The following is a 55,929-nucleotide window of genomic DNA, read 5'->3' as shown; positions in this document are numbered from 1 at the left end:
TCCGGGCCAGGAAGCCGGGGCGCTGCCGGGGCGCACCGGGTGCCGTCACTGTCTCTCCTCGGGGCCGGGCGCGGTCTCGTGCTCGAGGGCCGCGCGTGCTGCATCCCACTCTACGACCCGGGTCGGCCGCCGGGAGCGGGGTCCCGGCGGGGGCGGGAGATCAGAGGTCGGCGAAGAACCGGACCGCGTCGAGGTTCGGCAGGTTGACCTGGGCGTCGGCGGCCGCGCGCAGGGCGGGCTTGGCGTTGTAGGCCACGCCGAGCCCGGCGGCCGTGAGCATGTCGAGGTCGTTGGCGCCGTCGCCCACGGCGATGACGTCCTCGGGGGCGACGTCGAGCTCCTCGGCCCAGGTCCGCAGGCACCGCTCCTTGACGGTGCGGTCCACGACCTCGCCGAGCACCCTGCCGGTGAGCGTGCCGTCGACGACCTCGAGGGTGTTGGCCGCGTGCCGGGTGAGCCGCAGCTGCTCGGCGAGCGGGGTGAGGACGCCCAGGAAGCCGCCGGAGACCGCCGCCACGGCGTGCCCCTCCCGCAGGAAGGCCTTGACGAGCACGTCCGCGCCGGGGGAGAGCCGGACCGCGGCCAGGACCTCGTCGAGCACGGACGCGGGCAGCCCGGCGAGGGTCTCGACGCGCGCGAGCAGGGACTCGGCGAAGTCCAGCTCCCCGAGCATGGCCGCCCGGGTCACAGCGGCGACCTCGGCCTCGCGCCCCGCGTGGGCGGCGAGCATGTCCACCACCTCCTGCTGGATGAGCGTGGAGTCGACGTCCATGATGAGCAGCTTCTTGCGCCCGGGGTCGAAGAGGGTGGTCGGCACCACGTTGACGTCCACGCCCGGCAGCATCTGGGTCAGCGGGTCGGGGCGCAGGGCGGCGAGCAGGGCGGTCGCGTCGGAGCCGTGCACGAGCGCCGTGAAGGCGTTGTAGCCGGGGACCTCCGAGTCCGGCCCGGCCGAACCGGGGCCGGTGACCCGCACCGTGGAGAAGCGCTCGACCTCGGCGCCGGCGTCCTGCACGAGGGTGAGGATGCGCTCACGGGCCTCCGGGTCCGGATTCTGGGCAAACGCGATGACGGCGAGGTCGGTGGTCATGTGCGCCAGCTTATCGGCAGGCGCGGGCAACGGCCGACCGGGGCCCTCACTCGGGGCGGAGCACCGCGACGTCGGAGACGAGTTCGATGTGCTCGGCCATCGCGCGGGCCGCCCGCTCGGGCTCCCGGTCGCGGATGGCGTCCACGATCGTCCGGTGGGACTCCAGGGACCGTTCGGGGCGGCCCTGCTGGCTCAGGGACTCGATGCGGGTCTCCCGCACGAGTCCGGAGATCTCGGTCATCATCCGCGCCAGGACCGAGGAGTGGGCGGCGGCGGTGACCGCGGCGTGGAACAGCTCGTCGCCCTCCAGCCCGCGGCCGCCCCCGGCGATGTCCTGCGCCATGAGCGCCAGGGCGTGCTCGATGGCGGACAGGTCCTCGGGGGTGCGCCGGGCCGCGGCCAGGGCGGCGATCTTGGTCTCCACGGCGCTGCGGGCGTCGACGATGTCCGGCAGCCGATCGGCGTGCTCGCGCAGTCCCCGCAGCACCACGGCGCTGGAGGGCCGGTAGCGCAGCACCGCCCCGCTGCCGTGCTGCACGTCGATCACCCCGAGCACCTCCAGCGCCACCAGGGCCTGGGCGACGGTGGCCCGGGAGACGCCCAGGCTGTCGGCGAGGTCCCGCTCCGGGGGGAGCCGGTCCCCGGTCTCGAGCCGGTCCTGGATGACGTGGTCCAGCAGCCGCTCCACCACCTGCTCGTAGAGCCGAGGGCGTTCCACCCGGTCGATCCTGTTGGGCCCTGCCATGTCCGTCCTCCCCGGTCGCACGCCGCCGGGGCGTCCCGGCGGCGCGGCACCACCCAGTGGCGTCTGGCCCCTATGCTAGCCCAACCATTGACAAGGACCCCTAGTGTCCTATTGGCTAGTCCAAAACTGGCGGTGTGATCCACACCACTGTTCCCGCAGGAGCTCCACCCTCACCGGCGGGACCGTCCTCGTCCGAAGGAAGACCCATGGGCCCAGAAGTGCTCTCCATCATCATCCTGGCCGCGATGTTCGTCGTGGCCACCGTCCTGCCCGTCAACATGGGGGCGCTGGCCTTCGTGGGCGCGTTCGTGCTGGGGGTGTTCGTCCTCGGGATGGACACCGACCAGATCCTCGAGGCGTTCCCCGGCGGGCTGTTCCTCACCATCGTGGGGGTGACCTATCTGTTCGCCATCGCCCAGAAGAACGGCACCGTGGACCTGCTCGTGCAGGCAGCGGTGAAACTGGTGGGCAGCCGGGTCGCGCTGATCCCGTGGATCATGTTCTTCATCACCGCCGTGATCACCGCCGTGGGCGCCCTGTCCCCGGCCGCCGTGGCGATCATCGCCCCGATCGCGCTGAGCTTCGCCGCCAAGTACAAGATCAATCCCCTGATGATGGGCATGATGGTCATCCACGGCGCCCAGGGCGGCGGCTTCTCGCCGATCTCCGTCTACGGAGTGACCGTCAACGGCATCGTCGCCGGGGCCGGCCTGGACGTCAGCCCCACCGCGGTGTTCCTCTCCAGCCTGGTCTTCAACCTGCTGATCGCCGTGGGCCTGTTCGTGACCCTCGGCGGGCGCGGCCTCGTCTCCGCCCGCGCCGAGGACTTCGTGGAGCGGGCCTCCGAGGCCCGCCTGTCCCGCAGCCGGGTCGCCGCCGGGCACGCCGGGGACCGGGACGTGGACTTCAAGGGCTTCGGCTCGGGCATGTACGGTCCCCGTGACCCGGCCGGATCCTCCGGGCCCCCGGTCCGGCGCGAGGGCAGGGACGGACTGCTCCCGCAGGCCGCCACCATCCTGGGCCTGGTCGTGCTGGCCGTCGTCGCCCTGGGCTTCGGCGTGGACGTGGGCTTCGTGGCCATCACCGTCGCCGTCGTCCTGGCCCTGGTCTCCCCGAAGGCGCAGAAGGGCGCGGTCAACAAGATCGACTGGTCCACCGTGCTCCTGCTCGGCGGCATGCTCACCTTCGTCGGCGTGCTGCAGGAGGCGGGCACCATCGAGTACGTCTCCAACGGCGTGGCCGGCCTGGGGATGCCGCTGCTGGCGGCGCTGCTGATCTGCTACATCGGCGCGGTCGTCTCCGCCTTCGCCTCCTCGACCGCCATCCTCGCGGCGCTCATCCCCCTGGCCGTGCCCTTCCTGCTCGCGGGCGAGGTCGGGGCCACCGGGCTGATCTGCGCCCTGGCCGTGGCCTCGACCATCGTCGACGTCTCCCCGTTCTCCACCAACGGGGCGCTCGTGCTGGCCAACGCCCCCGCCGACGTGGACCGCGACGTCTTCTACAAGAAGATCCTCGTCTACGCCACCGGCGTCGTCGTCATCGGCCCGCTGCTGGTCTGGGCCGTGATGGTCGCCCCCGGCTGGCTGTAGCCCGCCGCCCCGCCCCGCCGATGCCCACCGACCCGATCCCGGAGGAACCCGCCATGACCGACATCCAGCCCGCCACCGGCACCCCGCCCCGCACCGCCCCCCAGGAGCCCTCGCCGTCCGGCGGCCCCCTGGCCGGCACCCTCGTCGTGGACCTGTCCCGGGCCCTCGCCGGCCCGCACGCGGCCATGATGCTCGCCGACCTGGGCGCGCGGGTCGTCAAGATCGAGAGCCCCGGCACGGGCGACGACACCCGCGGGTGGGGCCCGCCCTTCGTGGGACCCGAGGACGACCCGCAGGCCACGTACTTCCTGTCCTGCAACCGCAACAAGGAGTCCGTGGCCCTGGACCTCAAGTCCGAGGACGGCGGGCAGGTGCTCCGGGCGCTCGTGGAGCGCGCCGATGTCCTGGTGGAGAACTTCCGGCCCGGGGTGCTGGACCGGCTCGGCTTCTCCGTCGAGGAGCTGCACCGTCTGAACCCCCGCCTGGTGGTGCTCTCCATCACCGGCTTCGGCCACGACGGTCCGGAGTCCCGGCGCTCCGGCTACGACCAGATCGTCCAGGGCGAGGCCGGCCTCATGTCGCTCACCGGTTCCGGCCCGGACGACCCCCAGCGGGTGGGCGTGCCCATCGCCGACCTGCTGGCCGGGATGAACGGCGCCTACGGCGTGCTGGCCGCCCTCTACGAGCGCGAGCGCACGGGGGCGGGGAAGGTCGTGCGCACCTCGCTGCTGTCCTCGGTGGTCGGGGTGCACGCCTTCCAGGGCACCCGCGCCACCGTGGCCCACGAGGTGCCGCGGGCCCAGGGCAACCACCACCCCTCCATCGCGCCCTACGGCCTGTTCGCCTGCCGCGGCGGGAAGGTGCAGATCAGCGTGGGCAGCGAGAAGCTGTGGCGCACCTTCGCCGGGGCCTTCGGGATCGACCCCGACCGGCCGGAGTTCGCGACCAACGCCGACCGCGTCCGCAACCGCCCGGCCGTGATCGCCGCCGTCGAGGAGGCCTTCGCCGCGCACGGTCCCGAGGAGCTGCTGGAGCTGCTGGCCGGGATCGGCATCCCGGCCGGGAAGGTCCGGACCCTGGACGAGGTCTACGCCTGGGAACAGGTGCGCTCGCAGGGGCTGGTCGTGGGCGTCGACCACGAGGTCCTCGGCCCCGTCGAGCTGCCCGGACCCGCGGTGCGGTTCTTCGCCCCCGGCGACACGGACGAGACGACACGGCGGGACCACGCCGCCCCGCCCGTGCTCGACCAGCACGGTGCCTCCGTCCGCGACTGGCTCGCGGGCACCGCGGCCGGGGCCGGCCCCACCGGGAACACCACCGACCCGAAGACGGAGGCCCTCCGATGACCGCTCAGCCCCTCCCCGAGATGTCCACCGGCGCCCTGGAGGTCCGGCGGGAAGGCCCCGTGGCCTGGGTGGTCCTCGACCGCCCCGACCGGCGCAACGCCCTGTCCCCGGCGATGTGGGCGGCCCTGCCGGGCGTGCTGGAGAAGCTGGACGCCGACCCCGGCGTGCGGGTGATCGGGGTGCGCGGGGCGGGCGGGGTGTTCTCCGCCGGGGCCGACATCGCCGAGGTGTTCGAGTGCCTGGGGGAGCCCGGCACCGGGCTGCCCCGCGGCGGGCTGCTCACCGAGGCCGAGGCGGCCCTGGCCGCGGTGCACAAGCCCACCGTGGCGGCCCTGGAGGGGTACTGCATGGGCGGGGCCTGGATGCTGGCCGGCGCCTGCGACCTGCGCATCGCCACGGCCTCCCTGCGCATCGGACTGACCCCGGCCCGCATCGGCATCGTGTTCCCGGCCTCCGGGATCCAGCGCCTGGTCCGCCTGGTGGGCCGCGGCACGGCCTCCTACCTGCTGCTCACCGGCGACACCGTCACCGCCGCCGACGCCGAGCGGTGGGGCATGCTCACCCGCGTGGTGGAGGACGCCGGCTTCGAGACGGCCCTGGAGCAGCTGGTCACGGATCTGGCGGGGCGGTCCCAGCTCTCCGTGCAGGCCCACAAGCACCTGATCGGGCTCCCCTCCACCTACGAGGGCGAGGCGGCCGGGCTCGGCGCCGACGAGATCTCCGAGGCCCTGTTCCGGGAGGTCCTCGACGGACCCGACGCCCGCATCGGGCAGCGGGCGTTCCTGGCCAAGGAGACGCCTCGCTTCCGCTGGGCCGGGGAGGACTTCTGGGCCGCCCGCTCCGGCGCCGCCGGGAAGGGCCGGGAGCACCGCGCGTCGATCATCCGTGGGCGGTGGCCGCGCCGCTCCGCCCGTCCCTGACGCGGTGCGCACCGCACCGGCACGCCGGTGCGGTGCTCCGCGTGTCCTAGAGTGGCGGGTATGAGTGCTGTGGTGGAGATGGTGGACGTCAGCGTGGTCCGCGGACAGAAGACCCTGCTGGATTCCGTGGACTGGGTCGTCAACGACGGCGAGCGCTGGGTCATCCTCGGCCCCAACGGCGCCGGCAAGACCACCCTGCTGTCCATCGCGGCCGCCCGCCTGCACCCCTCCCGGGGCATGGTCGACATCCTGGACGAGATCCTCGGCGCGGTGGACGTGTTCGAGCTGCGCCCCCGCATCGGGCTGACCTCCGCCGTGCTCGCCACCCAGATCCCCGACGCCGAGTCCGTGCGCAACTGCGTGGTCACCGCCGCGTACGGGGTGACGGGCCGGTGGATCGAGAGCTACGACGACGCCGACGAGGCCCAGGCGCAGGAGCTCATGGCCGCGTGGGGGATCGAGCACCTGGCGGAGCGCCGCTTCGGCTCGCTCTCGGAGGGGGAGCGCAAGCGCGTCCTGATCGCCCGCGCCCTGATGACCGACCCCGAGCTGCTGCTGCTCGACGAGCCCGCCGCCGGCCTGGACGTGGGCGGCCGGGAGGACCTGGTGGCCCGGCTGGACGAGCTGGCCCGCGACGGGGCGTCCCCGGCGATCGTCATGGTCACCCACCACCTCGAAGAGGTGCCCGACGCCTTCACCCACGCGCTGCTGCTGCGCGAGGGCCGTGTCGTGGCCGCGGGCCCCGTCCGCACGGTCATGACGCAGAAGAACCTCTCCGAGACCTTCGGCCTCCCGCTGAAGCTGGTGAAGGTCGGCAACCGCTTCGCCGCGTTCGGCCGGTCCTGACCCGACGTGGTGCCCGACACGCTCGCAGCCCTCGCCGCCGACTTCCCGTTCGAGTGGTGGCAGGCCGCCCTCATCCTGCTCGCCGGCGTCGCCGCCGGACTGATCAACACCATCGTCGGCTCGGGCACCCTCGTCACCTTCCCCGTGCTCGTGACCATGGGCGTCCCGCCCGTGACCGCGTCCATGTCCAACGCGATGGGCCTGATCGCCGGCAACCTCACCGGCGCCTGGAACTACCGCCACGAGCTCGCGGGCGTGGAACGGACCCTGCTCAAGCTCATCCCCTGCTCCGCGCTGGGCGGGGTGATCGGCGCGTGGCTGCTGCTGCACCTGCCCGAGGAGGTCTTCGGCTACGCCGCGCCGGGGCTGATCGTCGTCGCCCTCCTGTTCGTGGTCTTCCAGCCGCGGCTCCAGGCACTGGTGCGCCGGCGCAAGGACGAGCAGGCCGAGGCCGCCGCCGCGGCGGCCCGGGCCCGGGGGGAGGCCCCCCGCACCCTCGACCCGGACCGGGCCCCGCAGCCCGCGTCCCTGTACGTCCTGGTGTTCCTGGCCGGGATCTACGGCGGGTACTTCGTGGCCGCCCAGGGTGTGCTGCTGCTCGGCATCCTGGGCGTGTTCCTGCTCGCCTCGCTGCAGGCCGCCAACGCCGTCAAGGTGGTGCTGGTGGCGGCGGTGAACATCGTCGCCGCCGTGTCCTACATCCTCTTCGCGTTCGACCGGATCAACTGGTGGGTGGTGCTGCTCATCGCCCTCAGCTCCACGGTGGGCGCCTGGGCGGGGGCCAAGATCGGCCGCCGGCTCTCCCCGGTCCTGCTGCGCACCGTGATCGTGGTGCTCGGCGTCGTGGCCCTCGTGAGCCTCGTGTCCCAGCTGCTCTGAGACCGGCCGGGCGCCGGACGGGCTCCGGCTACCATTCGGGGCGGACCCTGTCCGCGGCCCCGACCCCGCCCGCCACGAACCCCGACCCCGAAGAGACCCCCGTGACCGACCTCTCCCAGATGATCCGCCTCGACAGCGCCGACGACCCCCGGGTGGCCGACTACGCCCGCCTGACCGACGTCAGGCTGCGGCGCAAGCTCGAGCCCGAGCGCGGCATGTACATCGCCGAGTCCTCCAAGGTGCTCCGCCGGGCGCTCGCGGCCGGGCACACCCCCCGGTCCTTCTTCATGGCGGAGAAGTGGCTGGAGGACCTCGCGGACGTCCTCGCCCAGCACCCGGACGTGCCCCTGTACGTCGGCCCGGACGAGGTGCTCGAGCAGATCACCGGCTTCCACCTGCACCGCGGCGCGATCGCGGCCATGCAGCGCCCGGAGCCGGTGGAGCTGGAGCGGCTCCTGGCGTCGTCGCACCGGGTGGCGGTCCTCGAGGACATCGTCGACCACACCAACGTGGGGGCGATCTTCCGCTCCGCCGCCGCGCTGGACGTCGACGCCGTGCTCGTCACCCCGCGCTGCGCCGACCCCCTGTACCGGCGCTCCATCCGGGTCTCCATGGGCACCGTGTTCCAGGTCCCGTGGACCCGGCTGCAGCACTGGACGGCCGACCTGCAGCGGATCAAGGACGCGGGCTTCACCACGGCGGCGCTCGCCCTGAGCGACGACTCGATCACCCTCCAGGAGCTGTCGGCGCGCCGCGACGAGCGGCTCGCCCTGGTCCTCGGCACCGAGGGGGACGGGCTGAGCGCCGCCACCGTCCACCACGCGGACCTCACCGTGCGGATCCCGATGTCCCACGGCGTGGACTCCCTCAACGTCGCCGCGGCCTCCGCCGTGGCCTTCTGGGAGACCCGGCCCGGCCGGTAGCCCTCCGGGCGCGCGGCCACGGGCCCGCCGCCCCCGGCCACAGGTCACGGTTCGGGCGTCGATCACGGTGCGACCAGTGCCGTTGGCAAGTGCGAAGACTATCCTGGAGGGGTCTGCGAGGCCCGGTCCTTCCAACCGCGGCACCAGCCGGCGGCCGGGCGCAGAGGAACGATCGGGTGTGTCATGAAGAAGGTGATCTCGTGGCTGGCGGCAGTGGTGCTGGCCATGGGGCTGGGGCTCATCGTCCCCGGCAGCGCGAACGCCGCGGCCCCGTACTGCGGCATCACGTGGGGATCGGGGGCCAAGGCCCGCAGCGGTGAGGCGACCACGCCCCGCTACCCCCACGTCACGGACGTCCGGGCGGGGCAGCACCCCTGCTTCGACCGGATGGTGATCGACCTCGACGGCAGGCTGCGGGGCTACGACGTGCGCTACGCCCGCTTCACGGGCATCGGCTCCGGCGACCCCATCCCCCTGCGGGGGACCGACCTGGTGATCACGGCCAACGCCCCCGCCTACGACGGCAGGGGCAGGCCCACCTACGAGTTCGACGACCGGCGGGAGCTCGTGGACGTCGCCGGCTACCGCACGTTCCGCCAGGTCGCGTGGGGCGGCAGCTACGAGGCCCGCACCTCGGTCGGACTCGGCGTGCGCGCCCGGCTGCCGTTCCGGGTGTTCGTCCTCGACGGGCCGGGCCGGGGGTCCCGGCTCGTCGTGGACGTCGCCCACCGGTGGTGAGGCGCCCGCGGCCCGGGGCAGCGGCGCGGGGGAACGACACGCACCGGGCCCCGCGCGCCGCGGGACGGCGGGTGAATTTCCACCGGCGATCCGGTACGCTGGACCGCTGGTGCCCGATGCCCCCGCCCTTCCCGGACCGCGCGGACGGACGACGACGGCGCACCGCCCACCGAGCGAAACCGTGGCTGGCAAAATCCAGGCACCGACGACAAAGGTTTGAACCCCATGAAGACTGACATCCACCCGGACTACCACCCGGTCCTCTTCCGCGACCTGGCCTCCGGCAAGACGATCCTGACCCGTTCCACCGCCACCTCGAAGAAGACCGAGACGTGGGAGGACGGCAACGAGTACCCGATCATCGAGGTCGAGATCTCCTCGGAGTCCCACCCGTTCTACACCGGCAAGCAGCGCATCATGGACTCCGCCGGCCGCGTGGAGCGCTTCAACGCCCGCTTCAAGAACTTCGGCAAGTCCAGCAGCTGATCTCCGTCCCGCTCGCGGGGCCCCGCACGATCGCCCGCAGGCCCGGACCGCACCGGTCCGGGCCTGCGCCGTGCCCGCGGTCCCCGGCGTAGGCTGACCCGGGACCACCGGCACGGACGAGGGAAGGACACGGATGGCGCAGGAGCGGCGGCACGGGGAGTACAAGGTGCTGGGCGGCAAGCTCGTGGTCGCGGACCTGGACGTGGTCGACGGGCGGCTGGCCGACGTCTCCGTGAACGGGGACTTCTTCCTCGAGCCCGACGAGGCCCTCGAGGACATCAACGCGGCGCTCACCGGGCTCAGCGAGCACGCCTCACCGCAGGAGATCGTCGCGGCGGTCGAGGCGGCCCTCGCGCCCGACGTCGTGCTGTTCGGCTTCTCCCCACAGGCGATCGCCACCGCGGTCCGCCGGGCCCTGGCCCACGCCACGACGTGGGACGACCACGCGTGGGAGGTCATCCCGCCCACCGTCCGCCCCACCCTGGAGAACCTGGCGCTCGACGAGGTCCTCGCCCGCGAGGTGGGCGCGGGCCGGCGCCCGCCCGCCCTGCGCCTGTGGGACTGGGAGGAGCCGTCCGTGGTGATCGGGTCCTTCCAGTCCCTGCGCAACGAGGTGGACGCCGAGGGCGCCCGGCGGCACGGCGTCTCCGTGGTGCGCCGCGTCTCCGGGGGCGGGGCCATGTTCATGGAGGCGGGCAACTGCATCACCTACTCGCTGTACCTGCCGCAGACGCTCGTGGACGGGCTCAGCTTCTCGGAGTCCTACCCGTTCCTCGACCAGTGGGTCATGCAGGCGTTCCAGGAGATGGGCCTGGAGGCGTTCTACGTCCCGCTCAACGACATCGCCACCGAGCACGGCAAGATCGGCGGAGCGGCGCAGAAGCGCTTCGCGGGCGGCGGGATGGTCCACCACGTGACCATGAGCTACGACATCGACGCGCAGAAGATGACCGAGGTCCTGCGGATCGGCAAGGAGAAGCTCTCCGACAAGGGGCACCGCTCGGCCAAGAAGCGCGTGGACCCGCTGCGCCGGCAGACCGGCATGGCCCGCGCCGACGTCGTGGGCAAGCTCGTAGAGGTCTTCGCGGGCCGCTACGGCGCCGCGGAGGGCGCCGTCCGGGACACCGAGATCGCCGCCGCCCGCGAGCTCGTGCGCAACAAGTTCGCCACGCCGGAGTGGATCGCCCGGGTGCCCTGATCCGCTCGTGGCCCTTCTCCGCCCCCGGCTCTCCCAGCGACCTCCGGGCGACCTCCGAGCAGCGGCGGCCTAGCATGGGCGCACCGGCCGGGACAGGTGCCGCGACCGGCGTCCGCCCGACCCACCGAACGGGGAGCCTCTGATGACCGTCCACGACCGCGAATCCGCCCGCGACGCCGACCGTGGTGCCGAGCGTGGTGCCGAGCGCGCGCCGGCCGCGCCGCGCCGCCGCCCGGTCCGTCGCGTGCTACTGGTGCTCCTGGGTCTCGTGCTGGTCCTCGCCCTGGTGGCCGCCGCGTTCGTCTGGAACCTGGGACGGACCTTCGACGCCCGCAAGCGGGTCGTGGACGACGCGTTCCCCGCCGAGAGCGGGCGCCCCGCGGCGGGCTCCGCCCAGGACCGGGGCACCACCGTGCTGCTGCTCGGCGCCGACAGCCAGCCCGGCGGGCGGGCGGACGTGGGCGTGGAGGGGGTGCGGGCGGACACCATCATGCTGGTGCACCTTCCCGAGGACGGCGGCGAGGCCTACGTCATCTCCGTGCTGCGGGACACGTGGGTGCCGATCCCCGGGGTGGGGGAGGCGAAGATCAACGCCGCCCTCGATCTCGGCGGCGTCCCGCTGATGGTCGGGACGGTCGAGGACCTCTTCGGCACCCGGGTCGACCAGGTCGCCGAGGTGGACTTCGCCGGCTTCCAGGCCCTCACCGACGCCCTCGGCGGCGTGACCGTCGACGTGCCCCAGGACTTCGTGTCCAACGAGGGCATGACCTTCGAGCAGGGCCCCGAGCACATGGACGGGAAACGGGCGCTCGAGTTCGTCCGGGAGCGCAAGGCCTTCGAGGACGGGGACTTCCAGCGGGTGGAGAACCAGCGCAACTACGTCCAGTCCGCTCTCGAGCGGCTGCTCGGCCCGCAGACGCTGCTCAACCCGGTCCGGCTGCACACCGTGGTCAGCGACTTCTCGCCCTACCTGACGGTGAGCGAGGGGCTCGACGCGGCGTGGATCGCCGGGCTCGCCCCCGACCTGGCCGGTCTCTCCGCCGGGGACCTGCGGATGACCACGGCCCCCGATCAGGGCCTCGGCGTGTCCCCGGACGGGCAGTCCGTGGTCCTGCCCGACCTCGAGGCGATGGCGGGCATCGGCACGGCCGTCGCGGCGGACGATCTGGGCCCATATCTTGCTACGCTGAACCCTGACGATCAGTAGTTCCCCACCGGCCCCCGACCCGGCGTGGAACGTCTTCCCCCGCCCGCAGCACGCCCCGTGATCGACCGGGACGGCCCCTCTTGACCCCCCCCCGCGAGAAGGCCATGCCGCACACTCCCCGCCCCTTCAGTCCGGACGATGAGCCCGAGGCCTTCTGGCTGCCCGCGGCCCGGGTCCTCCCCGCCGCCGCGGCGCGACCCGCCGCCCGCGCCCTGCTGCGCAGTCCCTGGCCCGAGGCCGGGGCCGCCGTGGCCCGCACCCTGGGCCCGGACCCGCGCGCGGAGCGGCAGCTCGAGCACCGGCTCGGCCGGGCCCGCCGCCGGCGTCCCGCGCCGGGCGCGGCCCGCCGCCTCGCCGAGGCCGCCCTGTCCGCGGGCCGCGTGGCCGAGGCGGACCGGTTCCTCGCGCTGGTGCCGCCCGGCACCAGCGACCTCGCCGGCACGCGGGCCCGCCGGCACCGCCACGTCGGCCGGATCTCGGAGGCCGTGGTCGAGCTCCGGCGCGCCGTGGCCGCCGGGCGAGCCACGCCGGGGGAGCGCCGCCGGCTGCTCCACTACGAGGACGACCTGCGGCTGCTCTCCGGCTGGCGTCCCGCGCTCACCCCGGTGGTCGGTTACCGGCCGGAGGCCGCCTCCGTGCTGCACGTGCTGGCCGAGGCCCCGCCGCGCGCCCGGGGCCGCCGCGCGCCGCGCCACCACTCCCTGCTGTCCGCGACCGTGGCCCAGGGCTGGACCGTGACCGCTGTGACCCGCCCCGGTCCCGTGCCCGCCGACGGCCGGTCGCACGGGCCGGCGCCCGAGGTGCTCGACGGCGTCTCCTACCACCGGATCCTGCCCGCCCGCCGCGCGCTGCTGCCCACGGCACGACTGCAGCAGGAGGCGCAGGCCCTGCTCGAACTGGCCCTGCGCGCCCGGCCCGCCGTGCTGCACACGACGAGCCGCCCCGGCAACGGCCTCGTGACCCGCGCGGTGGCCGAGGCCCTGGGCATCCCGTGGGTCTACGAGGTGCGCGAGCTGCCGGCCGACCGGTGGGCGGCCTCCCGTCCCGCCGAGGCCGCCACGAGCGAGCGCCACGGGCTCGACTGCGCCCGGGAGGCCGAGGTCCTGGCCGCCGCGGCCGACGTGGTGACCACGAGCCGTGCGATGGGCGAGCGGGTGCGGGCGCTGACGCGGGCCCTGCCGGCCGGCCCCGTCCCGGTCCGCGTGGCGCTCCCCGCCGTGGACGGCCCCTACCTGGCGGATCCCCGACCCCTGCGGGAGGCGCGCCGGGTCCTCGGGCTGCCGGAGACGGCCCGGGTGGTGGGCGCGGTCGCGGACCTGGTGGAGCACGAGGGCCTCGACGACCTCCTGCGCGCCGCGGCCCTCGTGCGCGCCGACGTGCCGGAGCTGCTCGTGGTGGTCGTGGGCGAGGGCCCGGCGCGGCGGGAGCTCGAGCGCCTGGCCGCGGAGCTCGGCCTGGGCGACCGGGTCCGCTTCACGGGGCGGGTCCCGGGCGAGCAGGTCGTGCAGTACCACCAGGCGTTCGACGTGTTCGTGGTCGCCCGCAAGGACCGCCCGGTCACCCGGGCCGCGGCCCCGACCGAGTCCGTCGAGGCCCTGGCCACCGGGACCCCCGTGGTCGCCTCACGGCTGCCGGTGCTTGCCGAGACCGTGGCCGACGGCATCACCGGGATGCTCACCCCGCCGGAGGAGCCCGAGACCCTCGCCACGGTCCTGCGGATGATGCTCGAGTGCCCCGCCGTGCGCCGCTGCCTCGGCGGCGAGGGCCGGCGCCGGGTCGTGCCGGGACGGACGTGGCACGGCGTGGCCGCGGCGGCCGCGGAGGCCTACGACCACGTCACCGGGCGCGCCGGGACCGAGGAGGCCTCGGCCTGAGCGCGGTGCGCTCTCAGAGCAGGCCGAGGCGAGCGAGGCGGCGGCGTGCGGCCGCCTCGCTCGGCCCCGTCTCCCCGAGGGCGCGGCCGACCACCGCCAGGGTGAGCCCGGCGGCGCCGCGCGTGGGCAGCGGAACGGGGCCCAGCCGCGGACGCTCGAGACCGAGCAGGTCCAGCCGGTCCCCGGGCAGCGAGTCCACGACGGCGGCGAACAGGGCCCGGTAGCCCGGCAGCAGCACGGGGTCCAGGGGCGGGCGGCGCAGGAACGCCACGACGTCGTCCACCCGCGGGCCTCCGGCGAGGCGGGGGCCGAAGGACCGGAGGCGCTCGTCCAGCTCGGCCTCGGAGCGCGGCGGCCGCTCCACGCCCATCAGCCGGCCCGCCACGGCCCACTCCCGCACGTAGGCGTCCGGCCCGCCCGGGATCGTCCCGCCCCACCGCTGGTGGGAGCGCAGGAACGCGTCCGTGAACGCCAGGTGGACCCACTCGGCGAGCTCGGGGTCGTTCGCGCAGTACGGGCGCCGCACGCCGTCGGCCCCGGTGTAGGTGCCGCGCACGCCGTCGTGGATCCGGCGGACGTGCGCCGAGGCCCGGTGCGCGGCGGTGGTGTCCCCGTAAGTGACGGTGAAGATCCACCGGATGGTCCCGGCGAGGCGCCCCAGGGGGTCGCTCCGGTAGTCCGAGTGCTCGACGACGCCGGCCAGCGCCCCCGGGTGCAGGGCCTGGGTGAGCAGGGCGCGAACGCCCGCGGGGATGGTCGCCATCGACCCGTGCACGGCCCACACCGCCGAACCGGGCCGGAAGTGCCCGGCGTCCTGGCCGTCGGCCAGCGCCAGCTCCCACTCCGGCACGCGGTCCGCCTGTCCGGCGAAGGTCGTGCGCAGCCTGTCCTGCAGCGGCGCCATCAGTCCCACGTCGAGCCCCTTCCGTCCCGGTGACCGGTCGGGCCCATCATGGCCGCCGCCTCCGACATCCGCGGCGGCGCGCCGCGCAGGACCGCGCCCGGATCCGCCACCGGGGCGGGGCCGCAACGGGCAGGGTCGGGAGCTCAGGGCCGTTCGGAGCCCCCGGGGACCAGTCCGGCCAGGGGCCCGCCCTGGAGGAAGCGCACGAGGGCGGGGGAGCGGGTGACCACCGTCTCCTGGTAGCGGCCCGGCAGCTCGGGGTCCTTGCCGATGACCAGCTGCTCGACGTCGTCGTCCAGGAACATCGCCATGGTGCCCCGCAGCAGCTCCAGCACCGCGTCGTCGCCGAGCAGGGCGCGCACGGCGCCGGGCAGCCGGACGGTGCGCGCACCGTCGAGGACCAGGTCTGCGAAGTTGGGCGTGTCGCCCTCGGACCACCGGGCCGTGGACGCGGCGGCGACCGCCCCGACGGCCTCGACCGCGAGGGTCACGACGATGGTCGCCTCCGTCAGCGCCGTCCGGACGTCCTCCGCGCGGCCCCGCTCGCGGTTCCGCCGCCAGCGGCTCGGACGGGTGCGGTCCACCACCAGGTACTCCAGCTGCAGCCGGCCCCGGCAGTCCTCCAGGAAGGAGACGGTGACGGTCTCGGCGGGGCAGTCCTCCCGGACGGCGGCGTAGGCCCGGCGCAGCAGGTCCTGCAGGTCGGTGGAGCCGCGTCCGAGCGTGCGCGCCGAGAGGCGCACGGGCCGGCCGTGCTCGTCGAGGCAGCGCACCGTGATCGGGACGCGTGCCACCGTGGTGTCGAGGGGGGAGTCCACGCTGACGTCAGGCCTTCCTGTGCGGTCGGGGAGAGGTCATCAGTCTAGATGCGCAGTCATGATCTGCCCGCGCCCGACCCGTCGCCCGTTGTGGGGACAACCGTGCTCTCACCAGCGGCGACGGCCGGGCCGGAGGCGTTTCCGCGGTCCGGTCCGGCCGTCCCTCCGTGCGCAGGGCCGATCAGGGCCAGGAGCCCTCCTCGGCGTGGGCGACGAACAGCTCGCGGATCTCGCACCCGCGGGGCTGGCCGAGGGCGAACAGGACGGCGTTTGCGACGTTCTCCGGATCGTTGAGCTGGGAGTCGTCCTGGGGCTTGTACTGCTCGTCCCGGTCGTCGAAGAAGCGCGTCTTCATGCCGCCGGGGATGAGCTGGGTGACGCCGACCTCGCCCTTGAGCTCCGCGGCGAGGGCCTGGGTGAAGCCCAGCACCCCGAACTTGGAGGCGCAGTACGCCGTCGCGTCCGAGACGCCCTTCAGCGCCAGGGTGGAGGCCACGGTGACGACCCGCCCCCGGGACTCCCGCAGGGCGGGCAGCGCCGCACGCACCGTGGACACGGTGCCGAACAGGTTGACCTGCACGACCTTCTCCCACTCGGTGCTCGCCACGTCCTCGAGCCGGCCGCAGCGGTCGATGCCGGCCGCGGTGACGACCGCGTCCAGGCCGCCGGCGTCCGTCACGGCCCGGCGCACCGTCTCGGTCACCGCGGCGGTGTCCGCCACGTCGACCTCGTAGGCGGTGACGCCGGTGAGCGTGCTGATGTCCCGGTCCAGGACGATGGGGGTGCCGCCGTTGTCGCGGACCGCCTCCGCCACGGCGGCGCCGAGCCCGGAGGCACCGCCGGTGATCAGCACCCGGCCGGGATTGGTGGGCTGGAGACTCATGCAACTTCCTCTCTGCTGGACACGGCCGCGCCCACGGCCGGTGCCGCGGGCGGGCGTGCTGCTCCTCGTCGGAACAGGGGGCAGGCGCCGCGGGTGCGGCGGCCTGGTCCCTGCTACCGTAGCCGCTCCCGAGCCGTTCATCAGTATGCTCATCAGGACGGCCCCCGGGGTGTCCGCACCCGCACGGCCGGAGGACGCCCGCCCGCACGGAGAAGGAGTTCCATGACCACCGCAGCACCCGCCACCGCCCCGACGACCGAGCTCACCGTGCAGGATCCGCGGGACGGGTCCACGGTCGGCACCCTGGCCGCCGCCACGGAGGAGGAGGTGCGGGCCGCGGTCGCTGCCGCCCGCGGCGCCGCCCGGGACTGGGCCCGGACCGCCCCCGAGGAGCGCGGGAAGGCCCTGCGCGCGGCCGCCGACCGCCTGGCCGCCCACGCCCAGGAGCTCGCCGAGCTCAACGCCCGCGAGACCGGCAAGCCCGTCGAGGAGTCCCTGGGCGGGGTGATGGCCGGGGTCGGCACACTCCACCAGTACGCCGAGCTCGGCCCGGTGCACCGGGGCCACAGCCTGCGCGGCAGCGTGCTCGCGGCCGACTACACGGTCGCGGAGCCGCGCGGCGTCGTCGTCGCCCTCACCCCCTGGAACGACCCCGTGGCCGTGGCCGCGGGCCTGCTGGGCGCGGCGATCGTCACCGGCAACACCGTGGTGCACAAGCCGAGCGAGCGCTGCCCCCACGTCGGGGCCCGCCTCGGGGAGATCCTCGCCGGGGCCCTGCCGGCCGGGGTGCTCGGCACCGTCACCGGCGGCGCCGCCGTGGGGGAGTTGCTCACGGCGCTGCCCGGCGTCGACGTCCTCGCCCACGTCGGCTCCACCGCCACGGGGGAGGCCATCGCCCGCGCGGCGCTCGGCACCGGCGCCCACGTGGTCCGGGAGAACGGCGGCAACGACGCCCTGGTGGTCGACGACGACGTCGACCCCGTCTGGGCCGCCGGGCAGGCCGCACTCGGCGCGTTCGCGAACTCGGGCCAGATCTGCGTGGCGGTCGAGCGGATCTACGTCCACCGCGGCGTCGCCGAGCCGTTCCTCGAGGCGCTCGCCGAGGAGGCGCGCCGGCGCAACACCGACGGCACGCTCGCGCCGCTGGTCGACGAGCGGCTGCGCGAGGAGGTCCACCGCCAGGTCGCCGAGAGCGTCGCCCAGGGGGCGGTCGTGCTCGAGGGCGCCCAGGTCCCGGAGGGCCCCGGCGCGTTCTACCCGGCCACCGTGCTGCGCGGGTGCACCCCCGCGATGACCGTGATGACCGAGGAGACGTTCGGGCCCGTGGCGCCGGTCCAGGTCGTCGACAGCTTCGACGAGGGGCTCCGGCTGGCCGCCGCCGACCGCTACGGGCTGGCCGCGACCGTGCTCACCGGGCGGATCGCCCACGCCCAGCGCGCCGTGGCCGAGCTGCCGGTGGGCACGCTCAAGGTCAACAACGTCTTCGGCGGCGCCCCGGGCGGTGCGGCGCAGCCACGGCGGGCGTCCGGCGCGGGCTTCGGCTACGGCCCCGAGCTCCTCGACGAGATGACCCAGGTGAAGGTCGTGCACTTGGAGATGCCGCCCGCGGCCAGCTGAGAACCACTGGCTCCTTTACCATCCGACCCGTGCATCGGGAGTCCTCGCACGGCGCTGTGGACGGCGCCCAGGATGAGTCTTGGATCTCCGCCCACGGTCGCGTGCGTGACCGGGCTCATTGCGCTCCTGACTCTCATCGCGGCCGGGGTGGGCAGCGTCCTGGGAGTATTACCGCCCTCTCCGCTGCCTCAGGACGCGCGTTGCTGCATCTCAGCGCCGCGCGGGCCCAGGTCAATCTTCAGTGAATCGCGGTGGCGCCCCGGCCCACCGGAAGTCCCACATCGGCGGAGTTCCGCAGCTATCTGGAATCGGTGCTGACGGGGCCCGGTCTGCGCCTGGAAACTCAGGTCGCCGTGGTATCCACCGGTGCTATCGTCAGCACTTCGCCGCTGCTCCGGTGCACAACGTGGTGGCGGTCCTGCCCGGCACCGATCCCACGGGATGCATTCTCCTGGTCGTCCACCACGGCAATCAGCCCTTGACACCGGGTGCGGGTGACAACGGAGCAGCCGCGGCCGCGCTGCTGGAGACGGCACGGGCGCTCGCCGAGGGCCCGCGCCCGCGCATTGATGTCGTGCTTGTCCTTAACGACGCCGAGGAGAACTTCCTGTTCGGCGCCGAGGCGTTCGTGAATGAGCACCCCTTGGCCGCAGACGGGGGCTGGTGCTCAACTTGGAGGCGCGAGGCTCCGCCGGCCGGAAGACCGCCCGGCGGGGGTCCACCCCGGGACCCTCCAGCACCAAGGCACGAACGCCCTGGCCATGACCCGCGCGCTGGGGGACATGGGCGTTCCCACCCTGATCGACCCCAGCGACACCGACATCACGCACTTCCGGGTCCTGAGGCTTCTAGTGCAGTATCCGGCGGGGTGGACGTGGCCCTTGGCTGCGCTGGCAACAGCGACCGTCGTGGGGGCGACTGCCGCGGCCCCTCGTCGTGGCACGGTGACGGGCGTCGGCGTGGTGACGGGTCTTGTGGCCGCCACGGTGCCACTGGCCGCAACTTCGTTGCTGACCCGGCCGTTGTGGTAGCTCGTCGTGGCCCTGCACTCGGGATACGCCCAGATGCTCGGCCCTTGGCGGCCGGGGTGGTGTCGGGCAGCGGTGCTCGCTTTGGTCCTGGCCGTGTTCCTGGCCTGGTACGCATTGGTGTGCCAGCGGATCGGAGCCGGCGGGCTCCTCGGCGTTCTCGGTGTCCTCGCCATCACGGGCATCGTGCTGCCCGCCGTCGTTCCCCGAGGAGCCAACCTGGCCGCCCTCGCCACCTGCGGAGCGGTCTTTGCTGCCACCTCGGCACGGAGATCCGCCCTCGCCGCCGTCCACGGGGCGGCGGTGGTCGTTCTGGTGCTCGAGCCCACCGTGGTCCTCGTCTTCCCTGCCTGCGGGCTCGACGGGGCGGAGCAGCACGCTCGTGGCGGCCCTCCTGGTCCTGGTCCTCGTGCCCGCGCTGGAGACAGTCTTCCCCGACCTCGTTTCCTCCGGCAGGGGGCCTGCCGGCGCTCGCGCTGACTGCCCTCGCTGCCTCGTGCTTTGTCGTCGGCCTGGTGATGGACCGCTTCGACGCCGCTCACCCGGGCCCGTCCCACCTCGCCTATGCGGTAGACGCAGACACCGGCGGGCCGTGTGGGCCGGCTTGGACGGCCGACCGGAAGACTGGGCGGTGTCCTACCTGACCGGCCGGGAGGATCTCTCGCGCAGCTTTCCGGTACTCGGTGGAGACCTGGCCACGGGTCCGGCGTGAGCGGCGGCGCTGCCGGCCTCGCGGGTGGGCATCGAGTCCGATCACGCATAAGGAGACGTGCGCACAGTTCTGCGCCGGATCAAGCCCCGGCGTGAGGTGGAATCCGTCCACGTCTCTGTTCCGGAAGGTGTGGTGCTGGAGGCGGCGTGGTGCTGGGGGTGGAACTGATGGGGCATGCGGCCGCGACCCGCGTTGAGCGCGGCCGGTTCGAAGGCTGGTTCCTCGCGTCCCCGCCCGAGAGCGCCACGCCGCGCCTGGTCCTCACCAGGAGCGGACCGGTCTCGATCCGCGTCCTTGACGTCAGCCACGGCCTGAAGGGGAGACTGAGCCGCACCTCTCGGCCGCCTGGAGTGGGCATCGGCGGGGACTGCATCGCAGACGCGTTGGTCGTCGGGCGGACGGAGCGCCTGGACTGAGCAAGCAGATCGCGCTCGTAGCCCGATGGTCCCAGGCCGTGGGCAGGTGCCGAGGTAGACGCCCCGTTCGTCAGGGTCGTTGCAACGCGGAGACCATGCCGGTGATCCGTGCCGAGGGCAGTGTCCCGAGTTCGTGGGCCAGCGTGGCCTGGAAACAGCGGAACGCATGCAGCGCCGCCGCCTCGTTGTCGATCGCCAGGTGCCCCTGGACAAGGATCCGAACGGCGCTCTCCCGAAGTGGGTCCAGGTCCTGGACCGTCTGGGCAAGGGTCAGCGCCCGGTAGACGTCACGCCGGTCCAGGGCGGCCTGCGCGAGCTGCTCCAGGGCGTTGGCGTACAGGCCGCGGAGGCGCTCCTGCTCGGCCAGGACCCAGTCGTCGTACCACCCGGGCAGCAACTCCACGCGGGATCGGTCCACACACCACCGGTCGTCCGGGATCGGGGAAGTCGTGGGGCGCGCCAGGAAGTTCAGCAGCCGGTGAAGATCCACGTCGACCGAGTCCTCCAGGAGCAGCTCGTGGCCTCGGGCAGCGATGACCCCCGGCAGCCGGCGGGTGATGGTGAAGACCGAGGCCCGCAGGCTGCCCATGGCGTGGGCCTCCGTGCAGTCGGGCCACAGCAGCCCGCCGAGAAAGTGCCGTGATCTCCTGCCGTGTACGGCGAGGGCGGCCAGCAGGCGTTGCTGTCGGTGCCCCACGAGCATGTTCACGCCGCCAACGGACAGTTCCCAGCCGCCCAGCAGGCAAAGGCGCGTGACGTGCTTCTCGTGGTGCATGGCCGGTCCCCCTGCTGAGTGGCTGCCCGCGGTGAAGAGGTCGATGACTGTCAGCTTCGGTGCCGGGGCATGCCATGTCAAAGAAATGACATGGATCTTTGGCGGAGGTCCCTACGGCAACGATTCCGTATCGCCCTCCTCGCCCGCCATATCGACACAATGCGGCGGCGTTGGCAGGAACCTGGTCCGGCCGGGGCTCAGAAGCGGCGGCGGACCCGGATGGTGTTGGCCAGGCGCCGGACCTTGGGCACGTTGGTGGACAGCACGAGGTAGCCGGTGAGCGTGCCCACGGTGGTCGCGCCGCCGGCGATCAGGGGGGTGTGGAACTTCCGCCACCGCTCCGGGTCGGACGCCAGGATGTGGGCCATGCCGTTGATGGACGCGGCGATCACCGCGCCGGCCACCACCTGGTGGCCGATCTTCTCGCCGCGCTTGAGCAGCGGCTCGAACTCGTCGGCGCGCAGGTGGACGTCGAAGCCGCCGCGCTCCAGCACCACGATGAGCCGCCGGAGGTACTCGGGGGCCTCGACGCCCATCTGCACCGCGTCCTGCAGGATCTCGCGCGCCCGCTTGGCCAGGATCTCGGGGGAGAGCCGGTGCAGCACGAACCGCTGGGCGTACGGGGCGAGGACCGAGACGAGGTCGAACTCCGGGTCCAGGCCGGTGCCCACGGACTCCGCCGTGACGAGCATCCGCAGGAACAAGGCGGACTCGCGCGGCAGGTGCATCCGGTAGCGGCGCAGCATCCCGATGAGGTCGCCCATCAGGTGGCCCACCCGCACCTCGTGCAGGGGCTTGTTCGCGTAGCGGCGCAGCAGGATCGCCACGTCCCGCTCGAGGTCCTTCTTGTTGACGTCCAGCTCCTGCGAGGTCAGCCCCAGCAGCCCCGCGGCGACCCGCCGCGGGTTCTCCTGCACCACGCCGAGCATCAGGGTCACCAGGTGGTCCCGGAACTCGTCGGTGAGGGTGCCCATCATCCCGAAGTCGATGATGCCGATCCGCCCGCCGGTCTCCACGAAGAGGTTCCCGGGGTGCGGGTCCGCGTGGAAGAAGCCGTGCTCGAAGATCATCCGGCAGATGGCCTCGGTCGAGTCCACGGCCAGCAGGTGCCGGTCGAGCCCGGCGGCCTCGAGGGCGGGGTAGTCGTTGATCTTGATCCCGCGGATCCGCTCCATCGTGAGGATCCGGGAGGTCGAGGCCTCCCAGAAGATCTCCGGGACGTGCACCCGGGGGTCGCCCCTGAAGTTCTCGGCCATCCGCTGGGCGTTGCGGGCCTCCGTGAGGTAGTCCAGCTCGTCCCGCAGGGACTGGGCGAACTCGTCCGCCAGACCCACGAGGTCGAAGTGCTGCACCGCCGGCCAGTAGGTGGACAGCAGCTTGGCCAGCTCCGCGAGGATCTCGAGGTCGCGGTTGACCTCCTCGACGACGCCGGGGCGGCGCACCTTCACGACGACGTCCACCCCCTTGTAGACGGCCGCGTGCGCCTGGCCGATCGAGCCCGTGGCGAGCGGCACGGGGTCGATCTCGGCGAGGATCTCCTCGGCGGCGGAGTCGGGCTCCGACTCGATCATCGCCCGGATCCGCTCCGGCGGCACCGGGGGCGTGCTGTCCTGCAGCCGGGTCAGCTCCTGCACGTATCGCGGGGGCAGCAGGTCCGGCCGGGTCGAGACCACCTGGCCGAGCTTCACGAACGTGGGGCCGAGCTCCTCGAGGGCCTGCCGCAGGTGGACCGGCTGGCTGTAGAGCTTGTCGGGGTCGATGAGCCGGACCCGGGCCAGCGGTGCGCGCCACTCCTCCTTGATCCCGCCAAGGGCGAAGCCGAAGCCGTGCTTCGAGAGGACCTCGAGGATCTGGAGGAAGCGTTCCCGGCGGCTGATCATCGGCGGGCCGCTCCGGTGCTCATCCGGGCGAGGTAGAAGGACATGAAGCCGGTCGCGACGGCCACGATGAAGCACAGCGCGCTCACCAGCGGCTCGATGCCGAGGAAGACCACGCCCACCCCGCCCAGCAGCACGGTCATGGCCAGCAGCGCCCACACGGCCGCGTGCACCCGGCCGAGCACGCCGGCCCCGGGGCCGGCGGAGGAGCGCTGGGCGGACACGTCGTCGTCGTGCCCGGGGCGCTCCGCGCCCCCGGACCCCGCCGCGGAGACGGCCAGGCCCTTGCGCCACTTCTTCGCGTTGCGCGAGCGGTCGGCCTCGGCCGCGACGTAGGCGTCCGGGACGGCGAAATTGCCGCCGGGCGGCAGGAGCTCGGGGACGTCGTTGGGCAGCTGCTCGAACCACTCCGCGGGAATGTCCTCCGGACGCGCGGCCTGGAGGGTCATCGAGACCTCGAAGGCCGAGCCGCGGATGGTGCCCCACACCGCGGTGAGCTTCTCCTGCTGGAAGGCGTGGTCGATGATCGGGATGAACTGCTGGGACATCTGCGTGGAGAGCCGGCCCACCTGCCGGCGCTCGTAGAGCACGTCGACGATGTCCAGGGTCTGCCCGTGGTGGTTGCGGACCTTGTTCGTCTCCAGGGTCAGCATCACGCGGCCCTCCCCGGACGGAGGGATGACGCTGTGCAGGTACTCGGCGAACTCCTGCTCGTCCAGGACCTTGATCGACGGGCCCTGCGGCAGCACCGCGGCCTGCGCCGGGGGCGTGTTGAGCGGGAACAGCAGGTCCGGGGCCGCGATCGACAGCCGCGCCGCGGCGTCGACCTCCGCCTGCCCGTCCTGGCGCAGGACCGTGGCCTCCAGCTTCAGCGGCGCCACCGGCGTGTAGCCGGACGCGATGACCCGCGCGAGGTAGGGCCAGTACCGCTGCGCGTCCTGCTGGGCGAGGTGGCCGATCTTGTTGGGCCCGATCCGCACCGAGACGGTGTGGGGGTCGAAGGGGTTGTCCGGCTCCGGGACCAGCGCCGCGTTGCCCGTCCAGGTGCGCAGCTTGCCGAAGGACAGACCGCCGAACACCCGCATGATCTCGGTGTCGTAGAAGTTCTCCGTGACGATCTCCAGAGAGCCGCGGTCGTTGAGCGCGTAGTCGGTCATGGTCTCCCTCGATGGAGCTGGGGCATCAAGTCGTCAATAGCTTCTCACGATTCCCGTGACGCCCGGTCCACCGCCGGGCCCGTACGGTGTCCGCGCTGACTGGTGCAATGATGACCGATCAGGACACCGGGCGTGCCCCGGTGACCGCCCGGGACGAGAGCCGGACCGGGACCCCGGAAGGAGGCGCGCGGATGCCCCAGGGCCAGGACCTCCCGCCCGAGCCGGACCGCCCGGCGGTGGACGTCGACGTGCTGCGCACGCTCTTCCTCAGCCCCGGCGACTGGATCCACCGGCGCGTGGAGTCCGTGCTGATGAGCCCCGACGGGGTCACCCGCCGGAAGGTCTCCCTCGACGTCGACCTCGCCGCGCGCGCCCCGTGGCCGGCCGACGCCGCCGGCCGGCTGCTGGTGCCCGTGACCATCCAGGCCAAGCAGCCCCTGCGCAACTTCGACGCCGTCTGCCAGGGCGACCCGGTCCCGGTCCTCAGCACGGAGGACAACGGCGCGCTCGCCGAGCTGCTGCTGCGCGGACTGATCCCGGAGCAGCTGCCGCTGGCCGAGGCGGCCGTCCTGGCGGACGACCACGTCCCCGCGATCGTGCACGCCCCCGAGCTGCTCGTGGAGGACGCCCTCGACGGGTTCTGGGCCTACTGCGAGCACCTGCGCGCCGTCGTCCAGGAGCTCGTCGACCGGGGGCGGCTGCCGGCGGAGGACGCCGAGCACTGGGAGGCCGACCTCGCCCTGTTCACCACCGTGGCCGACCAGCTGGCCCGCGGCTTCCTGTTGACCTTCGCGCTGCCCGCCGAGTTCGCGGGGCGCCGGCTCGTGCTCAAGTACTCGATGGACGAGCAGTACGCCGCCGGCCGGAGACCGCGCGTCCGGGACCGGCTGCGGCACTGCTGGATGCCCTGGGTGGGCCGGGTCGGCCTGCACGACCTCGCGTCCTGCCGCAGCTTCCACCTGGAGCTGACGGTGCCCCCGGAGGTCCGGCTGCACGAGTTCACGGTCCTCTCGCACGAGGGCGGGCGCCCCGGCGGGCCGGGCGGCTCGCACCGGGCGGTGGACCGGGTGCTCGCCGAGGACCGCGCCGTGCGGCGGTGGCCCGGGGCGGTGCGCGGCCACCTGGCGCTGCGGCCCACGTCCCGGTTCGACGACGCCTTCTGCGAGATGGTGATCCTGCCGGCCCGGCAGGGGATCACGGCATTCGCCTCCGTGGCGGTCAGCCTCATCACCGCGGTCCTGCTGCTCGTGGGGCTCGTCGCCACCGTGCGGGAGCACGTCCTGGGACCGGGCTGGCAGGTGCCCTCCGCGGCGGCCTCGATCGTCATGTCCGTGGTGGCGGTGCTGCTGTCCTGGATCAACCGGCAGCCCGAGCACGACATCTCCGTGCGCGTGATGCGCCCCCTGCGCTACGCGCTGAACCTGGAGGCCCTGGTCATGCTGATGCTCGCCGGCGCGGCCTCCGTCCCCTTCACCCCGGTGGCGGCCGCGGCGTACTGGTCGGTGCTCGTGCTGCTGCACGTGCTGTCCCTCGTGCTCGTGGCGCGCACCTGGTGGGTGCGGCGGTCCGTGGACCGGGGCTGGTTCACGTCCCGGGCGCGGCGGCACGGCCGATGACCGGCGGCGCTCTGTTCAGTGGGACGGCGGCCTCCTACACTGGAGGTGTCACGGAAAGGATCCACCATGGCCTATGACGCCCGGACCGGTCCGCAGGCGCCCCAGCCGCGCCGCGAGCACCGCAACGACTCCAAGGTGAACCTGCTGCAGCTGGGCAACTCGTCGATGTCGCTCGGCCAGAGCCTCGACCGGCGGGTCTTCAAGTCCAACGAGGACGCCCAGCGCGCCGTCGACCGCGTGCTGCGCCGCTCGGGGCGCCCCGCCACCTGAGCCCGCGCCGCCCGGAACCGCCGGGTCCCCCGGACCGTCGCAGTCCCCCCGGTGCGCACCGGGGGGACTGTTGCTGTCCGGAGGATCCGGGGCCGGCCCCGGCGTGCGGGGGTCAGGGGCGCGCCGCCGCCTGCGCCCGCAGCGCCCGCAGCAGGTGGTCCCGCTCCTCGACCAGGATCCGGCGCAGGGCGGCGGGCGCCCCGGCGTGGTTGCTCAGCCACAGCTCCGTGCGGGCGAGCACCGGGTGGTGCTCGGGGTCGTGCCCCGGCTCGAGATCGGCGCCGGCGGGGTAGAGCCCCTGCACGATGCGGGTGGCCATCCCGATGGACCGGCGCGCCCACACCTCCTCCAGCATGGCGAAGTACCGCTCCCGGTACGGCTCCACCAGCTCCGCCGGGCCCAGCTGGAAGCCGGCGACCGTGGCGCTCAGCAGGTCGTTGGACAGCTCGTCACCGGTGATCGCGTCCCACGCCTCGGCCTTCGCCCGGGGGAGCGGGCGGGCGGCGCGGGCCCGGGCCCAGCCCACCTGTCCGGTACGGGTCCGGTCTGCGGCGCGCTCCCGCTCCAGGGCGGCGTCCAGGACGGGGTCCTCGCCGTGGCCGGTGGCCGCGAGCGCCGTCCACAGCGCCCAGCGCAGGTCCGAGCCCAGCCGCAGCCCGGGCAGCGTATCCCGCCCGCCCAGGAGGTCGCGCAGCCAGCCGGCGTGGCTGCCGTCGCGCCGGGCCGTGCGGGCGGTGAGCCGGGCGAGGGCCAGCTGACGGTCGCTGCCCGGATCCGCCCGGCGCAGCTCCCGGACGGCGGCGTCGAGCAGCCGGCCCCGCAGCCGGGCCCGCCTGGCGGTCGGGGTGAAGCGCTCGACGGCCTCCACGGCGTGGTCCACGGCGGTGGAGAACATCCCGGTCTGCGGCTCGGCGAAGCCGTGGTCCAGGACGGCGCCCACCCAGTCCCCGGGGTCGAGCTCGGCGTCGCGGGTGGCGTTCCACAGCCCCGACCACAGCTGGGCGCGGGCCATGTCGTCCTCCACGGAGGACAGGGAGCTCAGGGCCGTGGTGAGCGAGAGCGGGTCCAGGCGGGTCTTGGCGTAGGTGAGGTCCTCGTCATTGACCACCAGCAGCGGCGCGGTCGAGCCCACGAGCTCCGGGACCTCCACGGAGGACTCGGCGGGCAGGTCCACGCTGACCGTGCCGGTGCGCACCAGGACGTCCCCGGGGCCGCGCTCGTAGCCGCCGAGCAGCAGCCGGTGCGGGCGCAGCACCCCGGCGCCGGGGTCCTGGAGCAGCGCCGCGAAGGTGACGGTGCCGTCGTCGTCCCGGGCGAGGTCCAGGGCCAGCGAGGTGACGCCGGAGGTGCCCAGCCAGGACTCCGCCCAGCCGCGCACGTCCCGCCCGGAGGCCTCCTCGAGCACGGCCAGGAAGTCCTCCAGGGTGGTGGACCCGTAGGCGTGGCGGCGGAAGTAGGCGCGGCACGCGTCGACGAACGCGCCGTAGCCCACGAACGCCACGAGCTGCTTGAGCACCGCGGCGCCCTTGGCGTAGGTGATGCCGTCGAAGTTCTGCCGGGCGGCCTCGAGGTCGTGGATGTCGGCGACCACCGGGTGCGTGGTGGGCAGCTGGTCCTGCCGGTAGGCCCAGGCCTTCCGGCGGTCCGCGAACGCGATCCACGCCTCCTCGAAATCCGTGGCCTGCACCGACGCGTGCGCCCCCATGAACTCGGCGAAGGACTCCTTGAGCCACAGGTCGTCCCACCACGTCATCGTGACGAGGTCCCCGAACCACATGTGGGACATCTCGTGCATGAGGGTGTTCGCCCGCCCCTGGTACTGGGCGCGGGTGGCCCCGTCCGGGAACAGGTACTCCTCGGTGAAGGTCACCAGCCCGGGGTTCTCCATGGCACCCAGGTTGTACTCGGGCACGAACGCCTGCTCGTACTTCCCGAACGGGTACGGGTAGCCGAACAGCTCGGTGAAGAACGTCAGTCCCTGCCGGGTGAGGTCGAACAGCTCGCGGGCGCCGGTGGCCGCGTCGAGGTGCTCGGCCAGCGAGGCGCGGCAGTACAGGGCCAGCGGCACGGACATGCGGCTGCCGTCCTCGAAGGAGTGCCGCCACTCGCCCGCCACCCGGTGGTACGGGCCCGCCAGCACCGTGGTGATGTACGTGGAGATCCGCTCCGTGGGGGCGAACTCGTGGCGCACCGCCCCGGGCCGCTCGGCCTCCGGGGCGGGGGACGCCGCCATGCGCACCCCATTGGAGGAGACCTGCCAGCCGTCCGGGGCCAGGACCGTGAACCGGAAGGACGCCTTGAGGTCCGGCTGCTCGAAGTTCGCGAAGACCCGGCGGGCGTCCGCCGGCTCGTACTGGGTGTACAGGTAGACCCGGCCGTCGGCCGGGTCCACGAACCGGTGCATCCCCTCCCCGGAGCGGGAGTACAGCCCCCGCCCGGCCACCGTGACCTCGTTGGCCGCCTCGAGGGACGGCAGCCGGATCCGGGCGCCCTCCACGACGTCGTCCGGGTCCAGCTCCCGGCCGTTGACCGTCACCGACTCCACGGAGCGGCCGATGAAGTCCAGGAACGTCTGGGCGCCCTCCTCCGCGGCGAAGCGCACCGTGGTCACGGACCGGAACGAGTCCGCCTCCGGGTCCGGCGCGGTGGACAGGTCCAGCAGGACGTCGTAGCTCTCCACGGCGACGAGCTCGGAACGGTCGGCGGTCTCGCGGCGGGTCAGGTTGTCGTTGCGCACCGTGCCATTGAACCACCCGGGCCGGTCCGCCCGCCGGGCCCTGCCGTGCCGGGCCGCGGACAACCCGGGTCTGGACGGCCGGGCCCCGGGCGGCCGTAGGCTGGGTCGCAACCCCGCCCGCCCGCACCAGGAGGACACCATGGCCGACCAGGACCGCCGGACGGTGATCGCCGGCGCGCTGCTGGGGGCGGGCATCGCCGCCTCCGTGGTGGACCTCGCCGTCTTCCACCTGCTCCTGCACTGGCACCACTTCTACGACCTCTCCACCACCGGTGTCGCCCTCGCCTCGGACGGGCTCTTCCACGCCTTCGGCTGGTTCGTCACCGTGGGCTCCCTCTTCCTGCTGGCCGACATCCGCCGCCGCGGCGCCATGTCCTGGGGCCGCTGGACCGGGGGGCTGCTCGCGGGCCTCGGCGCGTTCCAGCTCGTCGACGGCGTGGTCCTGCACAAGGTGCTCAGGATCCACCAGATCCGCTACGACGTGGACCTGCTGGTCTACGACGCCACCTGGATCGGCACGGCCGTGCTCGCGCTCGCCGCGGGACTCCTGCTCCTGCGCCGGACCCGCCCGCACCGGACCGCCCGCCCGCGCCGATGACGCACGACCACGGGACCACCGGCTGGGCGCTCTTCGACGCGACCGTGCTCGCCCTGCTCGTCCTGGCCGCCGCCGGCTGGGCCGCGGGGCTGTGGGCGGCACGGCACCGCGGCCCGTGGCCGGCGCACCGCACGGTGCTGTGGTTCGCAGGACTGCTGTGCGCCGGCACGGCGCTGGTCGGGCCCCTGGCCGGGGCCGCCCGCGCCGGCTTCACCGCCCACATGGCCGGACACCTGCTGCTCGGGATGGCCGCCCCGCTGCTGCTGGTGCTCGCCGCCCCCGTGACCCTGGCGCTGCGCGCGCTGCCCGTGGCCCAGGCCCGCACCCTGTCCCGTCTCCTGCGCACGCCTGCGGTCCGGGCGGTGACCCGTCCAGTGGTGGCCGGGACGCTCAACGCGGGCGGCCTGTGGGTGCTCTACACCACCGGGCTGTACGGCACGATGCACACCTCCGTGGCCGTGCACGCGGCGGTGCACCTCCACGTCCTCCTCGCGGGCTGCGTCTTCACCGCCGCCGTGGTCGGGGTGGACCCGGACCCGCACCGGGGCTCCTTCCGCGTGCGGGCGGCGGTGCTGGTCGGCTTCGTGGCGGTCCACTCGGCGCTCGCCAAGCACCTGTACGGGCACCCACCGGACGGGGTCGGGGCGTCGGACGCCCGCACGGGGGCGCAGCTCATGTACTACGGCGGGGACGTGGTGGACGTGGCCCTGATCGTCGTGCTCTTCGCCCGGTGGTACGCCGCCGGGCGGCCCCGCGTCCGGGCGGCCCGGTCCGTCGCCTGAGAACCGCTCACGCCCCGGGGGCCGCGTCCCGGCGGGCTTCGAGCTCCGCCACGAGCTCCTCGTGGCGGTCCTGGGTGACGGGGTGGGGGCCGTCGGTGTTGAGCAGGTACTCGTGCTCGAGCTGGCAGACCACCCGGCTGTGCAGGACCTGCAGCTCCACGAGGGGGAGCGCGGAGAGCTCCGCGGGGAAGTCGCAGTCCGGGCTCAGGCACGTGCCGCAGTCCCGGGTGCCCCCGGCGCCGGTGCCGGCCGGCGACGTGGCGACGTCGACGCCGCTCACGCCGCCACCCCGCCCGGCTCGGCGCCGTTCCAGCGCGCGGGTGCCGGCGCGGGCGCACCGGCCGTGGGGCGGGCCGCCTCGGCGAGGCCGAACGGCGCGGGCCGGGTGAGCACCCGGATGGCGCCACCGGACTCCGGGAGGGGGTCGTGGTCGAGGGACCACCGCAGCAGGTCCAGACCGCCCGGGTCCACGTGCTGGGCGCCCGTGAGGTCCACGACGACGGCCGCACCGGGCACCAGGGTGCGGGCGCGGGCCACGAGGGGGGTGAGGACGCGGTGGTTGCGCTCGGTGAGATCGCCGGTGACCACCAGGTGCACGCACCGGGTGTCCAGCTCGATCTGCACGACGACGGACAGGGAGTGGTCCATGGAGGGGTCCTTCCACGACAGGACGTCACGGCCGGCTGCTCGACCCGTGCCATCGAGCCTAGACGCCCGTGACGTGGGTCACCAGTTGCTGTGCCGACTCGTTACCGTAGGTGACAGTGCCCACAGTCCGCCCGCGGGGTGGCTCCCGGCCCGGATCCGGCCGGTAGCGTCGACGCCATGCGCACACTCGTGGTCGGTTGGTCCAGCGTCCTGCACGGCGAGGCGACGGCTGGTGACGTCCTCGCCATGGACGCCGTCGCCGACGCCCTCGGCACGGCGGGCGTCCCGCACGACGTCGCCTGGAGCGCGGTCATGTGCCCGCCCGGCGGGCTGCGGCTGGACGACGTCGAGCCCGTGCGCTACACCCACCTGCTGTTCGTGTGCGGGCCCGCGACGGGACGGTCGATCGCCGAGCTGCACGAGCAGTTCGCGCACTGCCGCCGGATCGCGGTCGGGGTCAGCGTGCTGGACCCCGAGGACCCGGTGACCGCCGGGTTCCACCGCGTGATCGCGCGCGACCGCCCCGGTGCCGGTGCCCGCCGGGACCTCGCCGCGCGGGCCGTGCCCCAGCTCGTGCCCGTCCTGGGCGTCTACCTCACCGGCGGGCAGCACGAGTACGGTCCCCGCCGCCGGCACGACGCCGTCCGGTCCGGGCTGGAGGAGTGGCTGGGCCGGCTCGACGCCGCCCGGCTGCCACTGGACACCCGCCTGGACCCGCGGGACTGGCGGCTGTCCGCCACCGCGGCCCAGACCGGGTCGGTCATCGCCCGCCTCGACACCGTGGTGAGCATGCGCATGCACGGCCTGGTCCTGGCGCTGCGGGCCGGGGTTCCCGTGCTCGCCGTCGACCCCGTCGCGGGCGGCGGGAAGGTCACGGCCCAGGCGCGGGCCTGGGACTGGCCGGCCGTGGTCGGAGCGGACGAGCTCGACCCCGGCCGGCTCGACGAGCAGCTGCGCTGGTGCCTGTCCCCGGCCGGGCGTGCGGCGGCCGAGGAGAGGGCGGCGATGGTCCCGAGCGGCTTCGAGCAGCTCGACGAGCTCGTCGGGGACCTCCTCGGGGACCTGTCCGGCGAGCCGGGCCGCGACGCCGACGGCGAGTTCGACCGGGAGTTCGGCCCGGAGCTGCTCGAGGCGGCGGAGACCCGGCCCCACCGGGGCTGACACGGCCCCTAGATCAGCCGCCTGATCATTCTGTGCCATACTCCGAACCATGAACTACCTGGGCATCAACGCGATTTTTCATGACCCCGCGGCGGCTCTCGTCGTGGACGGCAGAGTGGTGGCGGCGGCGGAGGAGGAGCGCTTCTCCCGCCGCAAGCACGGCAAGCGCCCCGTGCCGTTCTCGGCGTGGGAGCTGCCCGAGCAGGCGATGCGCTGGTGCCTCGCCGAGGCCGGGCTCACGCCCGCCGACCTGGACGCCGTCGGCTACTCCTTCGACCCCGCCATCGCCGCCGAGATGCCGGACGACCCGTACGACCCGGTGCGCGTGGACTACGCCCGGCGCGCCGCCGGGTTCCTCGCCGAGGCGCTGCCGGGCCTGGACCGCGACAAGGTCCGGTTCGTGGAGCACCACGTGGCCCACGCCGCCTCCGCCGGGCTCGCCGCCCCCACGCGCACGAGCAGCGTCCTGGTGGTCGACGGCCGCGGCGAGGCGCACTCGCACCTCGCCGGCCGCTACCGGGACGGGGAGCTGGAGATCCTGCACCGCCAGGCCCTGCCCGAGTCCCTCGGCCTGCTCTACGAGTCCCTCACCGACCACCTGGGCTTCCTGCGCTCGAGCGACGAGTTCAAGGTCATGGCGCTCGCCTCCTACGGAGAGCCCCGCTTCCTGCCCGAGCTGCGCGAGATCGTCCGTGCCACGGGCGACGGCGGCTTCCGTGCCCAGGCCCCCGACTGGACCCGCTTCGCGCCCCGCCGGATCGACGACGGCACCTGGGGCGGCGACCACGCCGACCTCGCCGCCTCGGTCCAGGCCGTGGTCGAGGAGGTCCTGGTGGACCTCGCCACCTGGCTGCACGGGCAGACCGGGGACACGGTGCTCACCATGGCCGGCGGCACGGCCTTGAACTGCGTGGCCAACTCCCGGATCTGGCGCGAGACGCCCTTCGAGGAGGTCTGGGTCCAGCCCGCCTCCGGGGACTCCGGGACCGCCCTCGGCGCCGCCCTGCACTTGGCCCAGGAGGCCGGGGACCTCGGCGCGCCCCAGCCCACCGCGGCCCTCGGGCGCAGCTGGTCCGGTGAGGAGCTCGCGCAGTGGCTGAGCACCGCCCAAGTGCCCTTCACCACCCCGGAGAACCTCGCCGGCGAGGTCGCCGACATCCTCGCCGGCAACGGCGTGATCGCCTGGTTCGAGGGCCGCAGCGAGTTCGGGCCCCGGGCGCTGGGCCGCCGGTCCCTCCTGGCGAACCCGATCCACCCCGACAACCTCGAACGGCTCAACGACGTCAAGGGCCGCGAGCAGTTCCGGCCGGTGGCGCCCATGGTCCTCGAGGAGCGCGCCGCGGAGATCTTCGGCGGCGGGCCGCTGCCCAGCCCCTTCATGCTCTTCGTGCACGACGTGGCCCCCGAGTGGCGCGAGCGGATCCCCACGGTCACCCACGTGGACGGCACCGCCCGGATCCAGACGGTCACCGACGAGGACAACGCCGGGATCGCCGCGCTGCTGCGGGCCTTCGACGAGCGCACGGGCGTGCCCGTCGTCGTCAACACCTCGCTCAACACCGCCGGCCGGCCCATGGTCGACGACCCGCGCGACGCCCTCGAGCTCTTCGGCTCCGCCCCGGTGGCCGCACTCGTGCTCGGTCCGCACCTGGTCCGCCGCGCCGCCTTCTTCGAGGGGGCCGAGTGACGGCCGCGCCCACGACCTACGCCGTGGTCGTCCCCTCGATGGGACGGCCGAGCCTGCAGTGGCTGCTGGACACCCTCGCCGCCCAGGACGTCGACGCGGACCACCCGGGACCGCTCGAGGTCGTGGTGGTGGACGACCGGCCCGGCGACGTGGAGCCGCTGCGGCCCCGCGTGCCCGGCACCGTGGCCTGGACCGTGCGCACCGTCCGCGGCTACGGACGGGGCCCGGCCGCCGCGCGCAACCGCGGCTGGCGGGTCGCCCGCCGCTCCGGGGCGCAGTGGGTCGCCTTCCTCGACGACGACGTGGAGCTGCCGGCCGGCTGGGCGCAGCGCCTGGCCGAGGACCTCGCCGCGTGCGGCCCGGAGGTCGGCGCGACCCAGGGCCGGATCGACGTCCCCCTCCCGGGCTCCCGCCGGCCCACCGACTGGGAGCGCAACACCGCGTCCCTGCAGGACGCCGACTGGGCGACCGCGGACATGTCCTACCGCACGGCCGCGCTCGAGGCCGTCTCCGGCTTCGACGAGCGCTTCCCCCGGGCCTACCGGGAGGACGCCGACCTCGCGCTGCGCGTGCGCCGGGCCGGGTGGCAGCTGGTGCGCGGGCAGCGCCGGATCACCCACCCCGTGCGTCCCGCCGACGACCTCGTGAGCCTGCGCGTGCAGGCCGGCAACGCCGACGACGCCCTGATGCGCCGCCTGCACGGACCCGACTGGCGCCGTGCGGCCGAGGCTCCCCCCGGGGGCTTCCGCTGGCACGCCGCGACGGTCGCCGCCCTGGGAGCCACGGGCGCGGGCGCCGGCGCGGCGCTCACCGCCACCGCCCTGGGCCACCGGCCCGCCCGGCGCTCCGCCCTGGCCGCGGCCGGCGCCGGCGCCGCGGCGTGGGGCTGGCTGACCGGCCGGTTCGTGCTGCTGCGCACGGTCCCGGGGCCACGCCCCGGCGACCCCGAGTTCCTGCCCGAGCTCAACCGCATGGTCCGCACCAGCGTCACGATCCCCGTGGCCGCCGTGCGGCACAAGGCGGGTGGCTGGTGGCGGCACCGGGGGACCGGGCCCTGGCCCGTCCCGGTGCGAGCCGTACTCTTCGACCGGGACGGCACCCTGGTCCACGACGTGCCCTACAACGGCGACCCGGACGCGGTCGAGCTGGTCCCCGGGGCCCGGGAGGCGGTCGACGCCGTGCGCGCGGCCGGGCTGCGGGTGGGCGTGGTGTCCAACCAGTCCGGCATCGGCCGCGGCCTGCTGACCCGCGAGCAGGTCGACGCCGTCAACGCCCGCGTGGCCGAGCTGCTCGGCCCCTTCGACACCTGGCAGCTGTGCCCGCACGCCCCCGAGCAGGACTGCGCGTGTCGCAAGCCCCGGCCCGGCATGGTGCTGGCCGCGGCCGCGGAGCTGGGCGTGGACCCCTCCGAGTGCGTGCTCGTCGGCGACATCGGCGCGGACGTCGAGGCCGCCCAGGCCGCCGGCGCGAGCAGCGTCCTGGTCCCCACGCCGGTGACGCGCGAGGAGGAGGTGGCGGCCGCCCCGGTGGTCGCCCGGACCCTGCGCGAGGCCGTCGCCGCCGTCCTGGCCCCCGCGGCGGACGGGGGGACGGCCGCCCGGCCCGACGCCCGCCCGGTCGCGGCCGGGGCCCGGGGCTGAGCGTGGGCCGCACCCTCGCCGTCCGCCTCGACTCGGACGGGGACGTCCTGCTGACCGGGCCCGCGGTGCGGGCCCTGGCCCGGCTGGGAAACCCGGTGGACCTGCTGGCCTCCCCGTCCGGTGCCGCGGCCGCCCGCCTGCTGCCGGACGTGGACGAGGTCCTCGAGTACTCGGCGCCGTGGTCGGGCTTCCGGCCCCCGCCCGTGGACCGGGCGACGACCGAGGACCTGGTGGACGCCCTCGCCGGCCGCGGCTACGACCTCGCCGTGGTGTTCACGTCCTTCCACCAGAGCCCCCTGCCCATGGCCCTGCTGGCCCGGCTCGCCGGGATCGACCGCGTGGTCGCCACGAGCGAGGACTACCCCGGGTCGCTGCTGGACGTCCGGCACCGCCGCGCGGACCCGCCCGGCGGGGGCCACGAGGTCGAGGCGGCGTGTGAGCTCGCCGTCGCGGCGGGCGCCCCCGAGCCCACCGCCGCCGACCTGCGCCTGGCCGTGCGCCGCCCGCTCCCGGAGCTCCCGGCCGAGGTGTCGGCGCTGCCGGACGGGTTCGTGGTGCTGCACCCCGGCGCCTCGGTCCCGTCCCGCGGGCTCACCGCCGAGCACGCCGGGGCCCTCGCGGCGGGACTCGCCGCGGCCGGGCGCCCGGTCGTCCTCACCGGCGGGCCGGGGGAGCGGGAGCTCACCGCGGCCGCCCGGGCCGCGGCCCGGGCGGCCGCCCCGGACGGCACGGTGCTGGACCTCGCCGGCCGGACCGACCTGCCCGGCCTGGCCGCCGTGCTGGACGCCGCCGCGTGCGTCGTCGTCGGCAACACCGGACCTGCGCACCTCGCCGCGGCCGTGGGCACCCCGGTGGTCTCCCTCTTCTCCCCGGTCGTGCCGCCCGAGCGCTGGACGCCCTGGGGCGTGCCCGTCGTGCTGCTCGGGGACCAGGGCGCCGACTGCCGCGGCTCCCGCGCCCGCGACTGCCCCGTGCCCGGCCACCCGTGCCTGTCCTCCGTGTCCCCGGCGGCCGTGCACGCGGCCGTCGAGGAGCTCGTGCACGGCGCGCCCGGGGCCCTCGCCACTGTTCCCGAACCGGAAGGAGGACGCGGGTGCGCATCCTGACCTGGCACGTCCACGGATCGTGGACGACATCGTTCGTGCACGGTCCCCACACCTACCTGCTGCCCGTCGTCGCCGACCGCGGCCCCGACGGCCGCGGCCGCGCCGAGACCTGGGACTGGCCGGCCGCCGCCGTCGAGTGCACGCCCGAGGAGCTGGCCGACACCGCGTTCGACGTCGTCCTGCTGCAGCGGCCCCACGAGCTGGAGCTGCTCGAGCGGTGGACCGGGCGCCGGGCGGGGACCGACGTCCCGGCGGTCTACGTGGAGCACGACACCCCGCGCGGGCCCGCCGTGGCCACCCGCCACCCCCTGGCCGGGCGCTCCGACATCCCCGTGGTCCACGTGACGCACTTCAACCGGATGATGTGGGACAACGGGGACGCGCCCACCGAGGTCGTGGAGCACGGCGTCCTGGACCCCGGACCGCTCTACACGGGACGCACGGCCAGCCTGGCCGCCGTGGTCAACGAGCCCGTCCGGCGCGGGCGGATCGCGGGCACCGACCTGCTGACCGCGCTGGCCCGCGACCTGCCGGTGGACGTGTACGGCATGGGGATGGACCAGCTCGCCGAGCACGCGCCCCACATGGCCGGGCGGTTGCACGAGAACTATCCTCAGGAGAAGCTGCACGCGGCGCTCGGCGAGCACCGGGCCTACTACCACCCCTACCGGTGGACGAGCCTGGGCCTGGCGCTGCTGGAGGCGATGACCATCGGGATGCCGGTGCTCGGGCTCTCGACCACCGAGGCGCCCCGGGCGGTCCCGCCCGGGGCGGGGCTGCTCTCCAACGACCCGGAGGCCCTCGCCGCCCGCGCCCGGCACTGGCTGGACGATCCCGGTGCGGCGGCCGCCGCGGGCGCCGCCGCCCGCGAGCACGCCCTGGAACACTACGGCGCGGACCGCTTCCTCGCGGAGTGGGACCGCATCCTGGAGAAGGTGACAGCATGAGAATCGCAATGGTCTCCGAGCACGCCAGCCCGCTGGCCGCGCTCGGCGGGGTCGACGCCGGGGGGCAGAACGTCTACGTGGCCGCCCTCGCGGCGGGTCTCGCCCGGCTGGGCCACGACGTCGTCGTGTACACCCGCCGCGACGACGCCCGGCTGCCCGACGTGGTCGAGCTCGCCCCCGGGGCGCACGTGGTCCACGTCCCGGCGGGGCCCCCCAGCCTCCTGCCCAAGGACGACCTCGCCCCGTACATGGACGAGTTCGGCCGCTGGCTCGCCCGCGACTGGGCCCACCGCGGGGTCCCCGACCTCGTGCACGCCCACTTCTGGATGTCCGGGATCGCGGCCCGCCGCGCCGCGGAGACGATGCAGATCCCGGTGGTGCAGACCTTCCACGCGCTCGGGGCCGTCAAGCGCCGCCACCAGGGGTCGGCCGACACCAGCCCCACCGGCCGGCTCGCGGCGGAGAACGAGCTCGTCGCCGCGGCGGACCTCGTCCTGGCCACCTGCCGGGACGAACGGGCCGAGCTCCTGGCCCTCGGCGGGGACCCCGCACGGATCGACGTGGTGCCGTGCGGCGTGGACCTCGACGCCTTCGTCCCCGCCCCGCCGCCCGCCGGCGACCGGCGGCCCCGGATCGTGGCGCTCGGCCGGCTCGTGGAGCGCAAGGGCGTGGACGTCGTCGTGCGAGCCCTCGCCGAGCTGCCGGACGCGGAGCTCGTCGTGGCCGGTGGCCCCGCCCGCGCCGAGCTGGACCGGGACCCCGAGGCCCTGCGGCTGCGGGCGCTGGCCCGGGAGCTCGGCGTGGCCGAGCGCGTGGAGCTGCTCGGCCGCGTGGACCACGACGACGCCGCCGCGCTGCTCGCCACCGCGGACGTCGTGGCCTGCACCCCCTGGTACGAGCCGTTCGGCATGGTCCCGCTCGAGGCGATGGCGTGCGCCCGCCCCGTGGTGGGCAGCGCCGTGGGCGGGCTGCTCGACAGCATCGAGGACGGCGTGACCGGCCTGCACGTGCCCCCGCGGGACGTCGCCGGGACCGCGGCCGCCCTGCGCACCCTGCTGGCGGACCCCGAGCTGGCGGCCCGCATGGGCCGCGCCGGGCGGGAGCGCGTGGAGCGGCTCTTCGGCTGGCGGCACGTGGCCCAGGAGACCGAGCGGTCCTACGCCCGCGTCGTCGCCCGGCACCGGCGGGAGCACCCGCCGCTGCTCCGGCAGACCGAGAACTGGCTCGGCGCCCACCTGGACGAGCTGTCGGTCGCCGCGGGCGAGGCCGCCCAGCACGCCGGCGTGGTGGACCGGTGGGGCGCCCGCCTGGCCGGGATGCTCACGCACGGCGGACGCGTGCTCGCCGTGGGCAACGGCGGCAGCGCCGCGGAGGCCCAGCACTTCACCGCCGAGCTCGTCGGCCGCTTCGTCGACGACCGGCGGCCGCTGTCCGCCGTGTGCCTGTCCGCGGAGACCTCGAGCCTGACCGCCATCGTCAACGACTACGGCGCGGAGGAGGTGTTCGCCCGCCAGGTCCAGGCGCATGGGCGGGCGGGCGACGTGCTCGTGGTGCTGTCCACCAGCGGCCGCAGCCCCAACGTCCTGGCGGCGGCCGACCGGGCGCGGGAGCACGGCCTGCACGTCTGGGCGCTCACCGGCCCCGGCCCCAATCCGCTGACCGAGCGGGCGGACGAGTTCCTGACCGTCGACGCGTCCAGCACCTCGGTGATCCAGGAGGTCCACCTCATGCTGCTCCACGCCGTGTGCGCCGCGGTCGACGCGCGCCTCGTCCCGCCTCCTGACGCCGGCCCGGCCGTGCGCGGGGCCTCCGGCGCCCGGGCCGACGGGGCGGCCGTCCGGGCGGGGGTCGCATGAGCCCCGTCCGCATCGTCGTGGTCGGCGACGCCCTCCTGGACCGGGACGTCGACGGCACGTCCACGCGCCTGAGCCCGGACGCCCCGGTGCCCGTGGTCGACGTCGGTGACGTCTTCGCGAGCCCCGGCGGCGCCGGCCTGGCGGCGCTGCTGTGCGCCCTGCCGCCCGCTGTGGGCCCCGTCCCGGTGGAGGTCACGGTGACCCTGCTGGCACCCGTGGCCGCCGACGCCGCCGGCCACGAGCTCGCCGCCGCCCTCGGGGAGGTGGCCCTCGAGCGCCTCGGCCACGAGGGCGGGACCCGCACCAAGACCCGCATCCGCAGCGCCGGCCAGACGCTGGTGCGCGTGGACGAGGGCGGGCCCGGCACCCCGGTGGGCGTCTCGGCATCGCACGTCTCCGCGGTCCTCGCGGGCGCGGACGCCGTCCTCGTGTCCGACTACGGGGGAGGCGTCACCTGCGACCCCGCCGTGCGCGCCGCCCTCGCGGAGCACGCCCGGACGGGCACGGTCGTCTGGGACCCCCACCCGCGCGGCGGGGAGCCGGTCCCCGGCTGCGCCCTGGTCACCCCCAACGCGGCCGAGGCCGCCGCCGCCCTGGGCGCCCCCGCGTCGACCGGCGCCCGCCAGCTCGCGGGCACCCTGCGCGAGCGGTGGTCGGCCCGTGCCGTGGCGGTGACGGCCGGGGCCGAGGGCGCCCACCTCGCGACCGCCACGGGCACGGAGCTCGTACCGGCCGCTCCCGTGCGCAACACCGATCCGTGCGGGGCGGGGGACCGCTTCGCCTCGACCGCGGCCCTGGCCCTCGGCGCGGGCACGGACGTGACCACGGCCGTGGAGTCCGCCGTCGAGGCGGCCGGGCAGTGGGTCGCCGCCGGCGGCGCCGCCACCTTCCGCACCCGCCGCGCCCAGGGCGCCCAGGGCCGCGCGCGCCTGCACCCCGGTGCCGAGCGGCTGCCCCGGGAGGTCCAGGACCTGCTGGTGGACGTGCGCGCCGCGGGCGGCACGGTCGTGGCCACGGGCGGCTGCTTCGACGTCCTGCACGCCGGACACATCGCCTCCCTCGACGCCGCGCGCCGGCTCGGCGACGCGCTGGTGGTGCTGCTGAACTCCGACGACTCCGTGCGCCGGCTCAAGGGCCCGGGCCGGCCGGTGGTCGGCCAGGAGGACCGCGCCCGCGTGCTGGCCGCCCTGCGCAGCGTCGACGCGGTCGTCGTCTTCGACGAGGACGACCCCCGCGCGGCCCTGTCCGTCCTGCGCCCCGACGTGTGGGTGAAGGGCGGCGACTACACCCCCGAGCAGCTTCCCGAGGCCGTGGACGTGCGCGGCTGGGGCGGGGAGGTCACCGTCCTGCCCTACCTCTCCGGGCGCTCCACGACGGCGATCCTCCAGCGGGCCGGCCGTGAGCGCTGAGCCCCGCGGCCCCCGCACCGTGGACCCGGGCGAGGTCGGGCCGGGCGACGTGCTGGTGCTGCGCGCCCTCGGCCTGGGCGACGGCCTGACCGGCGTGGCGCCCCTGCGCGGGGTCCGGCGCATGCTTCCCCGGCACCGGCTGGTGCTGGCCGCGCCCGAGGGCATCGGCACCTGGCTGGCCGAGCTGGGCGTGGTGGACGCGGTCCTGCCCACGTCCGGGCTCGACCCGCTCCCGCCGCTGTCCGGCGGGCACGTGGCGGTCAACCTGCACGGGCGCGGTCCGCGCAGCCACGAGCTGCTGCTCGCCACCGGCCCGGAGCGGCTCGTCGCCTTCGCCGCCGCCGGGCACGCCGGCCCCGCGTGGCGGGCCGACGAGCACGAGGTGCACCGGTGGTGCCGGCTGGTGCGCACGGCGGGGGGACCCTGCGGCCCCGAGGACCTGCTGCTGCGCGAGCACGCTCCGGCGCCCGACGGTGCCCCCGTGGTGATCCACCCGGGGGCCGCCTCCGGCGCCCGCCGCTGGCCCGCGGCCCGCTGGCGGACCGTGGCGGAGGCCCTGGCCGCGGACGGCCACCGGATCGTGGTCACCGGCTCCGCCGCCGAGGCGGAGCTGGCCGCGACCGTCACCGGCGGGCTGTCCGCGGCGGAGAACCGGTGCGGCCGGCTCTCCCTGCCGGAGCTGGCCGCCACGGTGGGGGGCGCCGCCGCGGTGCTCAGCGGCGACACGGGCGTCGCCCACGTGGCCACCGCCCTGGCCGTGCGCTCCGTGGTCCTCTTCGGCCCGACGCCGCCGGCCCGGTGGGGCCCCGCGGTGGACCCCGGGCTGCACACCGTGCTGTGGCACGGTGACCCGGCGGCCGCGACGTGGGGCGATCCGCACGCGGACGCCCTGGACGACCGCCTAGCCGCCGTGACGGCCGACGAGGTCCTCGCCGCCGCCCGCGCCCAGCTCGCCCAGGGCGCCGGGGTCCCGGCCCGGCCCTGAGGCCCGCCGCCCACCACCCGGCCCGTTCGCCGAGCCGTTCCCATCCGTCCCGATCCGTCAGGAGCACCGTGAATCCCACAACGAACGCGACCACCGCCACGAGCGCGACCCGTCCGATCCGCCGGGCCGTGGTGACCGGGGGGACCGGCTTCCTGGGCAGCCACCTGTGCACCGAGCTGCGCCGCCGGGAGGTCGAGGTGGTGTGCCTCGACAACTTCCTCACCGGCTCCGCGGCCAACATCGGCCACCTCGTGGGCGACCCCGGCTTCCGGCTCGTCCAGTGCGACGTCACCGACTACGTGCACGTGCCCGGGGACGTGGACCTCGTCCTGCACTTCGCGTCCCCGGCGTCCCCCATCGACTACCTGAAGCTGCCCATCCACACGCTCAAGGTCGGCTCGATCGGCACCCACCACGCCCTGGGCCTGGCCAAGGACAAGGGCGCCCGGTTCGTGCTGGCCTCCACCTCCGAGGTGTACGGCGATCCGCAGGTGCACCCGCAGGCCGAGAGCTACTGGGGCCACGTCAACCCGGTGGGCCCGCGGGGGGTCTACGACGAGGCCAAGCGCTTCGCCGAGGCCCTGACGGTCGCCTATCGCGCCGAGCACGGGGTGGACACGGCGATCGTGCGGATCTTCAACACCTTCGGGCCCCGGATGCGGCCCTTCGACGGCCGGGCAATCCCCACGTTCATCCGCCAGGCCCTGGCCGGTGAGCCCCTCACCGTGGCCGGGGACGGCACCCAGACGCGCTCCGTCTGCTACGTCTCCGACCTCGTCCGCGGCATCCTCGCCCTGGCCGACAGCGGGCACAGCGGGCCCATGAACATCGGCAACCCGCACGAGCTGTCCGTGCTGCAGATCGCCCACGACGTCATCGCCGCGACCGGCACGTCCTCGGGGGTCGAGTTCGTCGAGCGTCCCGTCGACGACCCCATGGTGCGCCGCCCCGACACCACGCTCGCGACCGAGGTCCTCGGCTGGTCCCCGGAGGTCCCGTGGGCGGTGGGGCTGGAGCGCACCGTCGAGTGGTTCCGGGAGGGCGCCGGCCTCCCGGAGACCGCCGTGCGGGCGCGCTGAGCGCGCGGGCCCGGCCGCGCCGGCCCGGCGGGGCGCTCCACCGGCCGCTGCGCCGTCCGGTCCGCCGGGCGCTCAGCTGACGTAGCGGCGCGCGGCGCTGGCGCGCTGCGACTCCTCCAGCGCCCGGAACCGCCGCTCGACGCGCTCGGGCAGGGGCCGCCGCTCGCGCAGCACCCACGGCGCACCGCGCAGGGCGTCGAGCAGGGCCAGCGCCGTGACCCGGTCCCGCGGGGCGGCGCCGACCACGTCCCGGGTCCGGCGCAGGGCCGCGCGCAGCGGGCGGCGCAGCCAGATGAACCACAGGGTGTTGCGCAGTCCGTGCCGGCGCCGCAGGTGCGGGTCCCGGACCGTGGAGGCCTGGTGGTGGACCACCACGTCGGGCAGGTGCACGAGCTCCCATCCCGCGGTCGCGAGGTCCGCCGCCAGCAGCTCCTCCTCGCCGCCGAGCCACAGCCGCTCGCTGAACCCGCCCACCTCGCGGAACGCGGTCCGGCGGACCACGGAGGCCCCCGCCAGGAAGCTGCCGAGGGCGGGGCCGGGCATCCACGCGGGACCCTCGACGGGCGAGTGCAGCAGCTCCGCGTTGATCGCGTCCTCCCGGGACCCGGGCTCCACGAGGATCCTGCCCGTGACCACGCCCAGCCGCGGGTGCGCCTCCAGCGCGTCGGCCGCCCGGCGCAGGGACCCGGGCTCCCACCAGGTGTCGTCGTCGCAGAAGGCCACGAACGGTGCGTCCACGCGCTCCAGCGCGACGTTGCGGCCCACGGCCCCGAGGTTGACGGGGCTCGCGACGAGCTCCGCCCAGGGGTGCCGCTCGCGGATCGCGTCCGCGGTGCCGTCCCCCGAGCCGTTGTCGACGACCACCACGTGCGGCCGTTCCGGGAGCTCCCGCAGCCGGGCCAGGGCCAGCAGGGCCTCCTCCCGGCGGTTGTGGGTGATCATCACGACCGCCACGCGCGCGTCGGGGGCGGTCGCGGGCGGGGGTGCGGGGGTGGTCTCGGTCACGGGCTCTCCTCCGGTGCGGCGGGATCGGCGGGGGCGGGGCCGTGCAGCAGCGCGAGCGCGGCCTCCGTGGTCGGGGACACCCGGTGCCGGGCGCGCAGCGCGGCCGGGGTGCGGGGGAGGGCGCGGAGCAGACCGCGGCGCCCCGCGCGGCCGCCGCGCAGCGCCCTCCGCAGCTCGTGCGCCACGACCCGCCAGGGCCGGCGCAGGAGCACGGTGAGCAGGTGGCTGCGGACGAGCGCGACCTGCCGCCGCTCGTCCGAGCCCCGGTGCGGCGAGGGGTGGTGGTGGGCGCGGATCTCCGGCACGTAGGACAGCCGCCAGCCGGCGTCGAACAGGTCGAGGGCGAGGCGCTCCTCCTCGCCGGGGAAGCGCACGACGTCGTCGAAGCCGCCGGCCGCGAGGAACGCCGAGCGGCGCACGATCGCCCCGCACGCGACGAAGCCGAGCAGCGCCGGGCCGGGGGCCCCGGTGGGGATGCCCAGCGGGGACGCGGCGAGCACGGCGTTGAGCGGGTCCGGGCGCTCCTCGGGGCCCACGGCGATGGACCCGGCGATCAGGCCGAGCCGGGGGTGGGCGTCGAAGACGGCCGCGGCGCGGGCGAGCGCCCCGGGGGCCCACCACGAGTCGTCGTCGGCGAAGGCCACGTAGGGGGTGCGGGCGAGCCGGACGCCGACGGTCCGGGCCACGGCCCCGACGTTGCGGGGCAGCTCCAGCACCTGCACGTGGGGGTGGGCGGCGCGCACCGCCTCGGCGGAGCCGTCCGTGGAGGCGTTGTCCACGACGACGACGGGACCCTCGTGCCGGCCCAGGTGCGCCACGAGCTCCTCCCGGCGGTTGCGGGTGGCCACGACCACCGTGACGCGGCGCTGGGGGTCCGGGGCGTCCATCGTGTCCTTCCGTCGGGTCCGCCGGGGCGGCGGACGCGGTTGCGGTCGCGGGCCCGCCTCCGGGCGGACACGCCCTCCCATCGTAGGGGCAGGTCCTCCCGCCCTCCGGTGCACGGCGCGTGACACAATCGGGAGGAGCCTCGGCCACCGGGTTACCGCGGCGAAATACGGCCCGTCCATACTGCACGTACTGCCCGCCCCGACCCCGAAAGGCCTGTGATCGCCCGACATGTCCGACCTGTTCGAGAACTACGCCGCCGACATGGCCGTGGCCGCGGCCTACGACGAGATGTACACGCCGGACCGGCAGGTCCGCCCCGGCTACGACCGCATCGGCGGTGTCCTCGACGACCTCTCGCTCAGCGACGTCAACACCCGGGCCGACTCCATGGCCCGCTCCTTCCTCGACCGGGGCGTGACCTTCGACTTCGCGGGGGAGGAGCGGCCCTTCCCGCTCGACATCGTGCCCCGGGTGATCACCGCCGAGGAGTGGGACGTCATCGAGCGCGGCGTGAAGCAGCGGGTCCGGGCCCTGGAGTGCTTCCTCGACGACGTCTACGGGGAGCAGCGGGTCGTGGCCGACGGGATCGTGCCGAAGGCGCTGATCACCTCCTCCGCCCACTTCCACCGGAGCGTGTGGGGCTTCCGGCCCGCGGGCGGCGTCCGGATCCACGTGGCGGGCATCGACGTGGTCCGGGACCAGCAGGGCGTGTTCCGGGTCCTGGAGGACAACGTGCGCGTGCCCTCCGGGGTCTCCTACGTCATCGAGAACCGGCGGGCCATGACCAAGGGTCTCCCGGAGGCCTTCATGTCGCAGCCGATCCGCGCCGTGGAGGCCTATCCCCGGCACCTCTACAAGGCGCTGCGCGCCACGGCCCCGGAGGCCGCCGAGGACCCCGTGGTGGTGGTCCTCACCCCGGGCGTGTTCAACTCCGCCTACTTCGAGCACACCCTGCTCGCCGGGCTCATGGGGGTGGAGCTCGTGGAGGGCCGCGACCTCGTGGTCCGCGGCGACAAGGTCTACATGCGGACCACCGACGGCGAGCAGCGCGTGGACGTGATCTACAAGCGGATCGACGACGAGTTCGTCGACCCCCTGCACTTCCGCTCCGACTCCGCGCTCGGCTGCTCCGGGCTCGTCAACGCGGCCCGCGCCGGGAACGTGACCATCGCCAACGCGATCGGCAACGGCGTGGCCGACGACAAGCTCACCTACTCCTACGTCCCCGACCTCATCCGGTACTACCTCGACGAGGAGCCGGTGCTGCCCAACGTGGACACCTACCGGCTGGAGGAGGACGAGGCCCGCGCCTGGGTGCTCGAGCACCTGGACGAGCTGGTCGTCAAGCCCGTGGACGGGTCCGGCGGCAAGGGCCTGGTCATCGGCCCCCATGCCACCGCGGCGGAGCTCGAGGAGCTGCGGGCGAAGGTGCTGGCGGACCCGCGCGGGTGGATCGCCCAGCCGGTGCTGCAGCTGTCCACCGTGCCGACGTTCGCGGACGGGGAGTTCAGTCCCCGGCACGTGGACCTGCGGCCCTTCGCGGTCAACAGCGGCGACGAGGTCTACGTGCTGCCCGGCGGGCTGACCCGGGTGGCCATGCAGAAGGGCTCGCTGATCGTCAACTCCTCGCAGGGCGGCGGCTCGAAGGACACCTGGGTGCTCGGCCAGCCGCAGACCCAGGACCTCGACCCCGGCCAGGCCCCGCCCCCGGACGTCGACTCCTCGGTGCACACGTGGCCGGTCTCCGCGTCCTGGCAGGACGAGGGCGACAACGGCCAGCAGCAGCAGCAGCAACAGGCCGTGACCACCACCGCGACGACCCGCACCGGAGAGGGGCCCACATGCTGAGCCGCATTGCCGAGTCCCTGTTCTGGATCGGCCGCTACGTCGAGCGGGCCGACGGGGTGGCCCGGATCCTCGACGTCCACCTGGAGCGGATCACCCAGCTGCCCGTGGGCGAGCAGGAGGCCGAGGTGCGCCGGATCATGGCCGTGATGGGCGTGGAGCCCGGGGACGGGGACTACAGCGTCCGGTCGATGATCCACGAGCTCGCGTGGAACAAGGACTGCCTGACCTCCATCTCCGGCTCCCTGCACGCCGCCCGCGAGAACGCCCGCCGCGCCCGGGAGACCGTGTCCTCGGCCATGTGGGAGTCGCTCAACTCCACGTACTACGGCCTGGGCCAGCACCGCCGCGACGTCGTCGGCACCTTCCGCGTCTGCCACTGGACCATCGAGCGGATGGCCACCGTGCGCGGACAGACCCAGATGACCATGTCCCACGACGAGTCCTGGATGTTCCTGTCCCTGGGCGCGGCGATCGAGCGGGCGGACATGACGTCCCGGCTGCTGTGGACCCGGTCCACGTCCACCTCCGGCATGTCGTGGGTGTCGATCCTGCACTGCGCCGGCGGGTACGAGGCCTTCCTGCGCACCCGCTACGGCACGTTCAGCGACGAGTCCGCGACCGAGTTCCTGCTCCTGGACCGGCTCTTCCCCCGCTCGATCCTGCACGCGCTCACCACGGCGGAGGAGATCCTCGTGGGCCTGGAGCCCGGTCTGCAGCGGGTCGGGTTCAAGGACGACGCCCGCCGGATCATCGGCGAGGCGCGCACGGCGCTCGAGTTCCACCACGCGGAGGACCTCATCGCGGTCCTGCCCGAGCACCTGAACAACGTCCAGGCCGCGTGCGCGAGGGCGTCGGAGGCCGTGAGCACCAAGTACTTCTCGCACGCCGTCGAGGCGTCCTGGTTCGGAGGCATGCTGTGACCCGGCTCAAGATCGACCACGTCACCCGCTACGACTACAACGACAACGTCTCGAAGTCCTACAACGAGGCCCGGATGACCCCCCTCTCGGACGACGAGCAGATCGTGCTCGAGGCGGAGCTGACGCTGAGCCCGGGGACCGCCACGGTCAGCAACTACCGGGACTACTGGGGCACCCGGGTCGCGGCCTTCGACATCCAGGGCCGGCACCGGCACCTGGAGGTCCGCTCCTCGGCCACGGTGGAGGTGCACCGGCGGCCCGGCGACGAGGTCGCCGACGGGCTGAGCTGGGAGGAGCTGGCGACCCCCGAGGTCCTCGACGCGGTCTCCGACTTCCTGCCCCAGACCCCGCTCACCCGGCTCGGGCCCGAGCTGGAGAAGGTCGCCGAGGAGATCCGCAAGGAGGCGGCCGACCCGGCCGCGGCGGCCGCGGCGATCTTCCGGGGCATCGCCTCGCACATGCAGTACGTGCCGGGGGTCACCGGGGTCCACACGGACGCCGAGGCCGCCTGGCGGGAGGCCAAGGGCGTGTGCCAGGACCTCGCGCACGTGGCCATCGGCATGATGCGGCACATCGGGATCCCCGCCCGCTACGTCTCCGGGTACCTGCACCCCGACTACGAGGCGGGCATCGGCGCGACCGTGCCGGGGGAGTCCCACGCGTGGGTAGAGTGGTGGAACGACCGCTGGTACGCCTACGACCCCACCAACCACACGCGGCTCACCGACTTCCACGTCACCGTGGCCCGCGGCCGCGACTACACCGACGTCACCCCGCTCAAGGGCATGGTCACCGGCGGCGGCGGCACCTCGGGGCTGCAGGTCCAGGTCGAGGTCACCCAGACCGCGTGACGACGGCGGGGCCGCCCACCTCCCCGAGGTGGACGGCCCCGCCGTGACGGGTGGGATCCCTAGCTCTCGAAGCGGAAGTTCTTCGGGGCGACCGTCAGCCCGGAGGGCGTCACGGTCAGGCCTCGGGCCCGGTCCTGCTCCGCGTCCACGCCGACCTTCACGCCCGGGGGCACGACCACGTTCTTGTCGAGGATGCACCGCTCCACCACGGCCCCCTCGCCGATCCGGACGTTGGGCAGCAGGACCGACTGGTTGACGGTGGCGTCGTTGTTGACCAGCACCTTCGGGGAGAGCACCGACTCGGTCACGCGCCCGCCGGTGACCAGGACCCCGCGGGAGAGGATCGAGTCGGTGGCGATGCCGCCCTCGCCCCGCGGGCCGCGCACGAGCTTCGCCGGCGGGGCCTGCATCTCGTTGGTGTAGAGCGGCCAGTCGTAGTTGTACAGGTTGAACACCGGCAGCGGGCGGATCAGGTCCATGTGGGAGTCGTAGTACGAGTCCAGGGTGCCGACGTCGCGCCAGTACTGCCGGTCACGGTCCGTGGAGCCCGGGACGTCGTTGTTCGTGAAGTCGTAGACGGCGGCCTCGCCACGGTCCGCGAACCACGGCATGATGTCCCCGCCCATGTCGTGGCTCGTGTCCTCCTTCGCCTCGTCGGCCCGCAGCGCCTCGACGAGCGCGTCGGTGTCGAAGACGTAGTTGCCCATCGAGGCGAAGAAGGCGTCGGGGTCGTCCGGCAGGGGAGCCGTGCTCTCGGGCTTCTCCACGAAGCGGGTGATCTTCGTGACGTCCTGCGGGTCCGTCTCGATCACGCCGAAGGACGTCACCATCTCCATCGGCTGGCGCACGCCCGCCACGGTGGCGCGGGCCCCGGACCGCACGTGGAAGTCCACCATGTCGGAGAAGTCCATCCGGTACACGTGGTCCGCGCCGACCACCACCACGATGTCCGGCTTCTCGTCCTCGATGAGGTTCATCGACTGGAAGATGGCGTTGGCGGAGCCCAGGAACCACTCCTTGCCCCGCCGCTGCTGGGCCGGCACGGTGACCACGTAGTTGCCCAGCTGGGCGGAGAGGCGCCAGGTCTGGGTGACGTGCTGGTCCAGGGAGTGCGACTTGTACTGCGTGAGCACCACGACCTGGAGGTAGCCGGAGTTCACGATGTTGGACAGCGCGAAGTCGATCAGCCGGTAGCCGCCCGCGAAGGGCACCGCGGGCTTGGCGCGGTCCACGGTGAGCGGCATCAGGCGCTTGCCCTCGCCTCCGGCCAGGACGATCGCGAGAACCTTCTTACGGTGGGGCATGGGAACCTCTCTGACTTCTTCGGCAATCGGGCGCAACATCTCCGCCTCGCGGTGCGGAACCACTCGACAGGCGCCTTCATTGTGTCTTAACAGCCGCGAAGGGGGGTGACCGCTCGCACAGGAGTCCTGATGTGTCTGCCGGAACGGCGCGCACGGATCCCGGCGCGCGATTCCCCGTGGCACCGTGCCGATCCTGCAGTACGCTCGGAACCGTGCGAGTAGATATCTTGTCCAAGGAGTTCCCGCCCGAGATCTACGGCGGCGCCGGAGTCCACGTGTCCGAGCTCTCGCGGGTGCTGGCCCCGCTCGTCGACCTGAGGGTGCGGTGCTTCGGTGCTCCGCGCGAGCCCCGGGTCAACGGCGTCGAGGTCCAGGCCTACCCCGTGCCCGCGGACCTGGCCGGCGCCAACGCCGCGATCCAGACGCTGGGGGTGGACCTCGCGATGATCGGCGACATCGCCGGCGCGGACCTGGTGCACTCCCACACCTGGTACGCCAACATGGGCGGGCACCTCGCGTCGCTGATGTACGGCATCCCCCACGTCCTCTCCGCGCACTCCCTCGAGCCCCTGCGCCCGTGGAAGGCCGAGCAGCTCGGCGGCGGGTACGCGGTCTCCTCGTTCGTGGAGAAGACCGCCTACGAGGCGGCCGCGGCGATCATCGCCGTCTCCGACGGGATGCGCCAGGACATCCTCCGGTCCTATCCGGACGTCGACCCCGACCGGGTCCGGACGGTGCACAACGGCATCGACGTGAGCCAGTGGGTGCGCGACGAGGGCACCGACGTGCTGGAGTCCTACGGCATCGACCCGGCCAAGCCCTCGGTGGCGTTCGTGGGCCGTGTCACCCGGCAGAAGGGCGTGCCGTTCCTGCTGCGCGCCGCGGCCCTGCTGCCCGAGGACGTGCAGCTCGTGCTGTGCGCCGGCGCCGCCGACACCCCGGAGCTCGGGGCCGAGGTCAATGCGCTCATCGACGAGCTGAGGGCCACCCGGTCCGGGGTGGTGCTCATCGAGAAGATGCTGCCGCGCCGCGAGATCGTCCAGATCCTCTCCGGTGCCACGGCCTTCGCCTGCCCGTCCGTGTACGAGCCGCTCGGGATCGTCAACCTCGAGGCCATGGCCTGCGGCACTGCCGTGGTCGCCTCTGCCACGGGCGGCATTCCCGAGGTCGTCGTCGACGGGGAGACGGGCCGGCTGGTCGCCATCGAGCAGGCCCAGGACGGCACCGGCACGCCGGTCGATCCCGAGAAGTTCGTGGCCGACTTCGCCGCCGCGCTGACCGAGGTGGTCTCCGACCCGGTGCGCGCCCGGGAGATGGGCGCCGCCGGCCGGCGCCGGGCCGAGGAGCACTTCGCGTGGGAGTCCATCGCCGAGCGGACCCTGGAGGTCTACCGCTCCGTCCTCTGAGTCGCCGCGGCACCGCATGCCCTCGGCGGGCGGTGCCGGCGCCGGGCGGTGAGAGGCGGCGGCCACCGTGGTCCCGTGGGAGAACGGGGCGGCGGCGGCCGCCGCCGGCACAGGTGAGGGGGGTCCCCGGCCGTGTCGAGGGTCCCTGGCGCCGGCGGGGACGGGGGGCTCCCCGGTGGCGCGAATGCAACCCTCGAACGAGCATCGTCCCAGGTCAGCTGGGTAATCCTGGAGATGCTCAGCCACCATTCAACCGCATGGCGGGGCACGGTGGAAGCCGGAAGTGCGCTTACTCAGGGGTTTTCAGCAAAATTTTCGGCGCGGTCCCGCCGCTCCTCCGGGCAGCGGCGTCGATGTGAACGGCGGCCGCGCATGTGGTACCTTATTTTCTGTTGCGTTCAGGAGGAACGGCCGGAAACGGCACCACGTTCGCCCTGGATCCACTCGCGCGGGTGGCGGAATAGGCAGACGCGCTAGCTTGAGGTGCTAGTCCTCGTATTAGAGGGTGGGGGTTCAAGTCCCCCCTCGCGCACAGGAAGCGGCCTGGTGAGGCCGAAGACGGTGGCCCCGTCGTTGACAGGAGTAAAAATCTTGTTGACGGCGGGGCTATTGTCATCGCCATGGCAAGCATCAGGCAACGCGCGCACAAGGACGGGTCTCTGACGTGGGCAGTACTTTGGCGCGATCAGGACACCGGCAAGCAAACCTCTCGCACCTTCGACGATCAACGCGAAGCAACGATGCTCAAGGACTTCCTCGACGCTAACGGCAATTCTTTCCGTCTGGCAGCTCGGTCCGCCGCTGAGTTCCGGTCCCAGGCCCCTAAGCTCGCCGATGTTGTCACGGGACACATCGAGGCGTTGACGGGCGTGGAATCCGGAACACGGGCCAGGTACGAGCGTATGGCTGCCAAACACATCCTTCCCAGCCTGGGTGCCCGACCGGTGGACAAAATCACGCGCGCCGACCTCGCCCTGTGGTTCAACAACTTGGAAGTCGCACCGAAGACGCGGAAGAACATCCACGCCATCCTTTCGGCCGCCCTGGCGACAGCTGTGGACGAGAAGCACATCGACACCAATCCGGCTAAGGGCATCCGCGGCCCCAAGTCCAGCCGTCAGCGAGACGCCGTCTTCCTCACCCCGGAGGAGGTGGACATCATTGCGGAGACAATCGATCCGCGCTGGAAAGGATTGATCTATCTGCTGGCACACTCGGGCTTGCGCTACGCCGAAGCCACGGCCCTGCGCCCAGTCGATGTCACAACCGCAGGAGATCATTCAACTCTCCGTATCAGCCGTGCATGGAAACGAACGGCCAACGGCGAGCAGATCGGCACGCCGAAGTCCCCGAGTTCCCGCCGTCATGTCATGCTCTCGGTGAGGGCTTCGGCGCGCTTACAAGAAGATGTGGCAGGTCGCGGGCTTAAGGACCTCATCTACGCCCGGCCTGGAGGTGGACACCTCCGCAACGGTTGGTTCCATGACCACGTCTGGGGTCCGGCCATGGCAGAGCTGGCGGGCCAGGGGCTGCTATCTGATCGACCAGTACCGCACGATCTGCGCCACACCCATGCCTCATGGTTGCTCGCCGCCCGTGTGCCTATCCATTCGGTGTCGGCCCGCCTCGGGCATGAGTCCATCACCACCACGGTCAACACCTATGGCCATCTCGTTAACGATGCTGACCGTCTTGCCGCGGACGCCCTCGACTAGGCCTTTCTCCAAGTGGGTCACGCGTGGGGAGCCTTAGCACTTGCCGCAGCATCCGTGAGGGCCGTGCCGGCGGCTTCAGAAATCCGGCTGGCGCTTATGTCCGTCTCTGCACCACACCCTGTCGCCCGTCTCAAGGACAGTGTGCAGCGCAGGGGAGGCGCCGGTCGGCGTCATCGACGCGATCGACTTCGGCATGCCGGTCCGGCGAAAACGAGCCTTCTTGGTGGCAAACCGATACGGGACAGCGTCGCTGCCGATCGGCCTCGACGGGCCCGCCCGCACCATGGCGTCCGCCCTGGGTTGGGGCCCTGGCGAGCGCGTGAACACTCGTGGCGCCGGAGCCTCGGGTGGCAACGAGTTCTCCGCCGACCAGGCGGCCTGGTGCCTGACCGGCTCCGCGAGGTCCCGGACCCGGGTCTCCGACGGCCGGCAGCTCACCATCGAGGAGGCTTCGGTCTTGCAGGGTTTCCGCCCCGAATACCCGTTCACCGGGTCGCGGACCGCGGCGTTCAAGCAGGTCGCCGACGTCGTGCTGCCGCCGGTCGCGGCCGCGGTACTCGCCGGCGCCCAGGGGCTGGACTGGCAGGAGCAGGTGCGTTCCTACTTGGCTGAGCTGTACAACCGTCCGCTGGTCGCGGCCGCCTGAAGAACCCGCGGCCTCGAACAGTTCTGACGGTAGAATGGAACGTCACAGATGTCGGCGCGAGGAGGGGTCATGGCGACCACCAGGAAGAAGCTGCTGCAGGCCAAGCGCGCCAAGCGGGTGATGTTCCAGGAACAGGCCGCCGGCCGGTATCTGACTAGCGGCACGGTGCGCCTCTCCAGTCCCGTCAAAGGGCAGGGCGTGGTCGCCCCGGAGGTGCTCCAGCGCGCTGTCACCGAGCAGCGCAGCATCGACGTGCTGCGCGCTGCGATGGCCGCCAGCGAGACCCCGCTCTCCCCGGCCACGGCCCACTCGGTGGCCGCCCAGGAGAACTGGTGGCGCAAGATCGAGGCCGAGCACGGGTGGCTGAACAGCGCGGACACCGCGGTGCTGCTCGGGCGCAGCGCCAACCGCTCCTTCGCCTCGGCCCAGCGGTCGGCCGGGAAGCTCCTGGCTTACCAGCGCGGCAAGACCCATCGCTACCCCAAGTTCCAGTTCGATCTGGCCAAGGGGCAGGTCCGCCCGGTGATCCCTGAGCTGCTGGCGGTCGCCCGCGGCTACGGTGTGCCCGACGAGGACCTGGTGCTGTGGCTGTGCGCCCCGACCTCTGCGTTCGCCGAGCAGGACCGTCCTGTGGACCACCTCGAAGACCGGGAGAGGCTCCTGGCCGCAGCCCACGACGAGTTCGGCGCCCAGTGGTGAGCCCCTGGCCGGCCACCCCTGCCCCTCCCGATCCCTTCGAGCCGCGCATCGCGACGATCCCGGCCGACACCACGCTGCACCGGGTGCACAGCAACACCCGCACGACGGTGGAGTTCAATTCCGGCTTCGGCCCCGGCGGCAGGTTCCACTTCTTCGGGGACCCGTCGGTGCCGGTGCTCTACGCGGCTGCCACCCGTGAGGCGGCGCTGGCGGAGACTCTGTTGCGCGACCGGGTCGTCGGCGACCGGCGTCCGCTGCTACGCAGCACCTACGCCAACGCCGTGCTCGCTGGCGTCTCCCCGGTCCGGGATCTGCAGGTGGCCCAGCTCTACGGCCTGGGGCTGACCCAGCTCGGAGTGCAGGCCACGGAGCTGACCGACACCCCGATCGACAACTACCCGCGAACCCGCCTCTGGGCCGAAGCCGCCCACCGGCTCGGGCTGGACGGCATCGCCTGGATGTCCAAGCGCGACAACAGCACCCAGTCGTACATGCTCTTCGGCGACCGTGTCGCAGGGACGGATCTGGAGGTCGTGTTGGGAAGCGGACTGCTCTTCGCCACCGGGCCCGGATACGACTGGCTGGTGGACGTGTGCCGACCCTTGGGCGTGGACGTCATGGCCCGGTGATCTCCCAGGCGCACCAACCCACGGTGGTGCCGCACACATTGGGGACATGAGCATCCACGCACTCCTCGAGCAGTCCCGCCGCAACCTCGCCTGGCGAACCTGCCCCACCACGACCATCACCATGACCCCCGCGGCGCCCGCTGCTGTGTCGGATCCTGCCGAACAGCTCTTCCGGACCGCCTGAACCCTGACCGCTACCCGGTCACCGGACTGGTCCACGCCCCTGCTGCACTCCAGAGCCATGGGCCTGATCCGTTTCCTGGGCTGACCGACCACCTTCGAGGCCCCGCACCGTCTCCCGTGCGGGGTCTTCGTTCTGCTCAGATCACGAACGGTGTCAGCCGGGCGGCGTCGCCCGGCCCGACGCCGGGGTCTCTACGATGCCCCTAGGACGGTGAGGTACAGCAGCTGCAGCGTGACCGCGCAGACGACCACACCCAGCACCGCTGCCACGGCGATCAGTCGCCACCTGCGCAGCACCAAGTAGGACGTCACGGCCGGAGCGACGACGCCAGCGAGCATCCCGACGACCGTCACCGAGATCCAGACCGGGTCCACCGGGGCGCCCCGAGCCCCGAACATCCCCACGTACTCCAGCTGGAACAGGAAGTAGCAGATCAGCGCGCCGTACAGGCACCCCACCCACAGGACCGCCATCGCGGCGACCGCCAGCACCGGGGTCTCCGGTCTGGGCGGCAGGCCCTCTGCAGGGCTCATCGTTCAGCGCACTCGGTCAGCGCGTCGATCTCCATGGCGAAGGTCATCTCGACCCGGTCGTGGACGACGCCGGGAAGGGACGCGAGATCAAGCCCGCGGAGGTTGCCGAGCAGCTGGGCCGCGGTCCGGTCGTCCAGTAGCGGTCCGCCGGCGCCGAGCGAGCGGCCGTCGCTGTCGAGGACCTCGGCCAGGTAGATCCCGTCTTCGACGTCGTCGCAGCAGAACACCAGTCGGGCGGCGTCCGGGTGCCGGATGCGGGCCCGCAGCACAAGCTCCTCCAGTGCCGCTGCGGTGAGCTCGTGGCGGGCGTACTGGAAGTTGCGGCGGGCGTACTCGAATCGCGCGGTGGAGGTGGTCGGGCCCTGCAGGTCCGGGGGAGAGGCGGGGGGATTCCTCATGGGCTCCACGCTATCGCCGGGCCCTGACAGGTCCTTCTCAGGGCACCCACTCGAAGGACGGCGCATCGGAGAGTTCCAGCTCCGGGGCGAGCATCTGCGCGGCCTCCAGGGTGGTGGCGTAGTGGTCGGGGCACTGGATCCCCAGGCCCGCGGCGGTGATCTTGGACATGGGTGCGGCGGTCACCCCGGTGGAGCGCTCGTCGACGAACGCGGCCACGGTCGGCATCGCGGGAGCGTCCTGAGGCATTTTTTTTTGGGGGGGGGGGGGGGGGGGGGGGGTGTTAAACCGGGGTTGGGGGTGGGGGGGGAACCGGGGGGTGTGCGCGGGCGGCCGAGAGGGGGGTCCCCCGCGCG

53 protein-coding genes and 1 tRNA gene (1 of these 54 only partly in view) are annotated in these 55,929 nt (G+C 73.9%); 36 read left to right on the top strand and 18 right to left on the bottom strand.

Features of this window, described 5'->3' with window-relative positions; all coding sequences use genetic code 11:
* From RF644_RS08595 to RF644_RS08585, 3 genes are all read right to left on the bottom strand, one after another.
* On the bottom strand, window positions 1–49 hold the beginning of the coding sequence (locus RF644_RS08595) for an ATP-binding protein (RefSeq protein ID WP_368796219.1). Its footprint begins 1,757 nt before the window's first position; only the first 49 of its 1,806 coding nucleotides appear in the window; its start codon is at window positions 47–49; its stop codon lies off the left edge, out of view.
* A 111-nt stretch (window positions 50–160) separates the two neighbouring features.
* Window positions 161–1,090 carry a phosphoserine phosphatase SerB gene (gene serB / locus RF644_RS08590; protein WP_017834351.1) on the bottom strand — a complete coding sequence of 310 codons (930 nt, stop codon included), beginning with the start codon at window positions 1,088–1,090 and terminating at the stop codon, window positions 161–163.
* A 46-nt stretch (window positions 1,091–1,136) separates the two neighbouring features.
* Window positions 1,137–1,835, bottom strand: a complete 699-nt coding sequence (locus RF644_RS08585; protein ID WP_017834350.1) for a FadR/GntR family transcriptional regulator — start codon at window positions 1,833–1,835, stop codon at window positions 1,137–1,139.
* Window positions 1,836–2,041: 206 nt separating this feature from the next.
* Between RF644_RS08585 and RF644_RS08580 the strand changes: the two genes are divergently transcribed.
* The 11 genes from RF644_RS08580 to RF644_RS08530 all read left to right on the top strand — a co-directional run bounded on the left by RF644_RS08580 (window position 2,042) and on the right by RF644_RS08530 (window position 13,841).
* Window positions 2,042–3,424, top strand: a complete 1,383-nt coding sequence (locus RF644_RS08580) for an SLC13 family permease (protein ID WP_368796218.1) — start codon at window positions 2,042–2,044, stop codon at window positions 3,422–3,424.
* 53 nt (window positions 3,425–3,477) lie between these two features.
* Window positions 3,478–4,770, top strand: a complete 1,293-nt coding sequence (locus tag RF644_RS08575; RefSeq protein WP_368796217.1) for a CaiB/BaiF CoA transferase family protein — start codon at window positions 3,478–3,480, stop codon at window positions 4,768–4,770.
* On the top strand, window positions 4,767–5,690 hold the full coding sequence (locus RF644_RS08570) for an enoyl-CoA hydratase/isomerase family protein (protein WP_368796216.1): 924 nt from the start codon (window positions 4,767–4,769) through the stop codon (window positions 5,688–5,690). Before RF644_RS08575 ends, RF644_RS08570 begins: the two co-directional genes overlap by 4 nt.
* Window positions 5,691–5,750: 60 nt before the next feature.
* A complete protein-coding gene (locus RF644_RS08565) occupies window positions 5,751–6,536 on the top strand; it encodes an ABC transporter ATP-binding protein (RefSeq protein ID WP_368796215.1) in 786 nt (261 codons plus the stop codon).
* A gap of 6 nt (window positions 6,537–6,542) precedes the next feature.
* On the top strand, window positions 6,543–7,415 hold the full coding sequence (locus RF644_RS08560) for a sulfite exporter TauE/SafE family protein (protein WP_368796214.1): 873 nt from the start codon (window positions 6,543–6,545) through the stop codon (window positions 7,413–7,415).
* A gap of 119 nt (window positions 7,416–7,534) precedes the next feature.
* The gene (locus RF644_RS08555) at window positions 7,535–8,338 is read left to right on the top strand and encodes a TrmH family RNA methyltransferase (RefSeq protein WP_368796399.1); all 804 of its coding nucleotides are present in this window, start codon (window positions 7,535–7,537) and stop codon (window positions 8,336–8,338) included.
* Between the two features lie 183 nt (window positions 8,339–8,521).
* Window positions 8,522–9,076, top strand: a complete 555-nt coding sequence (locus RF644_RS08550) for a hypothetical protein (RefSeq protein ID WP_368796213.1) — start codon at window positions 8,522–8,524, stop codon at window positions 9,074–9,076.
* A gap of 225 nt (window positions 9,077–9,301) precedes the next feature.
* Complete coding sequence (locus tag RF644_RS08545; RefSeq protein ID WP_017834341.1) at window positions 9,302–9,562, top strand: type B 50S ribosomal protein L31; 261 nt, start codon at window positions 9,302–9,304, stop codon at window positions 9,560–9,562.
* Window positions 9,563–9,695: 133 nt separating this feature from the next.
* Window positions 9,696–10,760, top strand: coding sequence for a biotin/lipoate A/B protein ligase family protein (locus RF644_RS08540; protein ID WP_368796212.1), 1,065 nt, complete (start codon window positions 9,696–9,698; stop codon window positions 10,758–10,760).
* Between the two features lie 142 nt (window positions 10,761–10,902).
* Window positions 10,903–11,967 (top strand): LCP family protein, encoded by a 1,065-nt coding sequence (locus RF644_RS08535; protein ID WP_368796211.1) that lies wholly within the window; start codon window positions 10,903–10,905, stop codon window positions 11,965–11,967.
* Between the two features lie 104 nt (window positions 11,968–12,071).
* Entirely contained in the window at window positions 12,072–13,841 is a 1,770-nt protein-coding gene (locus tag RF644_RS08530) for a glycosyltransferase family 4 protein (protein WP_368796210.1), read from the top strand.
* A gap of 13 nt (window positions 13,842–13,854) precedes the next feature.
* Here RF644_RS08530 and RF644_RS08525 read toward each other — a convergent pair whose 3' ends face one another.
* The 3 genes from RF644_RS08525 to RF644_RS08515 all read right to left on the bottom strand — a co-directional run bounded on the left by RF644_RS08525 (window position 13,855) and on the right by RF644_RS08515 (window position 16,446).
* A complete protein-coding gene (locus tag RF644_RS08525) occupies window positions 13,855–14,745 on the bottom strand; it encodes an oxygenase MpaB family protein (protein WP_368796398.1) in 891 nt (296 codons plus the stop codon).
* Between the two features lie 143 nt (window positions 14,746–14,888).
* On the bottom strand, window positions 14,889–15,563 hold the full coding sequence (locus RF644_RS08520) for a hypothetical protein (RefSeq protein WP_368796209.1): 675 nt from the start codon (window positions 15,561–15,563) through the stop codon (window positions 14,889–14,891).
* A 181-nt stretch (window positions 15,564–15,744) separates the two neighbouring features.
* Entirely contained in the window at window positions 15,745–16,446 is a 702-nt protein-coding gene (locus tag RF644_RS08515) for an SDR family oxidoreductase (RefSeq protein WP_115162636.1), read from the bottom strand.
* Window positions 16,447–16,668: 222 nt separating this feature from the next.
* Here RF644_RS08515 and RF644_RS08510 point away from each other — a divergent pair, with 222 nt between their 5' ends.
* On the top strand, window positions 16,669–18,063 hold the full coding sequence (locus tag RF644_RS08510) for an aldehyde dehydrogenase (RefSeq protein WP_368796208.1): 1,395 nt from the start codon (window positions 16,669–16,671) through the stop codon (window positions 18,061–18,063).
* Window positions 18,064–18,304: 241 nt separating this feature from the next.
* Entirely contained in the window at window positions 18,305–19,735 is a 1,431-nt protein-coding gene (locus RF644_RS08505; RefSeq protein ID WP_368796397.1) for a M28 family peptidase, read from the top strand.
* Between the two features lie 554 nt (window positions 19,736–20,289).
* On the opposite strand, the gene RF644_RS08500 is transcribed toward RF644_RS08505, so the two are convergent.
* From RF644_RS08500 to RF644_RS08490, 3 genes are all read right to left on the bottom strand, one after another.
* The gene (locus RF644_RS08500; protein ID WP_368796207.1) at window positions 20,290–20,994 is read right to left on the bottom strand and encodes a BTAD domain-containing putative transcriptional regulator; all 705 of its coding nucleotides are present in this window, start codon (window positions 20,992–20,994) and stop codon (window positions 20,290–20,292) included.
* A 197-nt stretch (window positions 20,995–21,191) separates the two neighbouring features.
* Window positions 21,192–22,874 (bottom strand): ABC1 kinase family protein, encoded by a 1,683-nt coding sequence (locus RF644_RS08495; RefSeq protein ID WP_368796206.1) that lies wholly within the window; start codon window positions 22,872–22,874, stop codon window positions 21,192–21,194.
* Entirely contained in the window at window positions 22,871–24,028 is a 1,158-nt protein-coding gene (locus tag RF644_RS08490) for a hypothetical protein (protein ID WP_368796205.1), read from the bottom strand. The genes RF644_RS08495 and RF644_RS08490 overlap by 4 nt, the downstream gene beginning before the upstream one ends.
* Before the next feature lie 191 nt (window positions 24,029–24,219).
* Between RF644_RS08490 and RF644_RS08485 the strand changes: the two genes are divergently transcribed.
* Window positions 24,220–25,644 carry a hypothetical protein gene (locus RF644_RS08485; protein ID WP_368796204.1) on the top strand — a complete coding sequence of 475 codons (1,425 nt, stop codon included), beginning with the start codon at window positions 24,220–24,222 and terminating at the stop codon, window positions 25,642–25,644.
* Between the two features lie 66 nt (window positions 25,645–25,710).
* Window positions 25,711–25,914 carry a hypothetical protein gene (locus RF644_RS08480; RefSeq protein ID WP_017834330.1) on the top strand — a complete coding sequence of 68 codons (204 nt, stop codon included), beginning with the start codon at window positions 25,711–25,713 and terminating at the stop codon, window positions 25,912–25,914.
* Window positions 25,915–26,026: 112 nt separating this feature from the next.
* Here the strand turns inward: RF644_RS08480 and pepN are convergent, their stop codons facing one another.
* Window positions 26,027–28,651, bottom strand: a complete 2,625-nt coding sequence (gene pepN, locus RF644_RS08475; RefSeq protein WP_368796203.1) for an aminopeptidase N — start codon at window positions 28,649–28,651, stop codon at window positions 26,027–26,029.
* Between the two features lie 139 nt (window positions 28,652–28,790).
* On the opposite strand from pepN, the gene RF644_RS08470 reads away from it, so the two are divergent.
* The gene (locus tag RF644_RS08470; RefSeq protein ID WP_368796202.1) at window positions 28,791–29,249 is read left to right on the top strand and encodes a DUF2243 domain-containing protein; all 459 of its coding nucleotides are present in this window, start codon (window positions 28,791–28,793) and stop codon (window positions 29,247–29,249) included.
* Window positions 29,246–30,031 (top strand): cytochrome c oxidase assembly protein, encoded by a 786-nt coding sequence (locus RF644_RS08465; protein ID WP_368796201.1) that lies wholly within the window; start codon window positions 29,246–29,248, stop codon window positions 30,029–30,031. The genes RF644_RS08470 and RF644_RS08465 overlap by 4 nt, the downstream gene beginning before the upstream one ends.
* A gap of 7 nt (window positions 30,032–30,038) precedes the next feature.
* On the opposite strand, the gene RF644_RS08460 is transcribed toward RF644_RS08465, so the two are convergent.
* Complete coding sequence (locus tag RF644_RS08460; protein ID WP_052132711.1) at window positions 30,039–30,311, bottom strand: hypothetical protein; 273 nt, start codon at window positions 30,309–30,311, stop codon at window positions 30,039–30,041.
* A complete protein-coding gene (locus RF644_RS08455; protein ID WP_368796200.1) occupies window positions 30,308–30,679 on the bottom strand; it encodes a hypothetical protein in 372 nt (123 codons plus the stop codon). The genes RF644_RS08460 and RF644_RS08455 overlap by 4 nt, the downstream gene beginning before the upstream one ends.
* A 177-nt stretch (window positions 30,680–30,856) precedes the next feature.
* On the opposite strand from RF644_RS08455, the gene RF644_RS08450 reads away from it, so the two are divergent.
* The 9 genes from RF644_RS08450 (at window position 30,857) to RF644_RS08410 (ending at window position 42,549) form a co-directional block, all read left to right on the top strand.
* A complete protein-coding gene (locus RF644_RS08450) occupies window positions 30,857–31,840 on the top strand; it encodes a polysaccharide pyruvyl transferase family protein (RefSeq protein WP_368796199.1) in 984 nt (327 codons plus the stop codon).
* A 49-nt stretch (window positions 31,841–31,889) separates the two neighbouring features.
* Entirely contained in the window at window positions 31,890–33,527 is a 1,638-nt protein-coding gene (locus RF644_RS08445; protein ID WP_368796198.1) for a carbamoyltransferase, read from the top strand.
* Window positions 33,524–35,167, top strand: coding sequence for an HAD-IIIA family hydrolase (locus RF644_RS08440; protein ID WP_368796197.1), 1,644 nt, complete (start codon window positions 33,524–33,526; stop codon window positions 35,165–35,167). Before RF644_RS08445 ends, RF644_RS08440 begins: the two co-directional genes overlap by 4 nt.
* A gap of 2 nt (window positions 35,168–35,169) precedes the next feature.
* Window positions 35,170–36,273 (top strand): glycosyltransferase family 9 protein, encoded by a 1,104-nt coding sequence (locus tag RF644_RS08435; RefSeq protein WP_368796196.1) that lies wholly within the window; start codon window positions 35,170–35,172, stop codon window positions 36,271–36,273.
* The gene (locus RF644_RS08430) at window positions 36,261–37,220 is read left to right on the top strand and encodes a glycosyltransferase (protein WP_368796195.1); all 960 of its coding nucleotides are present in this window, start codon (window positions 36,261–36,263) and stop codon (window positions 37,218–37,220) included. The genes RF644_RS08435 and RF644_RS08430 overlap by 13 nt, the downstream gene beginning before the upstream one ends.
* Entirely contained in the window at window positions 37,217–39,076 is a 1,860-nt protein-coding gene (locus tag RF644_RS08425; RefSeq protein ID WP_368796194.1) for a glycosyltransferase, read from the top strand. The genes RF644_RS08430 and RF644_RS08425 overlap by 4 nt, the downstream gene beginning before the upstream one ends.
* Window positions 39,073–40,485, top strand: a complete 1,413-nt coding sequence (locus RF644_RS08420; protein WP_368796193.1) for a PfkB family carbohydrate kinase — start codon at window positions 39,073–39,075, stop codon at window positions 40,483–40,485. Before RF644_RS08425 ends, RF644_RS08420 begins: the two co-directional genes overlap by 4 nt.
* Window positions 40,475–41,470 carry a glycosyltransferase family 9 protein gene (locus RF644_RS08415; protein ID WP_368796192.1) on the top strand — a complete coding sequence of 332 codons (996 nt, stop codon included), beginning with the start codon at window positions 40,475–40,477 and terminating at the stop codon, window positions 41,468–41,470. The genes RF644_RS08420 and RF644_RS08415 overlap by 11 nt, the downstream gene beginning before the upstream one ends.
* A 68-nt stretch (window positions 41,471–41,538) precedes the next feature.
* Complete coding sequence (locus tag RF644_RS08410; RefSeq protein WP_368796191.1) at window positions 41,539–42,549, top strand: NAD-dependent epimerase/dehydratase family protein; 1,011 nt, start codon at window positions 41,539–41,541, stop codon at window positions 42,547–42,549.
* A 72-nt stretch (window positions 42,550–42,621) separates the two neighbouring features.
* Here RF644_RS08410 and RF644_RS08405 read toward each other — a convergent pair whose 3' ends face one another.
* Together RF644_RS08405 and RF644_RS08400 are read right to left on the bottom strand one after the other, a co-directional pair.
* Window positions 42,622–43,554, bottom strand: coding sequence for a glycosyltransferase family 2 protein (locus RF644_RS08405; RefSeq protein WP_368796190.1), 933 nt, complete (start codon window positions 43,552–43,554; stop codon window positions 42,622–42,624).
* Window positions 43,551–44,441, bottom strand: a complete 891-nt coding sequence (locus tag RF644_RS08400) for a glycosyltransferase family 2 protein (protein ID WP_368796189.1) — start codon at window positions 44,439–44,441, stop codon at window positions 43,551–43,553. The genes RF644_RS08405 and RF644_RS08400 overlap by 4 nt, the downstream gene beginning before the upstream one ends.
* Window positions 44,442–44,670: 229 nt before the next feature.
* Here RF644_RS08400 and RF644_RS08395 point away from each other — a divergent pair, with 229 nt between their 5' ends.
* Genes RF644_RS08395 through RF644_RS08385 form a run of 3 tightly spaced genes read left to right on the top strand, consistent with a single transcriptional unit; the run spans window position 44,671 to window position 48,061 of the window.
* On the top strand, window positions 44,671–46,290 hold the full coding sequence (locus RF644_RS08395) for a circularly permuted type 2 ATP-grasp protein (RefSeq protein WP_368796188.1): 1,620 nt from the start codon (window positions 44,671–44,673) through the stop codon (window positions 46,288–46,290).
* Window positions 46,284–47,210 (top strand): alpha-E domain-containing protein, encoded by a 927-nt coding sequence (locus RF644_RS08390; protein WP_017834313.1) that lies wholly within the window; start codon window positions 46,284–46,286, stop codon window positions 47,208–47,210. The genes RF644_RS08395 and RF644_RS08390 overlap by 7 nt, the downstream gene beginning before the upstream one ends.
* Window positions 47,207–48,061: a transglutaminase domain-containing protein gene (locus tag RF644_RS08385; RefSeq protein WP_368796187.1), complete on the top strand. Its 855-nt coding sequence runs from the start codon at window positions 47,207–47,209 to the stop codon at window positions 48,059–48,061. Before RF644_RS08390 ends, RF644_RS08385 begins: the two co-directional genes overlap by 4 nt.
* A 59-nt stretch (window positions 48,062–48,120) precedes the next feature.
* Here the strand turns inward: RF644_RS08385 and glgC are convergent, their stop codons facing one another.
* Entirely contained in the window at window positions 48,121–49,365 is a 1,245-nt protein-coding gene (glgC, locus tag RF644_RS08380; protein ID WP_368796186.1) for a glucose-1-phosphate adenylyltransferase, read from the bottom strand.
* 212 nt (window positions 49,366–49,577) lie between these two features.
* Between glgC and glgA the strand changes: the two genes are divergently transcribed.
* The 7 genes from glgA to RF644_RS08345 all read left to right on the top strand — a co-directional run bounded on the left by glgA (window position 49,578) and on the right by RF644_RS08345 (window position 54,644).
* On the top strand, window positions 49,578–50,771 hold the full coding sequence (gene glgA / locus RF644_RS08375) for a glycogen synthase (protein WP_031283439.1): 1,194 nt from the start codon (window positions 49,578–49,580) through the stop codon (window positions 50,769–50,771).
* 446 nt (window positions 50,772–51,217) lie between these two features.
* A tRNA-Leu gene (locus RF644_RS08370) sits at window positions 51,218–51,303 on the top strand.
* A gap of 88 nt (window positions 51,304–51,391) precedes the next feature.
* Entirely contained in the window at window positions 51,392–52,486 is a 1,095-nt protein-coding gene (locus RF644_RS08365; RefSeq protein ID WP_368796185.1) for a tyrosine-type recombinase/integrase, read from the top strand.
* Window positions 52,487–52,625: 139 nt separating this feature from the next.
* Window positions 52,626–53,132 carry a DNA cytosine methyltransferase gene (locus RF644_RS08360; RefSeq protein WP_368796184.1) on the top strand — a complete coding sequence of 169 codons (507 nt, stop codon included), beginning with the start codon at window positions 52,626–52,628 and terminating at the stop codon, window positions 53,130–53,132.
* A 69-nt stretch (window positions 53,133–53,201) separates the two neighbouring features.
* Window positions 53,202–53,831 carry a hypothetical protein gene (locus RF644_RS08355; protein WP_368796183.1) on the top strand — a complete coding sequence of 210 codons (630 nt, stop codon included), beginning with the start codon at window positions 53,202–53,204 and terminating at the stop codon, window positions 53,829–53,831.
* Window positions 53,828–54,460: an RES family NAD+ phosphorylase gene (locus tag RF644_RS08350; protein WP_368796182.1), complete on the top strand. Its 633-nt coding sequence runs from the start codon at window positions 53,828–53,830 to the stop codon at window positions 54,458–54,460. Before RF644_RS08355 ends, RF644_RS08350 begins: the two co-directional genes overlap by 4 nt.
* A gap of 46 nt (window positions 54,461–54,506) precedes the next feature.
* Window positions 54,507–54,644 (top strand): hypothetical protein, encoded by a 138-nt coding sequence (locus RF644_RS08345; protein WP_368796181.1) that lies wholly within the window; start codon window positions 54,507–54,509, stop codon window positions 54,642–54,644.
* 191 nt (window positions 54,645–54,835) lie between these two features.
* On the opposite strand, the gene RF644_RS08340 is transcribed toward RF644_RS08345, so the two are convergent.
* Genes RF644_RS08340 through RF644_RS08330 form a run of 3 tightly spaced genes read right to left on the bottom strand, consistent with a single transcriptional unit; the run spans window position 54,836 to window position 55,822 of the window.
* Complete coding sequence (locus tag RF644_RS08340; protein ID WP_368796180.1) at window positions 54,836–55,177, bottom strand: hypothetical protein; 342 nt, start codon at window positions 55,175–55,177, stop codon at window positions 54,836–54,838.
* Window positions 55,174–55,575 carry a hypothetical protein gene (locus tag RF644_RS08335; RefSeq protein ID WP_368796179.1) on the bottom strand — a complete coding sequence of 134 codons (402 nt, stop codon included), beginning with the start codon at window positions 55,573–55,575 and terminating at the stop codon, window positions 55,174–55,176. The genes RF644_RS08340 and RF644_RS08335 overlap by 4 nt, the downstream gene beginning before the upstream one ends.
* Before the next feature lie 37 nt (window positions 55,576–55,612).
* Window positions 55,613–55,822: a hypothetical protein gene (locus RF644_RS08330; RefSeq protein WP_368796178.1), complete on the bottom strand. Its 210-nt coding sequence runs from the start codon at window positions 55,820–55,822 to the stop codon at window positions 55,613–55,615.
* Window positions 55,823–55,929: the final 107 nt, after the last annotated feature.

The sequence above is a fragment of the Kocuria sp. CPCC 205258 genome (assembly GCF_040981005.1).
In the GTDB taxonomy this organism is placed as follows: domain Bacteria; phylum Actinomycetota; class Actinomycetes; order Actinomycetales; family Micrococcaceae; genus Kocuria; species Kocuria rosea.
Note: the sequence above shows the minus strand (reverse complement) of the source record. Positions and strands in the feature narration are given on the sequence as shown.

Bases quoted from the DNA above. Each gene is read 5' to 3' on its own strand.
- serB (WP_017834351.1), bottom strand. From the start codon at position 1,090: ATGACCACCGACCTCGCCGTCATCGCGTTTGCCCAGAATCCGGACCCG.
- RF644_RS08585 (WP_017834350.1), bottom strand. From the start codon at position 1,835: ATGGCAGGGCCCAACAGGATCGACCGGGTGGAACGCCCTCGGCTCTAC.
- RF644_RS08580 (WP_368796218.1), top strand. From the start codon at position 2,042: ATGGGCCCAGAAGTGCTCTCCATCATCATCCTGGCCGCGATGTTCGTC.
- RF644_RS08575 (WP_368796217.1), top strand. From the start codon at position 3,478: ATGACCGACATCCAGCCCGCCACCGGCACCCCGCCCCGCACCGCCCCC.
- RF644_RS08570 (WP_368796216.1), top strand. From the start codon at position 4,767: ATGACCGCTCAGCCCCTCCCCGAGATGTCCACCGGCGCCCTGGAGGTC.
- RF644_RS08565 (WP_368796215.1), top strand. From the start codon at position 5,751: ATGAGTGCTGTGGTGGAGATGGTGGACGTCAGCGTGGTCCGCGGACAG.
- RF644_RS08555 (WP_368796399.1), top strand. From the start codon at position 7,535: ATGATCCGCCTCGACAGCGCCGACGACCCCCGGGTGGCCGACTACGCC.
- RF644_RS08550 (WP_368796213.1), top strand. From the start codon at position 8,522: ATGAAGAAGGTGATCTCGTGGCTGGCGGCAGTGGTGCTGGCCATGGGG.
- RF644_RS08545 (WP_017834341.1), top strand. From the start codon at position 9,302: ATGAAGACTGACATCCACCCGGACTACCACCCGGTCCTCTTCCGCGAC.
- RF644_RS08540 (WP_368796212.1), top strand. From the start codon at position 9,696: ATGGCGCAGGAGCGGCGGCACGGGGAGTACAAGGTGCTGGGCGGCAAG.
- RF644_RS08535 (WP_368796211.1), top strand. From the start codon at position 10,903: ATGACCGTCCACGACCGCGAATCCGCCCGCGACGCCGACCGTGGTGCC.
- RF644_RS08530 (WP_368796210.1), top strand. From the start codon at position 12,072: ATGCCGCACACTCCCCGCCCCTTCAGTCCGGACGATGAGCCCGAGGCC.
- RF644_RS08525 (WP_368796398.1), bottom strand. From the start codon at position 14,745: ATGGCGCCGCTGCAGGACAGGCTGCGCACGACCTTCGCCGGACAGGCG.
- RF644_RS08515 (WP_115162636.1), bottom strand. From the start codon at position 16,446: ATGAGTCTCCAGCCCACCAATCCCGGCCGGGTGCTGATCACCGGCGGT.
- RF644_RS08510 (WP_368796208.1), top strand. From the start codon at position 16,669: ATGACCACCGCAGCACCCGCCACCGCCCCGACGACCGAGCTCACCGTG.
- RF644_RS08500 (WP_368796207.1), bottom strand. From the start codon at position 20,994: ATGCACCACGAGAAGCACGTCACGCGCCTTTGCCTGCTGGGCGGCTGG.
- RF644_RS08495 (WP_368796206.1), bottom strand. From the start codon at position 22,874: ATGATCAGCCGCCGGGAACGCTTCCTCCAGATCCTCGAGGTCCTCTCG.
- RF644_RS08490 (WP_368796205.1), bottom strand. From the start codon at position 24,028: ATGACCGACTACGCGCTCAACGACCGCGGCTCTCTGGAGATCGTCACG.
- RF644_RS08485 (WP_368796204.1), top strand. From the start codon at position 24,220: ATGCCCCAGGGCCAGGACCTCCCGCCCGAGCCGGACCGCCCGGCGGTG.
- RF644_RS08480 (WP_017834330.1), top strand. From the start codon at position 25,711: ATGGCCTATGACGCCCGGACCGGTCCGCAGGCGCCCCAGCCGCGCCGC.
- RF644_RS08470 (WP_368796202.1), top strand. From the start codon at position 28,791: ATGGCCGACCAGGACCGCCGGACGGTGATCGCCGGCGCGCTGCTGGGG.
- RF644_RS08465 (WP_368796201.1), top strand. From the start codon at position 29,246: ATGACGCACGACCACGGGACCACCGGCTGGGCGCTCTTCGACGCGACC.
- RF644_RS08455 (WP_368796200.1), bottom strand. From the start codon at position 30,679: ATGGACCACTCCCTGTCCGTCGTCGTGCAGATCGAGCTGGACACCCGG.
- RF644_RS08450 (WP_368796199.1), top strand. From the start codon at position 30,857: ATGCGCACACTCGTGGTCGGTTGGTCCAGCGTCCTGCACGGCGAGGCG.
- RF644_RS08445 (WP_368796198.1), top strand. From the start codon at position 31,890: ATGAACTACCTGGGCATCAACGCGATTTTTCATGACCCCGCGGCGGCT.
- RF644_RS08425 (WP_368796194.1), top strand. From the start codon at position 37,217: ATGAGAATCGCAATGGTCTCCGAGCACGCCAGCCCGCTGGCCGCGCTC.
- RF644_RS08420 (WP_368796193.1), top strand. From the start codon at position 39,073: ATGAGCCCCGTCCGCATCGTCGTGGTCGGCGACGCCCTCCTGGACCGG.
- RF644_RS08400 (WP_368796189.1), bottom strand. From the start codon at position 44,441: ATGGACGCCCCGGACCCCCAGCGCCGCGTCACGGTGGTCGTGGCCACC.
- RF644_RS08395 (WP_368796188.1), top strand. From the start codon at position 44,671: ATGTCCGACCTGTTCGAGAACTACGCCGCCGACATGGCCGTGGCCGCG.
- RF644_RS08390 (WP_017834313.1), top strand. From the start codon at position 46,284: ATGCTGAGCCGCATTGCCGAGTCCCTGTTCTGGATCGGCCGCTACGTC.
- glgC (WP_368796186.1), bottom strand. From the start codon at position 49,365: ATGCCCCACCGTAAGAAGGTTCTCGCGATCGTCCTGGCCGGAGGCGAG.
- RF644_RS08365 (WP_368796185.1), top strand. From the start codon at position 51,392: ATGGCAAGCATCAGGCAACGCGCGCACAAGGACGGGTCTCTGACGTGG.
- RF644_RS08355 (WP_368796183.1), top strand. From the start codon at position 53,202: ATGGCGACCACCAGGAAGAAGCTGCTGCAGGCCAAGCGCGCCAAGCGG.
- RF644_RS08345 (WP_368796181.1), top strand. From the start codon at position 54,507: ATGAGCATCCACGCACTCCTCGAGCAGTCCCGCCGCAACCTCGCCTGG.
- RF644_RS08340 (WP_368796180.1), bottom strand. From the start codon at position 55,177: ATGAGCCCTGCAGAGGGCCTGCCGCCCAGACCGGAGACCCCGGTGCTG.
- RF644_RS08335 (WP_368796179.1), bottom strand. From the start codon at position 55,575: ATGAGGAATCCCCCCGCCTCTCCCCCGGACCTGCAGGGCCCGACCACC.
- RF644_RS08330 (WP_368796178.1), bottom strand. From the start codon at position 55,822: ATGCCTCAGGACGCTCCCGCGATGCCGACCGTGGCCGCGTTCGTCGAC.